Source organism: Larkinella sp. C7 (assembly GCF_006149005.1).
In the GTDB taxonomy this organism is placed as follows: Bacteria; Bacteroidota; Bacteroidia; order Cytophagales; family Spirosomataceae; genus Larkinella.
This window is the reverse complement of sequence record NZ_VBSL01000005.1, coordinates 115,343-173,013: the sequence shown is the minus strand read 5'-3', so window position 1 is coordinate 173,013 and position 57,671 is coordinate 115,343. Positions and strand designations below refer to the sequence as shown.

The window sequence follows — 57,671 nt, the reverse complement described above, 5'->3', positions numbered from 1 at the left end:
GGCGTAAACGTTGTAAATGCCGATGGTCCAGATGCTGTATCGCGTCTGGCGGTTGCTCAACCGGGTGTCTTTCGAGAAGGCAACATCCAGCCGGTGGTAATCCTGAATCCGGTCGGCGTTGCGTTTTGAATAGTTGAGCGTCGGCTGGTTGGCAAACACATATTGTCCGTCGGGGTAGGTCGCCGGAACGCCGGTGCTGTAAACGAAATTGGTCGTAAACGTCCAGTTGTAGCGCATCGCCAGCCGGGTTTGCACATTCAGGTTGTGCGGTTTATCAAAATTCGACGGGTAATCGGCGCCCTGATTGACCTGCAATTCGCTGAAAGGCGTTTGAACCGCTACGAACGATCGGGCGTAGGAATAGTTGAACTGTCCCGTCAGTTTTCCCTTATTTTTGGCAACGCTTATCTCTACACCATACGCCTTGCCCCGAGCCTGGAGCAAATCGGTTTCCAGCCGTTCGTTCAACAGGAGGGTAGCCCCGTTGCGGTATTCCACCAGGTTGTCGGTGGTTTTGTAATAGCCTTCGAGGGCCAGTTCAATGGCGTTGTCGTTCAGGTTTTTAAATAAGCCAATGGCCAGTTGATCGGCCACCTGAGCGGGTACGTATGAATCACTGACTTTCCAGAAATCCGAGGGCGTGATGGCGGTGGTGTTCGAAATCAGGTGGATGTACTGACGGTTTCGGCTGTAGTTAAGTTTTAGAGACATGCTGGACGAAAGTTGCACCCGCAAACCCAGACGGGGTTCAAAACCCCCGTAGGTCTGCATGGGCTTTCCATCGGCAAAAACCGTTGAATCGACCACGGTTTCGGGCGTTCGGGGAGTCTGTTCGGCATAGCGATACACTGTTTGCGGGCCTAGTTGGCTGAACGATGAATACCGTAAACCGGCCTGGAGCGTAATCGACGGCGTCAGAATCCATTCACTGTTGGCATAAACACCCAGTTCGCGGGCGTTTTCGGGTTCCAGTCGTTTCGGATTGATGCTCGAATTGTCACCCGTTGGTTCAAGGTCGCCTTTTTGAAGCCGGTAGAGAATTCCGTTCGCCCCTACCTGTAGTTTGTGTTTATCGAAGAGCGTATAAAACAGATCGGCTTTGGCTTCACGGTGCTGGATATAAGACGTCAGCCGAAAAGTGTAGCCCTCGGTTTCGCCCTCAACATGGTACTGATAACCGCTGTATAACGCATTGACATTCAGTTGAAAATTCCGGCGCAGCAAACGGCTCCAGCGGCCCGACACCACATTCGATTGCCAGCCGTAGGTGGTGTCGCCCGGGAATTTGAAGCGATCCGCACTGCGGTAGGCCGACAGCGAAATTGTATTGGCGGCATTGGGCGAATAGTTGAGTTTCAGGTTGCCATCGTAAAAAAAAGCCCGGCTTTCCTTGGCCGCACTGCGTTCGGGAAATGATTTCAGAATCCAGTCGGGATAGGCTACGCGCCCGGCGGCCATCAGCGTCAGTCCTTTGGCAATCGGCCCGTCAATCACCACGCGTCCGCTGATGGGGCTGATGCCGCCCGAAAGCCGCCAGCGTTCGCTGTTGCCGGCTTTGGTGTTGACGAGCAGGAGGGACGAAATTCGGCCGCCGTACTGGGATGAAAAACTGCCTTTGTAGATATTCACGTCCTGCACCACATCCGAACTGACGTTGGCATAAAAACCGAGCAAATGCGAGGTGTTGTACATCGGCGCGCCGTCGAGCAGCACCAGATTCTGGTCGGTTCGCCCCCCGCGCACGTTGAAACCGCCCGCACCTTCGCCCGCCGTCGAAACACCGGCTTGCAGCGTCAGGGCTTTCAAAATGTCCGGTTCGCCCAGCACCACCGGCATTTTTTTCAATTGCCGGACATCCAGTTGAATCTGGCTCATCCGGACGTCCTTCACGTTTTGATCCGCGCGCCGGTCGCGGACTTCCACCTCATCGAGTTCAAACGTTTGGGAAATTAGCCGGAAAACCGCCGTCCGGTTCGCATTGACGACGATAAACGGACGATCCGATTTAAAACCAACGGCAGAAAGGTTGATGTGGTAGGAACCGGGCCGCAACGAAACGGAAAACCGGCCCTGCTCGTCCGTGGTCGTACCTGCACCGGATTCGGTCACGAATACGCTGGCTCCCACAATGGGCAGCGCCGTATCGGCCCGCATGACGGTGGCATTGAGCATCACCCGTTGAGCAATAAGTTCCTGAAAAACAAGCAGAAAGAACGCGAAACTGAAAAGGAAACGGTTCGGCATGCACAGCAAAAAGTTGTAGTCGTATAGACACCAAAACCACGTATTAGGTTGTAATCATCCAAGATACAATTTTGTAAATGCAATTTTTCGCGTTATTTCGCAGCCGCCAACCCTTTTTTGTAGGTTTCAATAGCCCGGTTTCGCGCCATCGTGTGCTCCACCATCGGCTCGACATAATCCAGTGAATTGAATTCGGGCACCCACTGGCGGATGTATTCGCCTTTCGGATCAAACTTCTGGGCCTGGAGTGTGGGATTGAAAACCCGGAAATACGGCGCGGCATCCGTCCCCGATCCGGCGGCCCATTGCCAGCCGCCGTTGTTGGCCGACAGGTCGTAATCCCGCAGTTTTTTGGCAAAATACGCTTCACCCCACCGCCAGTCGATCAGCAGGTGTTTACACAGAAAACTGGCCGTAATCATCCGGACGCGGTTGTGCATCCAGCCAATTGCGTTCAATTGCCGCATCCCGGCGTCTACAATCGGGTAGCCCGTTCGGCCCTCGCACCAGCGTTGAAATTCGTCTTCCTTGTTGCGCCATTCGATGTGGTCATATTCCCGGCGAAACGAGTTTTTTTCGACGTGCGGAAAATGGTCGAGCACCTGAAAATAGAAATCCCGCCAGACCAGTTCATTCAGAAAGGTGAAGTTTTGTTCTTTCGCTTTCCGGGCCAGTTCGCGGATGCTGATGGTGCCAAAACGGAGGTGAATGCTCAACTCACTGGTTCCTTTCATGGCCGGAAAATCGCGGGTTTCCTTGTAATGATCGAGCAGGGAGGCCCGCACGGTTTTCCCCGGAAACGGCTCTTTCACCGGTTTGAAACCCAGTTCTTCCAGTGGCGGAATGGGCAGCGCAGCGGTTTTCAGGAAGTTGGCGTAATATTTTTGGGTGGGATATGATTTCAGGTAAAAGTCGGTCAGTTTGTGGTGCCAGTTGCGGCTGTAGGGCGTAAAAACCGTATAGGGCGACCCACTGCCGGTCAGCACTTCGTCGCGGTCGAAGATGGTCTGGTCTTTGTAGGCATGGAACTCCGCCCCGTTTTCAGAGAGCAGATCGGCCACCGCTTTGTCGCGTTCCTTTGCGTAGACTTCATAATCATAATTCGTGAAAACCGCCTGAATATTGAATTCTTTCAGCAGGTCGCGGTAGATATCCAGCGGTTTTCCATACCGAACCAGCAGTGACGTTCCGATTTCGCGAAACTCCTGCTGCATTTCCAGAACGGTATTGTGAATGAATTCAAGCCGACGGTCGTGCTTGTCGTCGAGCGCATCCAGAATGGTTTGGTCGAAAATGAAAACGGGCAAAACCGGAAAACCGCTGCGGAGGGCATGATAGAGGCCGGCATTGTCGTTCAGGCGCAAATCCCGGCGGTACCAGAACAGGGCGACGGGTTTAGAAGAAGGTTTTGACATACGATGGTTTTTTTGGGCAACGGTCGGTTGAATCGAAATGTTTAGCGGAGCCACGGAATTTAGCCGGTAATAATAACCCAGTCATGCCTATATTTGAAAATTAAATACCCCCAACTCCCTGAAGGGGCTTTGACCGGATGCTGTAAGTCTCCTTCAGGGGGCGGACCGTCGTACGGTTGGGGCGGCCTTTAGGATTCAAACACGGACTTTAGTCCGTGGGTACATTATGCTCGCTCTTCCGATATTTTTAGTCATTGCGGTTAGTTTTGTGGTCGTTGGGGTTTACCTCGAACGGAAGGTTTCGGCGTTTATTCAGGACCGGCTGGGGCCAATGGAAGTGGGGAAATTCGGTTTGCTGCAACTGATTGCGGATCTGCTGAAATTGCTTCAGAAAGAAGACATTGTGCCGAAAGCCGCCGACCGCAAGCTGTTTCTGCTGGCTCCGCTGATCATTTTTGCCTCGGTTTTTGCGGGCTATGCCGTGATGCCGCTGACCCCCGACCTGCAAGGCTCGGCTACAGAGGTGGGCGTATTTTACCTGATGGCGATTGTTTCGGTCGATGTGATCGGCATTATGATGGCCGGTTGGGGGTCCAACAACAAATATTCGCTTTTTGGGGCCATGCGCTCGGTGGCGCAGATTGTTTCCTATGAAATACCGCTTGGCCTCACCATTCTTTGCGCGGTGATGATTTGCCAGACGCTGAATTTACAGACCATCAGTTTTCAGCAGGGCATTTATACCGAAGAAACCAATTACCTGTTCGGGCTGAAGGCACTGGGTGTCGATGTGACGAACTGGGGCGGTATTTTTAGCTGGAATATTCTCCGCAACCCGTTTCTGCTGATTGCCTACATCGTCTTTTTCATCACGACGTTGGCCGAGAGCAACCGTGCCCCGTTCGACTTGCCCGAAGGCGAATCCGAACTAGTCGGTGGTTACAATACCGAATACAGCGGGATGCGGTTTGCCCTGCTGATGCTTTCCGAATACGCCATGATGCTGCTGGTTTCTTTTCTGGGGGCCATTTTATTCCTGGGAAGCTGGAACACACCCCTGCCCAATCTCGGCCCCCTGCGCCTGGCCGACTGGACGAGTGGCCTGCCCGGAACTGCCTGGGGCAACATCACCGGCGTGTTCTGGCTGTTTTCTAAAGCGATGCTGGCGGTGCTGGTGCAGATGTGGGTGCGCTGGACATTCCCCCGCGTCCGGGTCGATCAGATGATGTTTCTGTGCTGGAAAGTACTGACGCCCATCGGCCTGATTTTGCTGCTGATTTCGGGTGTTTGGCGGTTGTTGATGGTGTAATGGCACTTTATTTGTCCTGGCAGGGTTGTACAGGTACAAGTATTAAATTCAACACATGTCTTTTACCAAATTAGCGCTCATCGAGCCCATTCTGAAGGCCCTGAGCGCCGAAGGATATACGACCCCCACCCCCATACAGGAACAGGCTATTCCCATTTTGCTGGAACGCCGGGATTTGCTGGGTTGCGCCCAGACCGGCACCGGAAAAACGGCGGCTTTTGCCATTCCCATCCTGCAAATTCTGGAAGCCGAAAAAGGTCCGGAACGGGGTCCCCGCCCCATCAAAGCCCTTATTCTGACGCCTACCCGCGAACTGGCCATCCAGATCGGAGAGAGTTTTGCTGCCTACGGAAAATATTTGAACCTGCGTCATACGGTTATATTCGGCGGAGTTCCGCAACATTCGCAGACGCTCGCCCTGAAAGCTGGCGTCGACATCATGATTGCCACGCCGGGCCGTTTACTGGATCTGATGAACCAGCGGTTTGTTCATTTGCAACATATCGAATTGTTCGTTCTCGACGAAGCCGACCGGATGCTCGACATGGGCTTTATCCACGATGTCAAAAAGGTGATTGCCAAACTGCCAGCCCAGCGCCAGTCGCTGTTTTTCTCTGCCACCATGCCGCCAGACGTTTCCAAACTGGCCGATACGATTTTGCGGAAACCGGTCAGAGTGGAAGTAACGCCGGTTTCTTCAACGGCTGAGAAAGTGAAACAGGCCGTTTATTTTGTGGACAAAACCGACAAGAAACGCCTGCTCATTCACCTGCTCAACGACAAAGCCATTGAATCGGCTCTGGTGTTTGCCCGAACCAAACATGGTGCCGATAAAGTGGCCAAAGATCTGCTGAAAGCCGGTATTCAGGCGGAAGCCATTCACGGCAATAAGTCGCAGAACGCGCGCCAGCGTGCCCTGACGAACTTTAAAAACCGGCAAACGCGGGTGTTGGTAGCCACGGATATTGCTGCACGGGGCATCGACGTCGATGAACTGTCGCACGTGATCAACTACGAACTGCCCAACGTCCCGGAGACGTACGTTCACCGGATTGGCCGGACGGGCCGGGCGGGTCACGACGGGATTGCGCTGTCGTTTTGCGATGCGGAAGAAAAGGAATATTTGCGCGATATTAACAAGTTGATTACCAAGTCAATACCGGTGGTTGACAACCATCCGTATCCGATGGAAACCGCTGTGGCTTCTTCCGGAACGGGGCAGTCATCGCGGACGCAATCGGGCAACGGTGCCAACGGAAGCCGGGGCGAAAGTGCGGGCAGTGATTTCCGGGGTGGTAGCCGCCGACGGTTTGGCCGGCGTTAAAGACCAACGATTGTATTTTTTTTCTTCGTAGTCAGTTCGGCGGGCAAGTGGGTAACTATTTCCTGCTTCAGCGCATCGATCAGCTTCCGCTTCAGAAAGCTGCGGTGCATCACCAGACTGACTTCCCGCACCGGCTGTGGAGCCTCGAAAGGCCGGGTGCGGGCCTTCCGGATGGCGTCCATGTCAAGCGTCGCCAGATAGGGGAGTAGCGTAAACCCATCCTGTTTATCAATCAGTTTGATCAGCGTTTCGAGCGAACCCGTTTCGTAGCGCAACGGTTGGCTGCCGTTCAGTCGTTTGTCGTTTCCGCACAGGCTAACGACCTGGTTTCGAAAGCAATGCCCTTCGGTCAACAGCCACAAACCATCGGTTTTTAAATCCATCGCCGAAATAGCGGTTTTTTGAAAAAGGGGATGGGAGTCGGAGGCATAAACGACAAAAGGCTCGTAAAACAGCGGAATTTCGAGCAGACCGTTTTCATCCAGCGGAGTAACCACAATACCCACGTCGATCAGTCCGTTTTTCAGTCGCTCCAGCACCTGCTCCGTCATCATCTCCTGAATGTGAACCGTCACGGCCGGATAGCGGTCGATGAACTGGCCAATGAAGTAGGGCAACAGATAGGGCGCCAGCGTTGGAATGATGCCCAGCCGAAGCTCACCACTAAAATCCTCTTTCGACTCTTTCACAATTTCCGGAATCCGCCGGGCGGTTCGCAATACGTCACGCGCCTGATTCAGAATCAGTTGGCCGGTTTCCGTTGGCACCACCGGTTGCTTCGACCGGTCGAAAAGCAAAACACCTAATTCGTCCTCCAGCTTTTGAATTTGCATACTCAATGTGGGCTGGGTAACGTGACAATGATCGGCGGCAGTGGCAAAATGGCGGTGGGTATCAACGGCAACAATGTATTCTAACTGCGAAAGGGTCATGAATGGTGGTGATGGCTTGAATGGTTGAGATGGTTAAAAATGGTTATAATGGCTTTGGCGGTTTGACAACCCGTGTCCCTTAACCATTTTCAACCATCCGGCCATTTCTAGCCCTCTATTAATTATAAATAATTTCGATACAAAAATAAAAGATAGTGATTGAGTTGATACCAATTCCGTTGTAATTTTGATTTGTCAATCAAGTTACTCGCTATGGAAGTACCCGATCAGGCCCTGCCTGTTTTGCAGCAATCAATACCCGTTCAGAAACAGCCCGGTAAAACCGGCGTTCTGATTGTCAACCTGGGCACGCCCGACAGTCCGTCGGTGCCGGATGTCCGAAAATACCTCCGCGAGTTTTTGATGGACGGTCGGGTGATCGACATTCCGGTGGTGTCCCGCACGTTTCTGGTCAATGGGATCATCGCGCCGTTTCGAGCTCCCAAATCGGCGAAGGTCTACGGGGAAGTGTGGACCGCAAATGGTTCTCCCTTAAAGTATTACGGTGAAGTGGTGGAGCGGGAGCTGCAAAAGGCACTGGGTGACGATTATGTGGTAAAACTGGCGATGCGGTATCAGAATCCGAGCATCGATGCCGGTCTTTCGGCGTTTCAGCAACTGGGTTTGACCGAGATCATTGTCATTCCCTTTTTTCCGCAGTATGCGTCGGCCAGTACGGGTTCGGTGTATGAAAAAGTGATGGAAATTGTCGGCAAGTGGCAGGTTATTCCGCAGATCCGGTTCACCAACCGCTTTTCCGATCATCCCAAATTCATTGAAGGATTTGTCCGTCTGGGTCGTAAATACATGGCGCAGGAAGACTACGACCACGTTATTTTCAGCTACCACGGTTTGCCCGAACGCCAGATTTTGAAAGGCGACGTGACCGGAAAGGTGTGCAAGCTGGGCGATTGCTGCGATTCCCTGCACGCCATGAACCAGTATTGTTACCGGGCGCAGTGTTTCGATACCACCCGGCGACTGGTGAAGGAACTCGGTATTCCCGAAGGGAAATACACCACCTGTTTTCAGTCCCGACTGGGAAAAAATCCCTGGATTCAGCCGTATACGGATGATGTTATCCCGCAACTGGCCAAACAAGGCGTCAAAAGTGTGCTGGCGTTCTCTCCGGCGTTTGTGGCCGATTGCCTGGAAACCATCATTGAGGTGGGCGTCGAATACAAGGAACTGTTCGAGAAGTTCGGCGGTGAACGCTGGCAGTTGGTCGAAAGCCTGAACGACAGCCCCATCTGGATCGAAACGCTGGTCGACCTGGTGAAGCGGACAGCCTAATGTCAGATTTTCAGTTTATTGACATCTTAGAGCAAATAAACTATGGGTCAGGGAGTTGAAAAAACTCATTATACTGTCGAAGAATACCTTGCGCTGGAGCAGGAATCAGATGTTAGGCATGAATACATCAATGGTGTAATTTATGATATGGCTGGCGGAACGCCGGCCCACAGTTTGATTGTAACGAACACAACGCGTGAGTTGGGAAACAGTTTGAAAGGAAAACCGTGCCGCGTCTACAATTCTGATCTGGCCCTTGCCCTATCGGAGAGTCAATATGTTTATCCCGATGCCAGCATCGTCTGCGGTGCGTTGCAGACTTTTGGGATTAACAAGAATGCTGCTAATACCCCATCGTAATCATTGAGGTATTTTCGCCATCCACGAAAGGATACGATAAACGCTGAAAATTTCGATTGCACCGACAGCTTCCTTTCAACAATACGTTCAAATAAGCCCTGATCGCGTTCTGGTGGATGTATTTACCAAAGTGGAAGAGGATCTCTGGCGGATTGCATCGTATTGGAAACTATCGGATGTGGTTCGGCTGGAGTCCGTCGATGTTCAGGAAGAACCGGAATAACGAAGGCCCGCTGATCAGCGGGCCTTCTCTCGTTTAAAGCGGCCAATAAATCATCCAATTGATCTTTTAGATTGACCCCTGATCATTGTGTTCACATCGACTCATAAAAAAGTAAAGGTGGTTTTCACTGAAACGCCCTGCGTTAGCGTCTGATAAACAACGCAATACCGCTCGGTCAACCTGGCCAGCGTCAGAAGCTGTTCCGCCGATGCATCGGTATCCAGATTGAAAGCCAGACGAATGGTTTGAAAACCTACGGGTGCTTCTTTGGAAACGCCCAGGGTTCCGCGGAAATCCAGATCACCCTCGGCGGTTATCGTGCCGTCTTTCAGGTCAATACCGATGGCCGTTGAAACGGCGCGTAAAGTCACACCGGCGCAAGCGACCAGGGCTTCCAGAAGCATATCCCCTGAACAGGCCAGAAGACCGTCGCCCCCTGTTGCGGGATGCAACCCGGCTTCGACCACTGCGCGGCCGGTTTCCACTTTGCACGAAATGCCTTCGCCTATTTTCCCCGCTGCTTTCAGGGTTAGGATAGCAGATTCGGGTTGTCTGCGGTATTGATCCTTGAGTGGCGCCTGCCGGTTTCTAAGTTCTTCTGCATTCATGTAGCAAGGTAACCAATTTTAAAAAACAAACTATTCGGCTGTGACCGGGTCGATAATGACGGAAACTTCCATGATCGAATTGGCCGGAAACCCGCCCTGTCTGGCGTGCTCCCGAATCATGTCTTCGTTTAACGCATTGTAAACGCAGTAAAGTTTATCCGTTGCAACATAGCTATGAACCCACTGAATTTGAGGCCCCATCTTGTTGAGCACGTTGCAGGAGGTTTGTGAAATGGCTTTCAATTGGTCATGGGTTAAATTCCCGGCTCCCGGTATTTCCCTTTCAATGACATACTTAGGCATAATCGTTGGTTTTTGGTTCCATTCCGTTTTTTAAAGTGGTTTCTGGTCTCCACTTTACGGGGTATTAGAAGGGGTAATGAAAAGATCAAAGCCAGCCACCGGGTGGTTATTTTTTCAGGTGGTTCATAGGACCTGGGATGCGTTGAATAGAAGATGGCCTAAGGCCATAAGTCCTCGTCAATTTCATCCCAGGTGATGTCGGAGTCGTCAGTATCGTAGAGATCGAAACGGGAAAAGCCAGACCAAATCAACGCACACAGGACGGTGATCAGGGAAATCAAAACGGTTTTCATGATGAGATGGAAGGATTCGGTGCGGTATACTTACTGGTGGACAATCTGAATGTCGGGAAGTTGGCGAGTGGGCGATACCTGAAAAGGTTGGAAGGTAGTTGGAGCCGACCTGTTGCCTTCCTGGATGGTGAGTGTCGGTGGCTGATTGACGGGGGATAGCGGCCCGAAGGCATGGTCACAGACGAGTAAAAAACCGGGCGACTGGAAAAAAGCCAGAATGCCGATGACCGTTAAGTAAGCGGTGGCTAAAGTGATTCGTTTCAAGGCGTAAGAAGATTATCTATAGGGTGTGTATCAGAAAATTACCGGTACAAATGTCCTGAATCCCCGATCCCGAAAAATCACCGAAATCCGTGATTTCCTGTCACGGATTTCGGTGATTTTGCTTTCAAATGGTTCGTCTTTTGAGATTTCGCCGTTCAATTTTGACCGAAATACGGATCAGTCGTACGTAGATAGCCTGCTGGATCGGGGAATAAGAGGAGGCTGGGGCGTTTGTATGAAAGAGTCTCGCGGAGTTTGGCAAAGAGGAAAAAAAGGGTTCAGCACGGCGACTGCCTGATTTGGCAATTGAACGATGACGGTATGGGCGTCATTCATCCGGCGGACGTTGGGATGGGATTGTACAACATCCGGGAACAGGCCGAGACCATCGGAGCGTAATGTTGGATGGAATCTAGCGGAGAGAACGGGACCGAAGCCAGCATTACACTGCCCTTTACTGTTTCACAAAACCCCGTTTTAGCAAATATTTCATTAAGCCCAGCGCCGTGGTCACCCCCAGTTTTTGATAAATCCGCTTGCGATGCGTTTCTACGGTATTGAACGAAATGAACAGCCGGGCGGCAATTTCTACACTGGATAATTCATCCACAATCAGGCTGGCAATTTGCGTTTCACGATCGGTCAGGGGATTGCTGGCGGGGAGAACCAGCACGGTTTCTTCCACTGAAAAAACCCGGCTATCGATGTGCCGGCGACCAGCCCCAACGGCCAGAATGGCATCGAAGAGTTCGGCTTTATCGGCGGTTTTCGTCACAAAGCCGTTCGCTCCGGCCTGCATTACCTGCCGCACCAGCAGGGGATCCGTCGAGCCAGACAACACCAGAATAGACAGCGTGGGGTAGCGGGTTTTCAGGATGGGTACCAGCTCGGTTCCGTTGATACTTGGCATCAGCAGGTCCGTAATCAGCACGTCGATGGGGTGTTGATCCAGAATCTTCACCAAAGAGGATTGGTCAAAAGCCATACCGATTACCCGGAAGTGGTCTGAAGTGGCAAGCAGATTGGCAAAGCTTTCAAGCACCACCTGATGGTCGTCCAGAAGAGCGATGTTGTATGGCATGATCGAGGCTAGGTCGGTTATTAAACCGTGCAATAGTCGACTTTTCCCCCGAAAGGACAACTGCTATTTGATTAAACGGCAGATCACCAGGATGGTATTGATTAAAAGGCGTGGAATTTTCGGAAAAACCACTTTTTAGCGAAATTGGGGCAAATGACGGCCCACCAATCGCTGGGCCGTCATTTTTACTCATCGACTTGCGACTTCTTTCCCTTTCGGCGTGAACCGCACGACAGCGTTCTTCACCGCTGGAACGGTTTTGAGGTACGTAAAGATGGCGCCCAGATCTTCCTCGCTCATGCCGGCATACATCATCCAGGGCATAATGGTGTTGAAACCTTCAAATTCACCGGTAGAGGGGTGTTTAAAATCCTTTTCGGCGGCTTTGAAGCGGGCAATGAAAGCCTGCTTTGTCCACGAACCCAGTCCGGTTTCTGCATCAGGCGTCAGATTCATGGCGCGAACGGTTCCGACGGGCATGGGAAATTGCCGTCCCCCGGCAAAGGCCATCCCTGGAAGCGGCTGACCCTTGTCGTCTACGGGCGTGTGGCAGTCGCCACAACTGGCCAATGTTGTCAGGTATTTTCCATAAGCAACCGAATCCGCCGGAGCCGGACGTTTGCCTCCCTCGGATTGGGTGGGAATGGTGTTGATGATCAAACTCATCGGAAAGTCTGACTCAGGGGCCGGAATGGACTTGTTTTCGATCGGTTTCAGGGTGCGCACGTAGGCAATAATGGCTTTGATGTCTTCCGGGTCGGCCTGACCGAAATTGCCGTAGGGCATAACCGGAAACAACGGACTTCCGTCTTTGCTGACACCGGCTGTAATGGCGCGGTAGATCTCCCCATCGCTCCAGCCACTCAGGTGGGCCGGGGTAATGTTGCGGGCATAATAAACGCCCGGGAAGCCCATTTCACGGGTGAATGCTTCACCACCCTTGCCTTCGGTTCCCGGAATAACCGGGCCGCTCACGATGTTCCAGTTCCGTTCGGAATGGCAATCGACACAAACGGCAACGTGGTTAGCCAGATACCGGCCCCGGGCAATTTGCACCGAGTCGGCCTGAATCGTTAGCTCCGGCGCCGGGCCGACATTGGGCAGAGCCAGTTTCACGTAGGCGAAACCGCCAATGCCGATCAGTACAATGACGCCAACGGCGATTAACAAAATTCGTAGTAACTTTTTCATGCTGTTGTATTAGAGGAGAGAGTAGGTATTTTTGACAGGTAAACTTATTTAAAATGCGCGGTAAGTGGTTACACAAAGAGCTTGTTTTATTATTTGGCAAAAAAAAACCTGCGAGACTTTAAAAAGTCCCGCAGGTTCGTCAATGAAGTGTAGGTATTACGCTATAGAATGGTAATCAGTCCTTTTACGACCGATCCTAACCGGATGGCGTCGAATACCCGGGCCTCCGTGGCACCGTGTTTCAACACGCTTTCTTCGTGCGAACGAACGCACAATTCACACCCGTTGACGGCTGAAACAACGAGGCTAACCAACTCGAAAAATTCTTTCCCCAACGCCGGATTCATCATGATGCTCATCCGAATACCGGGTTGGGTCTGTTGGTAGTAGTCTTTTCCGGTGAAGTGCCGGAAACGGTAAAAAACGTTGTTGGTGCTCAACAGCGACGTGCAGGCCAGCGTTTCCGCGATTTCGGCATCCGTGGCGCCTTCCTGACGGGCAATGGCTGAAAAACTATCGATCAGCGGCTGGTATTTCTCGTTCGCGGCAACCGACAACGCCAGCAGATAAGCGTGCTTTTTCGACAGATGCTGGCTGCTGTTCAGAACGTTGCCAACATTGATTTTCAGATCGCGCAAATACCGGTGGTCAACCTGTCCCAGCGTTTCGAGTGCCGGGTAAGCGGCCGAGGTATCCAATCCCAGATTGGTCAGCAGCGACAGTATGGTTTCGTTTTGAATGGACGTGGTCATCTCTTGAATGAGTGAATGATAGAATGCGTGATTGAGTGATTGAGTGAATAGCTCCGCAGGAAGTTGTAATTGGCGGAGCTATTCACTCAATCACGCATTCGCTCAATCACAATTAAAATTAAGCCGTTAGCGTTTCTTCGCCTTTTACCCAGTTGCAGGGGCAAAGCTCGTCGGTTTGCAGGGCATCCAGCACGCGGATGACTTCGTTTACGTTCCGGCCAACAGACAGGTCGTTTACCGAAACCCACCGAATGATGCCTTGGGGGTCAACGATGTAGGTGACACGGTAAGCGATTTTTTCGTTGGCTTCCAGAATGCCCAGCTCTTCGGCCAGTGATTTTGAGGTGTCGGCCAGCATCGGGAATTTCAGGCCACGCAGATCATCATGGTTTTTGCGCCACGCCAGGTGAACAAATTCACTATCGGTCGAGGCACCAATTACGATCGTATCCCGGTCAGCAAAATCTTCGAACTTGTTGTTGAACTCAGCGATTTCGGTGGGGCATACGAATGTAAAGTCTTTCGGCCACCAGAACATCACCAGCCATTTGCCGGCGTTCTTGTGATCGTCCGACGAAATCTCGTAAAACTCGTTGCCTTTGTCCAGCGATACAACAGCCAGTTTCTTGAAATCCGGAAAGGTTGATCCGACGGAAACAATTTGATTTTTCATGGTTTGCCAGTATTTATACAGGTTGTAAAATCTAAATTCAATACAAAAATGCAAAAAAAGTAGGTAGGATGTAAATTCGATTTATTGATGCAGTATAGATAAAATCAATGCGGTTTTTAACTCCTTCGTTTTCAGTATAGCTTGCTTCTGGATATGGATAATGTATAAAAAATTGTATTATTTGCAATACTGTAAAAATAGGATTATTTGGTTTTTATTTTATATTATTTAAAAATAAAAACGCGAAACTGAGCTGGAAAATGATCAGGTCATTTTGCCACGACTCAACTTCGCGTCTGTAGAATGTATGGATTTGGGTGCTACTTGGCGGCTAAATAAGCCATAACCGATTCATACGTTGGAAACGTAAGCCGTTCCGTATCGTGTCCCGGATCTTTGTAGTCTACCTGAAATGCTTCGGTGTATTGAATGACAACGTCAAACGAAGGAGGTGTTAAATCTTTTTCTCTTTTAAAATGCAACCGATAGGTGGTTGGCCCACTGTGGGCGTTCGACCGGTAAAAGTTTGTAATGACATAACCACCGACGGTGGGTGTGCCAAATTCCTGCATTTTTTGGAGCTTGGTGGCTAATTCGTTCATTTTGTGAAATAAAAAGTCATTGTATTTGCCCGAATTTTCGGAGCAAATGGTCCAATAAGCTGGTCATTTCAAACAAAGACTGCTTACTGAAATCGTTTTCAACCTGTAGTCGATTAGCGAATATCTTCCAGGAGATACTGCTTCGATTTCTGTGGTTGAAAAGTGGGTTTATTCGTTTCGACAGGAATCAATTGGTAGCTTTTAGCCGGAGCCTGATCGAAACCAAACATGCCGTTTCCCACTGAATCGTAAATGGATTGTGATGGGCCAATAACCGGCCGGAAAACCCGATGAAGCAGGTTGTTCCATTGTGTTACTCCGATCGTTTTAAATTTTTCTTTCAGCAAATGAATCGCATGTACCATTTTCTCTATGTTGTTTAATAGTGAAAGAGCGGCCAACAAACCGTTGATAAAGGCATCAGGCGGTCGTTTTACCATGATCAGACCAACTCGATAATCATGATATCTACTCTGAAATACAGTGCTTTACAAAAAAGAAGAGTGGCGGCCTATCGATGTGTGTCAACCAGGAAACCAAAATCGATGATGGAGAAGTTGCACCATATACTGGATATAACGCTAGATAGGCTTTATTAGTTACGAAAACAAATTATTTCTTTTAGGCAACCCAAAGCGGTATTCCCGAACCGGCTCTTGCGATTCGGGAATATTCCGGGAATTGAAAAACAGGGGTGGCTAATCGGCGTAACACCGGACTTCCAGCAAAGCCGCCGGAACCGGTCCGTTCATGGCTTTCAGGTGAATCGTCAGGCTGCGGGTTTCGACGGGCTGCTCAAACCGGATCGTATTGCGGGTCTGGTGGTTGTCACTTTCCTGAAAAATACGTTCGTTGCGATCATTACAGAGGATGTATTGACGAACACAAAACGGCACTTCCGTCTCCGGATGCGTCATGATCACGGTTTCGAGCGGATGGTCGAAGTCACCGTCGAAAAACAATTCCACTCGGCCGATGCGCTGAACCGAAGGCCAGCTTAAGGTAACCGTCGGATTCGGATCATTGGGGGCCGCTACGTAGGCATTGGGTTGATTCGTCGGCCGCTGAATCCCGTTGCGGAGGTTCTTCACACCAAACAGGGCAATACCGGAATCGATCTTCAAGGCGATGTTCTGTCCTTTGGGCCGACGCTCGGGCGTCCAGAATTCGAACGCTTCCACCCCGATGTCCTCCGTCGGTTCCTGTTTACCAAAGTTGGAAACAGCCGCGTTGATTTTGTTGAAAACCGATAGGATGCCCGTCACGCGTAAGGTGCTGTATTGCAGCCGGACGTGCTCGTTTTTTAAAAAAGTTATGAACACATACCCCGGTTCTTCCAGGACGGCATCAAAATTCAGATCCAGTTCCTGTTTGCCTTTGGGCAGCTCAAGCGTCAGGGTTTGAAGGGTCACGTCCGGCGTGTGGTTGTCGGGTTTGCTGCTGCGACGCAGTTCAACCGTCAGGGTAGTGGCCTGGTCGGCACTGACCCAAACCGTTACACTGGGAACCGGCCCGGCGGGTAATGGCAGCATCTGGGCGGCTGAGGCCGTTAGCGGCACCAAAGGTCCGTCGGCTGGCAATTCGTTCAAAACCAGCTCACTGGAAGCCGAGAGGGTGGCTTTCTGGGTTAAATCGCTTTCGTCATGGAGTACTAAACCCGGAATATGCTGACCGGTTTTCAGTAGTTCCTGCTGCAATTTCTGCATCCGAATTGGTTCGGTCAGGTCGCGGGGCAGCAGACCGTCGCGGGTACACAGCGCTGCGGCCATGCCAACGGCCTGTCCGCCGTGGGCACTCGTTCCCATCACCCGCGAGGAAGCAAACGCGACGTGCGAAGCGCTGATGATCCGTCCGGCAATGAACAGGTTTTTGATGTTTCGGCTGTAGAACGAACGGTATGGAAGCTGGTAAAGCCCCTTGCTGTGCCACTGGTTGCAACCCGGTTTTTCGGAAAAAACGCCATCGGCGGGGTGCAGGTCCAGCGACCAGCCACCGAATGCCACAGCGTCGGGGTGGGTCCGCTGCTCCACTACATCCTGTTGTTTCAGCATGTAATCACCCTCGAATCGGCGGCTTTCGCGTTTACCGGGAATCTGCCCGACCCATTCGAGCGTCATCGTTTCGGCTTCGGGAAACTGCCCGGAGTTTTTGATGTGATTCCAGACACCGTAGACCACTTTCCAGAGTTCCCACTTGATGGTTTCGGTTTCGTGAACCGTGTCGAGCCGACCGCCGTATTCGATCCACCACAACTGGCAACCGAATTCTTTGGTATTGAAGCGTCGGTAGCGCGGAATCTGGGTGATGTCCTGTAAGGCATACGAAGGCGGCACGAACCGAACCGGTTTGCCGGTGTCTTTCGAGTAGAAATAAAGGGAGTGCCCCAGCAGTTCGCCATATTCGGCGGTGGGCGCAAATTTCTCCCCAAACTCTTCCTGCGACTCAGCACCCATCCGGAACGCAGCCCCGGCCTGAAACGCCACGACGCCATCGCCCGAGGCATCGCAGAAAAGCGGAGCCACCAACTCATAGGCCGTGCTGTTCTGGCTGCAAAACGCCTTCAGCCCCGTAATGGTTTCGGCATCAGACTTCTCCACTTCGTAGACTGCCGTGTTCAGCAGGAGCTTGATATTCGGCTCGTTGACAACCTTTTCGAGGAGGATTGTGTCAAAAATCAACGGGTTCCCTTCCGGATTCCGGTACAGGTTTTCGAGCAGAAGCTCGTCAATAAAACCGCCTTCGCGTGCCCAGCGGTTGTTATTGCCCATGTGCGAGGTGGCTCCCAGAACCCAGAGCCGGACTTCGCTGGAAGCGTTGCCGCCCAGTACGGGCCGGTCCTGCACCAGTACAACACGGATGCCCGCCCGGGCCGCCGTAATGGCACAACAGGTACCGGAAAGTCCTCCGCCTACCACCACCAAATCAGCCTCGTACCGGACGGTTTTCGGACTTCGTTTATCGGTTGCTTGTTCGCGTATCATTCGTCAGATCAATCGTTTGCGTAAGAATTGAAAAGCCCGTCGGTTTCATAACCTCAACGGTCATTGTTTTATCGAAACCCGTTACCGGAAGTATAATATCAGTGGTTTGCCCCGGCTGTAAATCGGGAATCAGTTGGGTTGTTGCACCGGTTTTCAGGCGGTATTGTTTCAGGGCATACGCCGGAAAATCGGGCCGGGCCGTTAGCCGGATCGTGAGGGCATGTGTGCCTTCGGGGCCAGGTTTCCAGCTTAATTTTTCAACCGTCAACGGAGCCATGCCGGTCTGGTGGGTCGCATACAACGGCCGTTTCGAGCGGTCGTGCCGGACCAGTCCCCAGGGCCGGGTGCCGTCGGGATTGGTGCCGTCGTGGCGGCTGAGGTAATCGTTGAACGACCACCACGATGCTCCCACCACGTAGGGCATTGGCCGGACATCACTCAGGAACTTTTCGAGGTGCGTGACCTGCCCCGCTTCGCCGGTGATGCCATCAGCCCGGGTGCCATATTCGCTGATGAAAATTGGTTTGTCGGGATACAGCGAGTGAATGTGTTTCAGGACGTTGGCGTGGTTGCCATACGTATTGGTCGAGATGAAATCACAGTACTGGCTGGCTTCGTCTTCCGGTTTTTTAGGCAGAATGTTCAGCCGCATCGACGCGAAAGTGTACAGCCGGGTGGGGTCGAGTTCGCGGGCGTAGGCAATCATGTCTTTGGTCCAGCGCTGTCCGGCGGGTTGCTCCGACAGGTATTCGTTCCCCACGCTGTAGGCAATGACGCTGGGGTGATTCCAGTCGCGCTCGGCCATCTCGCGGAATTGCTGGCGGAATTTGGTCCGGATGGTGTCATTGTCCATTAACCGGGGTGTAATCTGCCAGTTGCCCGCTTCCGTGATAATCAGCATGCCGTTGCGGTCGGCCCAGTCGTAGACGGTTTCGGAGGGCGTGTAGTGGGTCAGGCGGTGGAGTTCCATCCCGGCTTCTTTCATCAGCCGCAGGTCTTTTTCAACCAGCCAGTCCGGTTCCAGTGATCCCAGCGCCGGATAATCGACCACGCGGTTGCCGCCCGCTACCTTGATTGGCTGGCCATTCAGCAACAGTTGCGCATTGCGAACTTCCACCTTGCGAATGCCAAAATGAGTTCGGACGGTGTCGGTTGCGGCAATGACCTGAACGTCGTACAAAGTCGGCTGGTCGAGGCTCCAGAGTTTGACGTCGGCGGCTTTGAGCGCGGTTTCAGCTTCCAGCACCACGGTTTGATTCGCAGCAGAACCGGATTGCTGTTTCCAGTTGAGCGGAAGCACTTTACCAGCCTGCTCGACCCGAAACGCCAGCTTGGGCGCATTCGTCTGGCCGGTGGTGTTGCGAATCCGGGTTTTGATCTTCAGCGTGGCGGTTCCTTTCGCGAGGTCCGGCGTCGCTTCGATTTTTACATTTTCGACATAAACCGCCGGTTCGACGGTCAGGTAGACCGGACGAATCAATCCGCCATAGTTGACCCAGCCCGGAAACGGGTCGTTCGGTTCGTTGTTGTCTTTCGATCCGGGAATGGAGCCGACCTTCCAGGTGTTGTTATCGACCGAAACCGCAATGGTGTTCGAGCCTGCTTTCAGGTAATCGGTAACATCAAAGTGAAAGGGCGTATACCCGCCTTCGTGCGTGCCGACTTTCCGCCCGTTGAGCCAGACGACGGTTTCGTAATACGCGGCATCGAAGTGGAGCAACACGCGTTTGCCAGTGGTTGGTTGCCACGGAAACGTCCGGCGATACCAGGCCGTACCCGTGTAAAACTGGTAGCGTGGATCGACCGAAAAACAATGCGGCACCGTCACCTTGTTCCAGCGGTTGAGCGGGGCGTCTTCGCGGTACCATTTCCCGGTTTCGCCAACGTCATTGGGGTCCATCGCAAACACCCATTCGCCGTGCAGCGGAATGGCTTTCGGGTCGCGGATGCTGTACTGGCCGAACGAAGCCGTGGCGAACTGGAGTACTAAAAATAGAATGATCAGAGGGTATCTCATGAGATGAATCAATGTGTTTTGATGATTTTCTCCGGTTGTTGCAGCCCTGAAGGGATTTGAACCCGGCGGGACGCCAGCCACGGTATGAGCGAGCCAGCCAGAACGACACCAGAAATAACCGCTGTAATACCCGCGCCCTGGGTTGTTAGAAAGCTCAGTCCGAACAGCATGACGGCGGTGAAAACCAGCGAGACAGCAATCACCCGCAAGCCAAAGCGGTTTTGTTTCTTCACTTCAATCGCTTCTTCTTCACTGACGGCTTCGGCCGCATCGATCCGTTTTTGTTTGTCAGCGGTGCGATAGGTCAGGTACTCGTCGGCCACCTTTTCGCGGGATCTTGCCCAGAGTTCATAGGCCAGTAAAAGCAACAGGGGTAAGCCGACGCCAATAATCGTTTCGGCTCCGCGCGTCAGTTTGAAATCCAGCAGCCAGGGCGAAACCGCCTTGAAAAACAGGTTGACGGTCAGGCCAATACCCGTTACCCAGAGCGTTGCTTTTCCGGTCAGGCGTTTGGAAAACAGCGCCCACAGGGGCGGAGCCAGCAGCGGACCGCCCGAAATGGACGAAATGCTCAGAACCACTTCCACAATGCCGCCAGCGGCCGGAACCATCAGCGCAATGAGGATCATGCCGACGCCGAAAAACCACGATGAGCCGCGAGCCACCCGCATCAGTTGTTTGTCCGACGCCTTTGGATTGATCAATCCTTTGTAAATATCATTGGTGAAAACCGCCGAAACCACGTTCAGTGCCGTGTTGGCACTGGCTGAGGTGGAAAAGTACATGCCCGTCAGCATCAGTCCCAAGAGGCCCGGCGGCAACACGAGCTTGCAAATCATCAGGTACGCGTTTTCGGTATCCAGACCAGTCAGCGAGGGGTTGATGGCTTTGTAGATCATCGGCGGCAACATCCAGATAACCGGGCTGACGAGGTACAATCCCGCAAACAGAAACGCCACTTTCCGGGCCGATTTCGGACTGTCGACGCTGGTGTAGCGTTGCACGAACGTCCAGTTGCCGCCGATGTAGCAAATGTGGTAAATCACAAAGGCCGCCACGAATCCGAAGGTGTATTCGCCGTTCAGGAGGTTGAAAAAATCGTCCGGAACCGCACTCGTAAAACCGTCAAAACCGCCGACTTTATCAAGCGAAAGCGGTAGCAGGATGAATACGGCAGCCGACAGAACCACAAATTGCAGAATGTCGGTCACCATTACGGCCCAAAGTCCGCCGACGGCGGTGTAAGCAATCATGAAAATCCCCAGCCCGATGGTGCAGGGAACCAGCGGTAGGTTCAGCGACGAGCTGACCAGTTTGGCCACCGGATACAGCACCGATCCTTTGATAAAAACCGATACGAGGGTGAAAATGAATATGTACACTTTCTGGACCGTTAGCCCCAGCCGTTCGCGGATGAACTCGGCGGCTGTCAGGGCACCGGCAGCTTTCCAGCGGGGCGCGAGGTACAAACCGGTGATCAGTGCCCCGATGCACATGGTCCACTGAATGGTGATGGCGACCCAGCCGTGTTTGTAGGCAATGGAACCCCAGGCCACGAACGTTCCGGCGGAGAAAAAGCTCATGAACAGCGACAAGCCGCCGATGAACCACGGCACGGCTTCTCCGCCCGCAAAAAAGGATTTCAGGTTTCGTCCGGTGCGGGCAAACAGCATCCCGATGCCCAGCACAAAAGCCGAGAAAACGAGGATGACGGCGGTATCAATGGTTGTATTCAAGATTATTAGCGTTTGTGTGTAATGGGAACACGGATGAAACGGAGTGGACGGATCAAAACGGATTTACGCTGATTACAATCCGTTTCATCCGTGTTCTCATCCAACTTTTAATCATTTAATTATCGATGGTCACCACTTCCAGCCCAAAAGGCGGCAACTTTTTCGATACGGTTTTCTGACTTCCCGCCGTGAATTGAAAATCGGAAGGCTGGGCGCTGTTGTTCAGCAAAACCACAAATACCTTGTCGTTCTTCTCTGATTTCGCCAGAATATAATCCACCGACGCGTTATCAATTTTTATCAGCTTTTCGTCGATCAGCAAACTGGCCTTTTCGCCATTGACCATCCCCGGCGCAAAACCGTACGTTTGGTGCGGCCCCACTTTGGGCGTTACAAAACCGCGTGGGAAAACCACTTTGCCCCCCGAACGCAATTCCGCTTCGGCCAGCAAATAGTCCGTCAGCCAGCCCACCTGCCACCAGGCATGGTGCGGATACGGCCCCGCGCCCCGGTTCATGGCCTGCCAGTAATACGAAGCGACACTGGTTTTGGGATCGACAAACGCATCGCGGCCAATGGCTGCGGCCCGCGCCATGTCCGCAAAAATCGGTTCCTTCGTCAACCCGTACATCCGGATGAACATCCCGGCGTGGCTGGCGAGTTGAATCGGGCCGAGCCGCGTGGCCGAGCCGAAAATACCGCCGTGTTCAAAACTCAGACCCGCCTGGCTGATTTCCCAATCTTCTTTCTGGGTGCCATTCACGGTTTTCAGTTTGTGGCTGGCAATCGGGTGTGTATAAATCGAGGTGGTGTACAGCTTGGCCGACGTGATGGCGGCTGCTTTGTAGCGTTCGTCCTTCGTCAGATCATACAAATCCAGAAACGCCTGGGCCGACTGGCCGGTAGCAAAATCCGGCGCGTAGCGGGCATCCCCGCAAACGCCGAGAAAACGCCCGGTTTCGACGGCATTTTTGATCAGCCAATCGGCTCCTTTTCGGGCCGCAGCGAGGTATTTGGGGTCTTTCAGGATGCGGTGGGCGACAATCATTCCGTAAAACGTCGGTCGAACATCCTGCACATCCTTGAAAATTTCCTGCTCCGTTTTCTTGTCGTAGGCCACCGCCCAACTGCCATCCGGTTTTTGCCAGGTCAATAACCGTTCGGCACCAAACCGCAGTCGCTCTTTCAACTCCTGATCTTCCGGTTCAAACAGCAGCATGTTGCCGATGTCCAGCAAGGTGTAGTACGTCAGTGCGATCGGTTCGACCACCGCGCCCCACTCCTCGACAAACTTTTTCGATTTGGCCAGATAATACTGACCCTCAACGGCTCCCTTGAAAAAACCGTTGTTGGTTTCCTGTTGCACCAGCTTGAAGTTTTCGGCGTAGGGCAGCACATTTTTCGTCAATAGCGAGTCGCCGGTGGCCGTTGCCAGCATCCACATCGCGCCGTAATCGGAGTTTTTCATGGCGTCTTTGTTCGAGCCAACCACGCCCCCCAGATACGACTGCGCCCCTATTTTTTTGCCTTCAAATTCCTCCACATTCCAGAGCGACGTTTTCGGGTCGGTCAGGTAGTGGTGCATTTTCTGGATGCGGTCGGTCAGCGATTGTTTGCTTTGCCGCAGCGCCAGCGATTCTTTAAACTGGTAAATATCGTACACCGTATGGTTCAGCGCCTTGAACCAGTCGCCGTCGGTCAGGCTGTAGCGGAACGTGTAGCTGATGCTTTCGCCCGGCTTCAACGCCGACTTCGGTTCGCCCAGCACCGGGAAATACAGTGTCGGCGAAAGCTGGGCCTTGCGGTTCATGTGCGACAGGCCAATGTTCCAGTCGATTTGCGTGATTTTGTCGTTCGCCCACGGATCACGGGCCAGACCGGGTTCCGGAATGACCGAAAGCGTCAAGCCATTTTTGGTGCTGATCATTGGACTGAGCGTACTGGCACAACGTTCGCGGTAGACGACGGGCAGGCTCGGAATACCGTGTCCGTAGGCGTAGGCCAGCACAAAATTGGGCTGCATGGTATTCCCCTGAAAATACCCCGGCACCGTCGCCCACGCCAGATTAGGTTCCGAAACCGTGGCAATCGAAGGGCTCGCCAGCGAAAAATAACCGCCCTTTTTCGCGACCAGCGTTTGTTTAACCACAATGTCCTGCGGGAATTTCGGGTCCAGACTCCATTCGGTGCTGATCGTGGCGGTTTCCGTTTCCTGCCGGAAAGTCAGGCTGTTTTTACCGGCCTGTTTGCCTTCTTTCGGGAAAAAATGCGTGGCCTGTCCGGCGGTATTCAGCGAAACCGGGTTCGTGCTTTCGGCCCATTGTTTCGTCTGATAATGGTAGTGTTCACCCGGAAACTCTTCGCCGGTGATGGTTTTGAAGGTTTGCTGGGGCAGTTCCGACGGTTTTTCGGCGGCATACAACACCGTGTTTTCGCCGGACGCCTGGGCAAACGTCTGCCATTGTTTCCCTTTTTGAGCGGCCACTTTCTGCAACCGCCAGCCTGCAGCCGTCGATTCCCACACCAACTGAACCTTCCCGTTCGACAGGCTGAGTTGCTTCGACGTCTGGGCAAAACCGGTCAGACTGACTAATCCAAGTACGATACTAAGGCTGTATTTCATGATACTATAAAAATTCGTTTAAGACTGAGCCTGCGGGTAAGAGCAAGCAGCCTGCGATTCTCATTCATTCCCACGATCGAAATCGTGGGCTGGTTTCCAAATTATTTTGTATCCGATTCGGTCCCTATTTCACTCGTAAAACGGCCTCTTTTTTAAACGCGCCCAATCCGTACGAAACCCGGAGAACCTCGTTTTTACTTGCCGAAACCGGGCCGCCCGCCAGATCGATCACCTGTTGAAAAGCCACGCCGTTCGCGCCCTGCTCGTTCAGCGTAAGTCGGCTTTGCTTGCCTTTTCCATCGGTCAACAGAACCGCTGCCCGTTCCGCTTTCTGAGGATCCAGGTTGAGCGGTGCCGTCAATCGAACGCCGACTTTCTGGCCCGGTTTGACTTCCTGAATGCGGTTCGTGAACGTGGCGTCGTAGAACTCGACGTTTGTGACATCAGCCGCCAGATACGCCAGTCCGGCAATCCAGGCGGTATTGAACGTGACCCAGCCTTCCGTATGGCCGGGGTCGCCGGAATACGGATCGTAAGGATAAACGCCTTCTTTGGGCGAGCCATCCAACACCCCCCGAACCGTCTGAAGCAAAGCGGCACCGCCTTCCAGTTCCTTGAACCAGCCCAAATCCGCGCCTTTGAAATCGGTCAGGGCATCGTAGCAAAAGTGCCGCCCGGTTGGGTTGCGGCCGTATACATTGTCCAACTGCGCCGTTGCCAGTTCACGCAACCGGTTTTGTGTTTTCGCATCAGTCAACACCGAGGCAGCCGCGAGCGCCGGAGCCGGAAAACCGGCGATGTTCCCGGGTTCGTTGAAACTTCCGGTCGGGTTGTAAGTAGGGTCGGAGGTGGCTTTGATGTCGGCAATGACCCATTTGTTGTCGGCGTATTTGCGGTAATCCCACAGATTGTCTGACCGGGAAATCGCGACTTTCGCCCATGCCTGAATCTTTTCGGACAGGCCTTTCGGTGCTTTTTGAGGGTACTTTTTCAGGAAATAGGCCAGCGCATCCATCGTGACGTACTCGTTCATCCGCTGGCCTTTGGTGGAGGTGGGGTCCTGCCAGTCAAGGTTTTTGATGAGCCAATCGGTTTGCTGGAAGGCGGCTTTAAAATACGCGTCGGCATCCTTCCGGCCTTCGCGTTTGGCAACCTCATACAGCATCAGATTTGGCACAATCGAATGCCCCGGCGGAAACTGCCCCTTGCCGGTTCCGATCAGCGTGTAGGTCTGAAACAGGTTGGCCGAATGCTCGAGGTCGTACCAATGCCAGCGGTCTTTGTTGTCATTCCCCCAGATTTTGAAGAGGTAATCGCGGGCTTCGGCATAGACCTTTTGCGGAATGTACGGACTCAGGTCAGGATAGGCATAGACAAAATACGCCAGTTGTTCTTTCAGCAGCGTATGATTGACCTGACCCCGCAGATACACGTCGACCGCCCAGTAAATCAGCCGGACGATCTCGGGCGTATTCTCAGGCAGGTCTTCACGCACCCCCGTATATATTCCCTCGACGGGCATCCGCTCGGTCGAAAACGCTTCCGGATTGGCGGAATACAGCGCGATCAGCGCCGGGAGTTCGAACGAAAACTGGTGGCTGTCGCGCCAGGCCACGCCCAGCGACGGGCAATCGGCGCTTTTATCCGTCGGCGAATACCCATCCGAGTTGCCATACCAGCAACGGTCGTCGATCATGAACGCCAGCGCGGGGCCGTACGAAGCCTGTTCGATCACGTAAGGCGCAATTTCAAACGGAAACGACGTGCCTTTTTTCTCACCGTCCACCACAATGGTATACGGTCCGGGAGTCGTCGGTTGAAACGCCGTAAAATCCCCGATGTGGCCTTTGATTGTTCCGGAAAACGGCTTTTTGCCCTCCGAATCCACGACGGAAAACGCCGTGCCATCCACCGCCAGCGGGGCCGTAAACCGCTTGGGGGCTTTCAAATTATAGCCAATCTGATTGACAAAAACCGGCTGCGGGTCAAACGCATAGACTTCAAATTCGGGAAAACCGGTGGCCTGTTTGGCTGCGTATTCCACCCGGATTTTATCCGTTGTAACCGGCTCAAACGCAATCAGGGCTTTGTCGGGCTGAGGATTGTTGAACACTTCTTTCCAGCTTCCGCCAGTCGAGACCCGAATTCGGACTTTGTCTTTCCCGCGAAACCCGCGCAGCAACACCCGGTCGATGGCATGCGGTTTTCCCAGATTCACTTCAAAATGATTGACGGGAGCTGCTGGTGAGGTGTACCAAACCGTCGCATCATTTCCATCGACCAGATGCTGAAATGAGTTGTCGGCAATCACCGGATACCCCGCAACCGCTTTTCCTTGGGCCAGGTTGACCAACTGGGCATGGACTGCATCGCGATGCAAAAGCAGCACCGCCGTCAGGGTGATCATGCGCAGGCAAACCGGGATGTTGGGGAACGTTGAAGGCATTTAAGAGTTCGTTTATGGTTTTGAGTTTATTGTTTGTCGTTTAGAGTTTCGAAAACCACGTAATACGTCTGAAACTCCAAACAATAAACTCAAAACTTATTTTTAACTAAACTACGGTTTGGCCGCCGTGGGTTCGTCTTTGATGATGGCCATGAATTCCGGCAGGTGTTCCTGGTAAACCCCACGCGGTGTCGTGTTGTATTTCTTGGCCACATAAGCCGCAAAACCAACGACTTCACCCATCATGCCGCAGGTCCGCATCACGCGGGTGCTGCCAAACGCGACGTGCGTGGTGCTGATGTTACGGCCTGCCATGAACAGATTCGTGATGTTTTTGGAATACAGACAGCGGTACGGAATCGTGTAGGGCGCTACCTTGATGTGTTTCGTTCCGGCAAAAAACTCCTGACCCTCAAAATACTTGCTGTTTTTGGCATCCGGGAAGTGCAAATCGATCGTCCAGGTGGCGGTGACGGTGCCGTCCGGGTGTTGTTTGCCGTCCTGAATGTCCATCTGGGTCAGAATGTGGTCGCCCAGCAGCCGCCGGGATTCGCGTTTGCCGCCGATATAGGCTACCCAGGCCAGCTCGCGCTTGCCGTATTTGGCTTTTTTGTTGTTCTTCAGATACGACCAGTTGCCGTACACCGCCCGCAGGTTGTGATCGCGGATTTTTTCGGCATCGGTGATGGTGTTGAGATTCCCGAAACCGGTTTCCCACTGCCAGTCGGCCCGGGCCTCGTCGATGTGGTATTCGTCCGAAAAGGAGAGGGCCCAGGGGGTTTCGGGAAACGACGAAGCCGTGTCCCGCTCCAGCGACGCCCACAAATTCGAGGTGCCGAGCGTAAAATTATCTGCTTTTTCGGCCGCCAGCGACTCGCCGGTTTCGGCTTTGCTTTCCCGGCCAAACCGGTAGTCGGCACCGGCCAGATAGCCCAGCGTGCCATCGCCGGTGCAGTCGGAGAAGTAGGTTCCGGTAAATCGGACTTCTTTATTGGTAGCAATATCCCGCCCGATGACGGCGGCAACGGCATTGCCTTTTTTCTCAATTTTATAAACGTGGGTATTCAGATACAGGGTGATGTTTCGTTCGGCTTTGATGATGTCCGTTTTCCGCGCATCGCCGTATTCCAGCCCGTCGGGATGGCCGTTCCCCGGATCGCCATTGTCCATTTCCCGGACAATCCGGCCCAGTTTGGGATAATGGTTTTTATCGACATCGCCCCGCAAGTGCACCCGAACTTCGGAACTGTTGTTGCCGCCCAAAACCGGGCGATCCTGAATCAGCGCCACTTTCAAGCCCATCCGCGACGCCGAAATGGCCGCGCAGGTTCCGGCAATGCCACCGCCGACGACGACTAAATCGAAATTCCCGGCTTCGGTGGGTTTGCCGGTCAGGTTCAGTAATTTATTCCGAAAAGCGGTCAGTTCTTCCGGTTTGTCCGACGGCGTAAACTTGGGCGCGTTGGTGAACAGAATGGCGTCGCAGCGTCCGTTGAAACCGGTCAGGTCGTGAATCGCCAGTTTTACCTGATCACTTTTCACATCGACTTCGCCCCCTGCATACCATTTCCAGGCATCCGAACCGCTTTCGCCAAAGACGGTTTTCAGCGGTTTTCCATCCACGACCACCTGGAACTTACCCGGCCCTTTCGGAAACGGAGCCCAGTCTTTGGTGCGAACCCAGATCTGGTATTTGCCGGGTTTGGGGAAACGAACCGTGGTGGCGGCATCCTTCACCGGACGGCCCATACCGTGGGCCATGAGGTAGGAGGAACCCATGACCACAAACGACTGCTGGTCGATGACCCAGCCGCCCTTGTTCTCAAACGATTCCGTTTCAACGAAAACGTGGTCCTGCGCAACGAGCTGCAGGGAGGCCAGGAGGAAGATAAAGGTTCGGAAAAGGGTTTTCATATCGTTTATCGGTTGTGTAAATGAATAGGAAGGGTTTAGGGATTTCGTTTTTTAAAAGCAGTCATCTTGGCCAGAACATCCCGGTTTTTGGGATGAAAAGCCGCCAGGACACGGTAAATTTCGGTGGAATAGTCTGCATTTGGATTCGTCAGATGGGCGGCCAGATTTTGCAGCGCCTTTTCCGGTAATTTCGGTTGAGCAGCCAGCAGTTTCAGCAGCAAAGCAAACTGCTCGGGATTGGTTTGGACCAAATCCTTCGCGGTCATTTCGGCCAAGGGCGCGCGGAACGGGATTTTGGTTAGTTTTTTCAGAATTACGAGCTGCAAAGGGTAGGGCGCGGTTCGATAGGTTTCCCACAGCCAGACCTGTCGGCCCGGGTCGAAAAAATACGGTTCTGCGATCTTCTGCAAGGCATACCGCGCCGTGAAAACGTTCTTCCCGCGAATGATCCGGAGAACATCCGCGCTGAACGGTTCCGCGAGTTTTCCGGTTTTGTCGATCACCCGCTCCATCGCCCAATACTGGTAAAAGTGGTTGGTACCGGTCAGAAACCGGTGGAGCAACGGCTCACTTTTGTAGCTTTCCGTAATTTTCAGCATTTCATCGACCACCGAACCGTGGGCGATGTGCCAGAGGGTATAGCAGGTATAAACCGCCCCGTCGATCACCTCATTCTTTACGGTTTTCAGGGTCGCTCCGGCTTTGGCATCCACCGAATCGGCCAGGTTTTCGGTGCCTTTCCCAACCAGATCTTCCATTGCAATGTCTTTGAGCAGGGAATTCGGACGGCTCAGAATGTCCTGCAACTTGTCGTAGTCCTCCTGTTTGAATTCCCGGTGATCCATTTTGGTCAGCACCTCGCCGGGTGGAAAATCGAAGCGGGTGTAGTTGCCCAGCAGGTCCCAGTAAAAATTAATATACACCGGTTTGCACTCGCCCGTGAGACAAACCGGTGTGAAAATATTCCGGAAGAAATACGACGGCTGGTCGTTTTCGTCCAACGCCAGTTTCAGCGTATACGTCAAGGTGTCGTTTTCGGTGATGGTAAATTCCCGCACGTTTGCCGGCTTCGTCTCCGCTGCCGAAGCCACTTCCGAAAACCCGGCCTGTGCGAGTATGACCATTACCCCAAAAAACAAGCCACCCAATCTTTTCATGTTTAACGTTGTGATTTCTTTGTGGTATTCGGTTTTCAGTTTACGCCGGGCCGTCGCTACGGTGGGCTAACGCATTCTTTTGGAAGCTCGCGTCAGCCCACCGTAAACCGAAAACTATTTCCAATCCGGATTCTGCTCCAGTTTCGGATTCGCGTTCAGTTCATCCTGCGGAATCGGGAAGTATTTGTTCTTCGCCGTGACGTTCCGAACCGGATACACCGGGTTGACCGCCTTCGGAATCACCGTCAGGAATTTACCAGTACGGGTGAGGTCATACCAGCGGTCGCCTTCGGCAAAAAACTCCCACGCCCGTTCCTGCAAAACCGCTTCGATGAACGCATCCTTGCTCAGACCCGTCGCCAGATCCGCCAGACCCGCCCGTTTCCGAACGGCGTTGATGTAGCCATAGGCAGCAGGCGTTGCGCCGTTCAGCCGGGCTTCGGCTTCGGCAGCAATCAGGTACATGTCGGCCAGCCTGAAGATGGGAATGTTCGGAATCAAGCCCTGGGTGGAAACCGGGTCCTGGTATTTCTTAATCAGAACGCCTTCGGTCGTAATCGGCGTAATGCTTCTCTGTGGGACGGTTTTGCCGGTTTTATCCACGTAAGTCGTGTCCAATAACTGCCGACGTTTGTCCTGTGCCGAAAAAGATTTGTAAAAAGACATATACGCGAACATTGACCCGAACGTCGTCCGGCCATATTCCGGTCCGCCACTGGCGGCCGGGCCACACAGCCCCACCATCTGGTGCGACCGGCCCGGCGAAATCGGATCGACTTCGTAGGCCCACATGTTTTCAATGCGGGCGGCATCTTCCTGATCGTATTTGTAAACGTTGCGCACATCCGGCATCAGGGAATATTTCCCCGACGTGATGACGGCCTGCGCTTTTTCGAGGGCTTTGGCCCATTCTTCGTTATACAATGCCGCTTTGGCGTAGAGTGCATTGACCACTTCTTTGGCCGGGCGACCTTTGTCTACAGCCGGATAGGAGGGTAAACCGGCGGCAAAGGCCAGGTCCAGATCGGCATAAATCTGCTTGTAAACTTCCGCTTTCGGGCTTTTGCCAACGATGGCGTCGGCTTCCGAATAACTGGGCGTCGTCTTGATGGGCACGTCGCCAAAGTTTTTGGTCAGCATCCAGAGGTAGAACGCCCGCAGGAAATAGGCCTCACCAATGATTTGTTTTTTGCGGGTTTCGTCCATTACCGCATCCGGCACCTTGGCAATGATCCAGTTGGCTTTTTCAATGCCGTCGTAGCCGGATATCCAGATTTGCTGGGGCGATTCGTTGGTCCGGGAGTTGCTTTTCTGCGTGGTGTAATTGACGTCGTAGGTGAAGAGGGTCAGGGTGTTCCGGCCCACCACCCCCCGTGGATAGGTCTGGTCGTCGCTGAAATCCGCAATCAGGGTACCGGCCGGGCCGCTGTACATATCCGCGAAGGGATCGTATGCCGCAATAAGACCCTTTTCGGCGTCAGCTGCGGTTTTGTAAAAGGCTTCGGTATAGATGGAGGAATAAATCGTTTCGTCCAGTTCGCAGCCCGTCAAACAGAGGGCGGCTAGTATCGGGATGACTATCTTTTTCATAGTTTCATTTAGTGATTGCGTGAATGATTGATTGCGTGAAGGGGGGTAAACCGCTCAATCACGCAATCGCTCATTCACTAATTAGAACGTGACCTGAAGACCGCCCAGGAATGATTTCGCTTGTGGATACACCAGATTGTCGATGCCAATGGCGGTATTTGAACCGGCATAGGTATTCACTTCCGGATCGAAACCGCTGTAGTTGGTGAGCGTGAACAGGTTGTTGGCGCTCACATACACCCGGATTTGCTGGATTCCCTTGATCCGGGGCACGGTATAGCCGAGTGTCAGGTTTTTGCAGCGCAGGTACGAACCATCTTCAATCACCTGGCTGGTTACCGGTAAACGACCCGCCTGGGCACCACTCACGTACTGATTGCTCGGGTTGGTGGCCGACCAGCGGTTGGCGAGACCCGCGAATTGATTCCGTTGTCCCAGCGGCATCTCGAACGATAGGCGGGCCGCGTTGTAGATGTCATTGCCCTGTGAACCCGACAGGAACATGCTCAGATCAAAGCCTTTGAAGGACGCATTGGTGGAAAAACCGTAGATAAAATCCGGGTTCGGATTGCCGGTAATCATCTGATCGGCGGCCGAAATGGCGCCGTCGCCGTTGATGTCTTTCACTTTCAGACCCCCCAGTCGGCCATCGTACCCGGGCAGAATGGTTTCGCCGGTTTGGTTGATGCCGTCGTACACGTAGGTTTTGAATAGACCGAGCGGCTGACCGACTTTCAGGACAGAATACGCCGTAATGAACCGTTCCTGCGTGGTGCCGCCGTCCAGATCCACTACCTTGTTGCGGTTGAACGTCATGTTACCGTTTACCGACCATTTGACTGGTCCGTCCAGAATCCGGGCGTTCACCGCGAACTCCAGTCCTTTGTTTTCGAGCGAAGCGAAGTTGCCGGTTATCGTGCTGTAGCCCGAACTCAACGGCAGGGCTTTCACATACAGCAAGTCTTTCGTGGTTTTCTGGTACGCATCGACGATGAAACTGATCCGGTTGTTAAGCAGGCTGATGTCGAGGCCAATATCGGCCTGGGCCGAACGTTCCCAGCGCAAATCGGGGTTGGCAATACCCGATGGGTTAATCCCCGTGACGAAAAGGTGATTCAGGTTGTAGTCACTGCCCGAAGCTGCCACCGTCGCCAGTGATTGGTAGGGATTGATCCCGGCCGCATTTCCGGTAATCCCGTAGCTACCCCGCAGTTTCAGATCCGAAAGCCAGGTAAGGTTTTTGGCAAACGGTTCCTCGATGATCCGCCAGGCTGCCGAAACGGCCGGGAACAAACCGTATTTGTGGTTGGCGCCAAACTTGCTCGACCCATCGACCCGCGCCGTCAAATCCAGAAAGAACTTGTCCTTATAGCCGTAATTGACCCGGGCCAGGTACGAATCCAGGCGCTGCCGGTCCCGGCTGCTCGTGACGGTGCGGTTCAGCGCCAGTTGCAGGGCTTCATTCTGGGTGGCATCGTTCGGAAAACCGTTGGCGTTGATCTGGTTGGAATTGTATTGTTCCGATTGCGACGCAATTACCGCCGTAGCTTTAAAGGTGTGGTTGGTAGCGAAACTCGTGCTGTACGTCAGAATACTTTCGTGCAGCAGTGCCAGACCATTGCCGTTCACTTTAAACCCGGAGCCTGAATTGTCGTTCAGGTCCGACCGGTTGACGATGGAGCGGGGGGTGTAGCCGTCGCGCAAATTGCTTTGAATATCAGCGTTGAAAGAAGCCCGGTAGTTCAGTCCTTTCAGGATGTTGAAATCGGCGTAAAAATTGACGAGCGTCCTTTTGATGGCGTTCCGGTTCAGGACGCTGGCGAAGTTGAGCGGATTGGTCACTTCCCGGTATTGACCACCGGCCTGCTCGCCGAATGGAAACAAGGTGCCGTCAGTCCGGTAAGGAACCAGCGTTGGCGGGGCACCAATGGCCGCGCCCAGGATGGAAGCCGTTACGACACCCGCGTCGCCAATGGTTTGTGAGCCCGTCGTGATACCCGAGTTGATCGCGTAACTGCCCAGGATACTGGTGCCAATCTTGACGCGGTCGCTCACTTTGTGATCCACGTTCAGCCGGTACGAGTAGCGTTTGAAGGCGGAGTTGATGATAATCCCGTCCTGATCGAAGTAATTGGCCGATAGCGCCAACTGCGTTTTCTCGGTTCCCCCGTTGATCGACAACTGGTGATTCTGGATGGGCGCTTCGCGGAAAATCAGGTTCTGCCAGTTGGTGCCTTCACCGAGCGAAGCCGGGTTCGGGTAATAGTTGTTTTTGAAAACCTCGTTTTCCAGTTGGGCAAACTGCGACGCGTTCAAAACCGGCAGGGTTTTATTTACTTTCTGAATGCCATAATAGCTGTCGACGGTGACCCGGGTGGCCCCGGTTTTTCCGCGTTTGGTGGTGATCAGCACGACGCCATTGGCCGCCCGTGAACCGTAAATCGCCGACGCCGACGCATCTTTCAGGATTTCCACCGACTCGATGTCGTTGGGGTTGATGGTCGAAAGCGGGCTGACGTCGTTGATGCCGCCACTGTTGGAAATCTGGATACCGTCGACGACATACAGCGGTTCGGAGTTGCCATTGATCGAGTTCGTTCCCCGAATCCGGACGCTGATGTTCCCACCCGGCGCGCCGGTATTCTGGTTAACCTGTACCCCGGCCACCCGCGATTGCAAGCCCTGCGCCACGTTGGCGACCGGCGTCTGTACCAGATCGGCGGCTTTTACGGACGCAATGGCCCCGGTGGTTTCCACTTTACGCTGGGTTCCATACCCAACGACCACGACCTCGCTTAGTGCCCGGTCGTCCGATTCAAGGGATACATCAATGGTGGTGCGGTTCCCGACTTTCACTTCCTGCGAAGCGTAGCCGATATAAGAAAACGTGAGCGTGGCCGATTCGGTAGTTCCGTCGGGCAGGGTCAGCGAATACTGGCCATTGACATCGGTGGTAGTACCCTGTTGGGTACCTTTCAAAATGACGTTGACACCCGGCAAGGCTTCCGTGCCGGAGGTGACCCGACCGCGGATGGCGGCACCACGGCCAGCCTGAGCAAAAGAGGAGAACGAGAGGGGCAGCAAGAGGAGACAGAGTAGTCCGCTTGCCAGCCAGTTAGGTTTAAGAGGCCGCATACGTAAATCTGGACATTGTCCTTATGGTTAAAGGTTGGTATTGAAAATTTACAATTTAAGAAAAAGGGCCAGCCAGTTTAGTTTGAGAAGACGGTTTGACCGTTGAATAAGTCTTTTACCGGGTTAAAACCAACTAAATCTGGTTTTTTTGCTTTTCCTGATTGATATTACGATCAAATAGTAATTTTGAAAAGAAAAAATAGAATTATATTTTTGGGAATGTTCCCAAAATCATGGGAACATTCCCAAAAAGTAGACTCAATTAGCGGGAATTGTTTTGTGTTACTGACTTAAAAAGACGTTATTTGTTAGAATAATACTATTTATGAAGAGCCACCAGATTACCATCATCGATATTGCCAATACGCTCAATCTGTCGAAGTCGACGGTTTCGCGGGCGTTGACGGGACATCCGAATGTAAAAGTAAAAACCCGGGAGCGGGTGCTGGAACTGGCGGCCGAACTCGATTACCAGCGCAACCAACTGGCGATTTCATTGCTGACCAACCGGACGCAGACCATCGGCATCATGGTACCGGAGTTCCTGAGTTCTTTTTTTCCGAAGGTGATCATCGGTGCCCAGGACGTCCTGGCCAAGGCCGGCTATAACGTGGTGATTTGCCACTCGAATGAGTCGTATGAAACGGAAATTGTTAATACAAAGTTGTTGTTAGCCAGTCGGGTAGATGGCATTCTGGTGTCGCACACGAAGGAGACGCGGAATTTCGAGCACTTTAAGATATTCGACCGGAAAGGGATTCCGGTGGTATTTTTCAACCGGATTGTCGAGGAAATGAGCGTGTCGAAAGTGGCCGTCGACGACTATGAAGGCGCTTACCAGGCCGTCGAGCACCTGATCAAAACCGGCAAACGGCGGATTGCGCATCTGTCGGGGCCGGATTCGCTGCAAAACAGCCGCTCGCGCCTGAACGGGTATCGGGATGCCCTGACGAACCACCAGATTCCGATCGATCCGGCGCTGATTATTTCTTACGATCTGACGCTCGACAAAGCCAATATTTACGTGAATCACCTGCTGAATCTGCCCCAGCCGCCCGACGCCCTGTTTGCGATCAATGACCCCACGGCCATTGAAGCGTTGAAAGTTATTAAAAGCCGGGGGTTGCGCATTCCGGAAGACATTGCCATTGTCGGTTTCAGCGACGACCCGATTTCGGCCCTCATCGAACCCGGCTTGACGACGGTTTCGCAACCGGTCGATGAAATTGGCCGGGAAGCGGCCCGGCTGTTGCTCAATCAGTTGGCCGCCGACGACGAACGCCCGGAACCGGAGCTGGTCGTGTTGCCAACGCGTTTGATCATTCGCGGCTCAACGGTAACCGGCGAAATTCCGACCGGTTTTGGCGATCAGACCAGTTTGCCTTCTTTCTGAAATTCCAGCCGGATGCCTTCCACCACATCGGCGGTTGCCAGAACGTCCGTTTGTCGGCTGAGGGCGCGGAGGGCGCAAAACTGGATGATGTTGAGAATGGCCGCGCCCGAAAGTTCGTACCGACCGGCCAGTTGCTCCACCGGAAGCTCGGGGGCCAGCCGGGCGGAGGGCGGCAGGCATTTCTGCCACAGCAGCAAGCGTTCGGCCGCGTTGGGCAGTGGAAAATGAATCATGGCCTGAAACCGCCGGGCAAAAGCCGGGTCGATGTTGCTCTTCAGGTTGGACGCCAGAATGACCAGCCCGTCGAATTCTTCAATTTTCTGCAACAGAAACGCCACCTCCTGATTGGCATAGCGGTCGTGGGCATCGCGGGTTTCGGTGCGTTTGCCAAAGAGCGCATCGGCTTCGTCGAAGAACAGAATCCAGTTCTTGGCGTGGGCTTTATCGAACAGATTGGCCAGGTTCTTCTCCGTTTCGCCGATGTATTTGGAAACCACCAGGGATAGATCCACGCGGTATACCTCCCGCTTGGTATATTTGCCCAACAGCGTAGCGGTCAGGGTTTTACCGGTGCCGGGCGGGCCGTAAAACAGCACCCGGTAGCCGGGTTTCAGCCGTTGCCCCATCTGCCAGTCCGTTCGCAGCGTGTCGTAATGCTGAATCCAATGCTCGATGTCGCGAATCTGCGTGAAGGTTGGCGCAGGCAGCACAAGATCTTCCCATTCCATGTCGGTATGGATGCGCTGCGCCGGGAAATTCATGCTCAGGGCCGGTGCCGACACCCGTCCGGTCGTGAACAACTCCACGTAATCGGGGTCAAGAATGAGCCGACCGCTCAGGCGTGGTTCGCCCGGCTTGACATCTTCGAGATACAGAATCCGCTCGCGGGCAAAAAAATGCTCAGGGCTGAATAAGTCGTAAAGCGCCAGTCGTTTTTCGAGGTCGTTGCCCGCCAGCACAAACAGAGCGGTTTCGCCGGTGGGCAAAAGCCCCCGGTGGTTGGAGCCGCGCACCCCACCGAATTCCGGAAAATCCCCGCCATCGGGCAGGTGTTCGCGGATGAGGGCGTCGAAAAAACCGGGCTGGAGGTGGGGGGCGAGGGCGAGGAGGAGGGTGATGTATTCAGAAAAACGTACGCTAAAACGGTAACCTTCAAATCCATTTAATGAGTTTGGAGTGGCAATTTGAAAGTTTATAATAGCATTCGTTTCAACCGGTTGCTTACGTAGCCGATTTTTGACTGTTTCTTCAAGATAAACTAATTGTTCTTCACAATCGGCTATAAAATCGATGACTACATCCTTTATCATAATTCAAGATTAATGTGAGCCTATTGAATCAATAATAAACCATCGGTTTACCATTTCGATTGGACGACCTCGTTGTCCCGCACCATATTCAATAGTACGATAATAAATTTCATTCGCTCCAGTATTCATGGATGAGTAAAGAGGCCATAAGTTATCGATAGAGTCATGACCTCCCCATCCCAAGTCCTGTACATGATCCGGGCTCTCATCGTTACCTTCAAAGTTTTTACTTTCCCTCCAGGGATAATTGTAGCTGGCGAGTAATGTTTTTAGTCGTCCTTCCATTCTGCGAGCTTTCGAAGGGGTGCGTCTAATTTTTTTTCCAATATGCGGAAGGTTAGAAGCCTCGACACCTATTTTAATCAGCCTAACTGACTGTCCATCTCGTTGCCCACCAAATTCCGTTGGAAACGCTAATGATTGTGTAGGTGGAATTTCAATATCGGTCATCGAATTTCGTGCGGCTGTGATCGTACCTGTCGGGGGTGTCATATTCCTCGATGTCCATCGACTTGCAATTGGAGTCAAAAACAATTGATTAACATGCCCCCTTTTTACCCAACGAATGGGTATAGGATGACTTTCGGTACCATCTGCTGTCGAGTTCATCGGTGCGAGCGCCTGCGTAGTCAAACGTCCTCTGGGGTTGATTTCTCCTTCAACATCCCAGTGGCCTTGTGCTTCAACTAATTCAAGTCTGGTAAAGCGGTATCGACTACGTATTACTGAGAGTAACGGTAATAAAACGGAGCGGCCAACTCGGGTACCCGCAAACCGGCTTACTACACCTGCGGCTGCTCGTAATCCGTCTTGTAACCGTAACGCAGGGTCTTGCGGTACTCCCGTACTCACCACCGCCCCCACCAGCCGCCGTCCCTGCGCCACGACCCAATCCACGACCCGGTCCAACGCCCGGTCGACCGGCTGACGGATGCGGGCGATGGTGTTCCGAATCGTGTTGGAAATGCCGCCCAGCCCCAGCAGCCGCGCCAGAAAGCTGATCATGACCGGCACCATTCGCCCCATCGTGGTTTCGACCCGGTTGGCGGCTGCGGCAATGTTGCCAGCGGCAATGGCGGCCATCGAATCGACGTACGACTCCACCACGGCGGCAATCTGGTTGATGCGTTCGACGAAAAACATCACCGTGTTGTAGGTTGCCATAATGGCCTGAATTACCGCCCCGGCCGGGTTCAGCATGGAGGCAATGCGGACAATGGCCTGACCAATCACCGTTTGCCGCACCCAGGCGATGACACCGTCGAGCACCATGTTGCGCAGGTTGCCGAGGTATTCCACAATCTTTTGCCAGGCCGCTGCCGGTCCCTGGGTGATCAGAATTCGCAGAAAATCAGACACTTGCTCCATCCGGGCGACGAATTGTTCACTCGTCGCCCGCACCAGCTTGGCGCGGATGTTCTGGTAGGTAAGGCCGAGAATCTGCAAAACCAGGGATAAGATACCGTGTAAATCAAAGGTTTGTGGAAGCGTGAGTCCGGCCCCTTCCAGCGCGCCCAGCAGCCAGCCCACCAGCCCGCGCTGCAAGTGGGTAAGGGCATTTTGCATGAACTGCCGGAACCCCTGCACCCCCGCCCGCACCAGATTGCCGACAAACCGCACCGGATCGCGGATGATGACCAGGAACGTGGCCCGCGCCCGTTTCAGGATGGCCAGCACCCGCGCCCCGCCCGCACCCATGACGGCTTCAAAAATAAACTCCAGCATCTGCAGCAGGGCGGCTCCCGCAAAACCGGCGATGTCGGCAGCCAGACCGAAAAACAGACCCGCAATCCGGCTGATGGTTTCCAGCGGATGCAGCACGGCTTCGGGCGTGAGCGCATTCCAGACGGCGGTAAAAATTCCCTTGATGCGCTCCCAGGTCAGGTTCCGGCGGGTGGTTTCGACGTTGAACCAGGTAAAAGCCCGTTGCAAGGCGCCCGATTGCTGCATCTGCTGAAACCGTTCGTCGCCGTTTTCCATCAGACTCATAAAACCGCGTACCAGATTGGTCGGGCTGCGTTCCACTACCTCATCCGTGAATGGATCTTTGCCAATAATGACCGTCAGCAGCGTAAAACCGCGCATTTGCCGCGCCCGGGTGCTCAGTGGCCGAACGATCGTTTCTTTGATAAATACGATAACCTGGCTGATCACCCGTCCGACAAAGGCCGCGATCCGGCTAAAGGGGGGCGCAAACACCCGGCGGATGATGTCCAGATTGCCGCTGATGCCGAGTGTAATGCCCATGGCATCCCAGGCCTGGCTGAACAGACCCCGGATGTAGGCATATGAAATGCCCAGCGCGGCCACCTGCGCATCGATCCAGTCGGCCATCCGGCCAATGATGCCTTCCGTGCGGAGCTTGTTGAAAAGCAACAATCCAATGGGGCCGCCCAGCGTTAGAAACCCTTCGATGAGGTTGGTCGTCGAGCGGGGAACTTCGCGCTGGAGCACCGGATTGTAACCAGCCAGAACCGTCAGGAGACGCCAGCCGGGCAAGTTGGCCAGCCAGCCGTCGATGGTGCCAGCCACATCGAGTCCGAACAGCCGCTGAACCGTTGGCCTTGCCGACGAAATCAGCGGTTTTCGCTGTACGGCTGCGCCTTGCTGCACGACGTGCGTCAGTTCGTGCGCCAGCAAATGCTGCCCCGAACTCGTACCGGGATTGTATTTGCCTTCGTTGAAGTAAACGTGATTCTGGTAAGCAAAGGCCTGTGCACCAATACTCTGGCTCATCTGAACGGCAGGCGCGTCGGTATGCACGCGAACGCCCGAAAAGTCGGCACCGAAGCGGGGTTCCATAAACTGCCGGGTGTCGGCACTGAGCGGTTGCCCGCCCGACTGGCTGGCCGAAAGCTGCGATTCAAAACCGCCAGTGACAGCCGGGGTTGCGGAGTCGCCTTTTTTCCGGATTTTCTTTTTGTCATCCTCATCGGTTTTCAACTGAATCACCGGCGTGTCGGTATCGGCTTCTTTGCGCCGAACTTCTTTCTTTTCTTTTTCTTCGGATTTCGGTTGGAGTAAACCGGAAGCAGGGAAAAACGGGTGGGCAGAGGGATTGGGAGCAGGCATCCGCATCACACGGTCGGCGGTAGCGTCGGCTTCGCGTTCAAACCGATCATCGGCGCGGCCCACCGCCAGTTTGGTATGAACGGGCGCTTTGAAAAACGGTTCCGGCAGACTCCGCGATGGTGCGCCGGGTTTGGCAAAAAAAGGCTGGGACGTCGTCGCGTGATTCGACGACGAGGTGGTCGTTTTCGGCTGAACGAGGGGCTGGTGTTGGCGTGTTGCTTTCATGATACCCAGTTAACCGTCAGTTGTTTTTTCATCCACGGGAGCAAAACCGTGCCGACTCCCCAACCGACCGGCAAACGATCCAGAAGAATATCCTGCGCCTTCGACTCAACCGTCAATTCCCACAGCCCATTCGGCAGGAGCACCAGCTTTCCCTCCCGCTGCAGAAAACCGTCGCGCAACCCGTCGGGTGATGTATTTTTCAAAACCGCCCAATGCCCGATGGCCGCATTCAGCAAACCGATGCCTTCTTCCTGTTCGGCATCGGTCAAGCTGATTTTTCCGGAAACAGGCGAATTCCAGGGCATTTCGCAGAGTAATTTAGGCAGCAACAGGTCGTATTCGGCCGCCGTAGGTTCGCCGGTTGCCAGAAAATGCAACATGGTCAGGGCTTTTTCCTGACTTTCCGCATCTCTGAAAACCGCATCCTGCGTCCAGCCACAGGCTTCGAAACAAAACCGCAGGAAGGGGTGAAGCAACACGACGCCCGCATGTCGAACGTAAAAAAACGCATCGGCGGGAACTTCGGACGATGATTTCCGCCGGGTTTCGCTCAGAGTATCTGAAGTAGCCCTGTTGGACGTGCTTTTTGCAATTTCGGGATCGTTTTTGGATACCTGATTTCCTAAGTCCTGTGGGCCCGGTAGGGAATTGCCCGACTTGAAGTCCGGTTGTTGAAACGCAGGAAGAAGGAGTTCGAGAGCCACCTGGAACGCCGGGTCGGACGGTTTGCTGTGGGCCCAGCGGTTTTCGAGGGCTTGTAAAACCGCTTCCGGGTCCTGGACGGTTTTTTCGGTCAAGGCAATCAGCAACGCCCGGTAGTGACTCGCCGGGAGCCTGTTGCGCCAGGTCTGCAAATGCTTCAGCAACCGCAGACTCACGGATTCCTGACCGGAACCCAATGCCCGGAAAACCGCAGCCAGTACATCTTCCGAAAACTGGTTTACCAACCGAAACCGGGTTGCGGGATGAACCAGAACCGCCCGTAGCGTTTCTTTTTGCGGGGTATTCAGGCTCGACAGGACGGACCAAATCGGCTGTTCAAAGGCCGGATTCGATTCGGGCCAGAGCGTGGTGGATGGGAGCAACCCCGTCTCCAGAAAATAGAGGAGCGTTTCGAAGACCACCTCCCCGGTTTTTCGAACGGCGGTTTTCGGGTGGTGAAAGCGAACTTCCGGGACCCGCTCAGCCAGTTGCCGAAGGAGTAAATCCGGCAGGTTCCGGATAATCTGTTCCTCAAAACCGGCTGTCGACAGCACGCCCAAATCCACCTCGACCCGTTCCAGTTCGATCCATTCATCCGCCGAACCGAAGGCCGACAGCACCGCATCGAGGGCCGTTAACAGGTCCGTTTGCCGGAGGATTCGGCCCGCCCGTTCCTGCACAGCCCAGCTATCCGCCTGCTCGCGGAGGTGCAACCGGACGGTTTGGCGCTGGATGATATGGGATTGGAAATCGTTCAAGTAAGATATTCTTTAGGTTACAAAAAAGAGCCTACCCATTCTTTCGTAATTCGATTACAGATTTCAACCGGTCTTGCGTCGGGCGAGCTTTGCTGCTTGAAGACGAGTGTCAATCGGTTGTTAAGACCATTCCATTGAATGAGCCGGTCTATATTTGAAAATAGCAACGTACTCATCCCTCTGCCGACCGGTTTCGTTTCTTTCAGGATAAGCGGTTTGTCGTTCAGGAACCACTCATAGGAAATGGAATCGGGTGGCGTCAAAACCGTAACCGGCATATTTAACTCATCGGGTTTCCATTGAAAGGATGCGGGCAGTACGAATACTTTGGCCGTAACCGGGTCTTCCTGATCAAGTTTGTAGGTGATGGTATGACTTCCTTCAGCATTTGGAAAGAACTTGCCGGTGGCGTCGATTTGAAGTTTGGGGGAAGATAAAAGACCTCCTTTCGGAGATACCTTGATGGTCTGCGCCTTGTCCTTGTCAAAACACAGGATGGCAGGGACATCCAATGTTACTGGAACACGGGGTTTAAACACAATTTTCTGGGAGAATGGCTGGGTCGGATCACAGTTCCCATTTTTTGCCGTCAGTTTTGCCTCAAACTCACCGGAGCCATCTTCCTTAAGCTTATAAAAATGCTTGGTTTGGCCCTGTTTTTTTTCTTTCACGAGGATGCTTTCCGTGGGCGATCCATCGCCAAAGTCCAGAACGATCTCGACGGCATTGGCGGAAGTGTACGTAAACGTAACTTCTCCTCTATTGGTAATCTCGTGGGCGAAAGAGGCCGTACCTAATGGTAGCACCTGCACCTCGGTGGATACCGACATACGGTTTGGTATCCTATAAATTAGTTTATGCGTACCAACCTCCGTTGGGTTGAAGAAAAAAGTATTTCCTTCCTTCGTGACCAGCGGGCTGTCGAACGAGCCAGTATCGGGTGAAACAGTGATTTTTTCTTTTGGCGCATTGAGACAGAGGGTTTTTCGTAGGTCCAGCGTTATGGGACGTTCCAGCAACATTGGCATCGAGAAAGGCTCTCCCTGATCGCAGATTCCATTGGTAGCGGTTACTTTCACAATAAATCGTTTCGAATCCTCGTTGAACTGGAATTTGTGTTGTATTTCACCTTTACCACTGCCATTTACCTTAATTTTATCCTGAGTTTCATCTCCGTAACTAAAAATCAGCTCCCTGGCATCGGTATATTGATAGGAAATTTTCACTTCATTATAACTCAGCAAGTTTACACTGAACGATGCCATTGGCAAAGGCAGCACCCGCACTTCAACGAAAACCGGAGCCCGGTTTGACACCGTATAGGTTAGCTTGTGCGTACCAACCGCCGTCGGATTGAAGAAGAAAGCCCCGTCTTCTTTCGTGACCAGTGGGCTGTCGAACGAGCCGGTTTCGGGCGAGACGTCGATTTTCTCTTTTGGCGAATTCAGGCAGAAAGAATCCCGCATTTCGACGGTTGGCGGTGGTTCGGGCAGGACGAACTGCACGCCGTTCCCGGAGCCGCAGCAGCGGTAGGGCAGGTAAAAATCGGCCACCACGATGGATTCACCTCCCTTTTTTAGCAAAACGTCCTTTCGTACAATTCCCGGATTTTTATAAACCAGCACAAACGTTCCGCCCGGCGGCACGCCCGCGCCGTGTTCCAGACCCGGATGGTTCAGCAGAAACGGCCCAAACGTCAGGTTGGCTTCAAAAGCGGCTTTTCGTTTTTCGTACGCATCCTTCAATTTTTGCAACAAGGGCAGTTTGGCCAGAATACACATGGCGGCTCGCTGCCCTGCGAACCGACTTACAATGAGTTGATAATTGGACCACCTAACCCGGAAGATGGCCGGAGTCATTGGGAGCGCGAGGTCGAATGGCGGGATTTTGCCGTCCACTTCGGGGACGTGGCAAAGAATCTGCGCTTGAAGATCTTCGAAATCAGCCGTCAGATCGGCAAAGTCGAACGGCTGATCCTGCGTGATCAACAACTGGTCGGCATCGGCTCTTAGCGCCAGCACATCGAACGCCAGGTTGTGGGTGCGTCGCTGGGATAAAATTTCGTTCAGCGTGGTCAAAACTCCGGCGCCAACAAACCCTTCGATGCGGTAAAACGGGTAGGTTTCGAGGGCATAGGCAAACGGATTCTGGATTTCGGGCAGTGCCGGCTGGGGTCGGTGATAGGAGTGAATGAACCCGGTCCGGCCGTGTTTGTGCTGCTCGTAACTCCAGAACGCGCGCATGGCCGGTTGGTAATAAAACGGCATCGCCCGCTGGTCGATCGGCGATTTCCGATAAGGATCGGGCGTGATTTTTAGGGAGATCAGTGTGGTGACGGTGCCACGGCCTTTGATGGAAAACCGGTCGAAACGGATCTCGGGGACATCGAACAGCTCGATCATCTTAAGGATTCGCTGATACAGCCAGAAGGCTTTCCGGCGCGAATCCGCTGCGGGAGCAACGGCCTGCGACCGGATCCATTCGTGCCGGAATTGTGGTTGGCCAAGACCCGGTTCGGTGACCAGTTCACCCGCCAGCAAATGCTTCGGAAACGAGTCGTTCAGGGGCATACACGCCACCAGCCAATGGCAGGTCGCTTCGCGAAACTCCGTGTAGGCGTCGTGCAAATCCTTCAGCCAGTCGTACACATACTGGCTTTTGTAATTGGCACTGACCTTGCGCGTCAGTGCCAGCAAGGTGTTTGTCGGAGCGGTCATGGCCGTGAGGTTGGCCGGATCAACCGCCCGGATCAGTTCATAGGCATCGCGCAAACCGTCCGCAAGTCGAACGGCGGTTCTGCGAAGAAACACCTGAAACCGTTGCAGCGACGGCGTATAAGGCCGGTCGTCGAGCCGCACCCGCGTCATGGTCAGAACCGGTAGCCGGGTGCAGGCAGCGGCTGCCTGGCGGAGACTGGTCGAAATCAACGCATTGGCGTCGGACTTCCGGACGAGCATCACCCGAAGCTGATTCAAAAACACTTTCCCCTTCGCATCGCAGGCTACACCGGTGCATTGGTCGGCATTTTTCGCTTCACTTTCCAGGTACAAAACGACTACTTTATCCGACAAATCAAGGTCCGTCAGGGGCCGGATCGTTTGGGTGTTGTTCGTATAGTCCGTCGGAAATAGTTCCCAGAGGCTCAAGCCCGGATTGTCGTCAAAGGGCTTGTAATCCGGGTGATCGGTCAGGACGTAATCGACCGCCTTTGTGTAAATCGTCGTTTCCAGGCTCAGCAAATCGCCGTCGGTGGTGACGCCGTAACCCGCTGAAACCGTGATGGTGTTGTTCGGATTCAGGCTGGGTTTCAGTCCGCACACCACGCCAACGCCCAGCAGCCGGGTGCGGGTCAATTGTTCCTGATTGAGCAAAAAGCCAAACAACAGATTTAACTGTTCGGCAGTCAGAATGGAATCCGGCCGAAAAATGGTCAGTCCGTACTTGCTGAAATCGAAGTGTTGGGTGCCCGTTGCCGGATATACCTCGTCAAAATAGGGATTCGCCATGGTGTTAGGAGTCGGGGGTTGGAGGGTCTTCCGGTTTGGACAGGGGTAGCGTACCCAGGGCCGTACGGTTCAGAATGATCGGGGTTTCTTCGTCTTCGTTGTCACAATCATGGAGCACACCCGTTTCGTAAATCGTGTGAAAGTCAGGGTGTTCCAGTCGGTCGATTAACGCTTTTGTTTTGTCGTTGGTCAGTGTTGGGTCCGCGCAGCTGGCTGCCTGGGCGTCGAGCCACGGTTGATAAACTTCCTCGAAATGGTGCAACTGTTCGCGGCTCACCCAGCAGATGCGGGCCAGCACGTGGGCGGGGAGTTCCGAGCGAATCAGGTTTTCGATATACCGGCGGTAGTCGATGTTGCGAAACCGCATGGTGTAACCGGGCAACACGATACTCACCCGGTAGCTATACGGGTCGAGTGGTTCGCAGTGCTCACAACCGGGCTCCACGCAGACCGTCATCCACGCATCCGACGGGTCTGTTTTTGGTCGGAGCAGGCTGTGTTCAACCAGAAACAGGGCTTCTCCGCTGTAAATCAGAATTTCAAGGGCGGTTTCAAGATCCTGATCGGCCTCTTTTCGCGACGAAAACGTTCGCGGACACCGGGCAATCGGCTGGTTTACCGGGTCGAGCAAGGCGTAGGTAAAGCGGTTGCCGACGGTTTCCAGCCTGAAACGGCCTTTGGCGGGCACTTTCTGAAAAGCGGTTTTCATCGCCTTTTCGGCTCGTTCCACGCTGTCAAATTCGGTCGTCGAGACGAGGTACTGGGTGTCGTTTTCCGGTGATTTCAGTTGAAATCGGAACAAGGCGGGGTTTTCAACCGAAGAAAAAGCGGTCATCACAGTCACCGCAGAGGCTGCGTGTGTCTGGTAATTGTTTCCGCGAATACCCGTCAGCCGGGCGAGCCGGCGCGTCATGCCCGCGACGTTTTCGGTTTTCCAGGCCGGCTTACAATAATCATAGGCTTTCGAGCGGAAGATTTCGCCGTATTCCCGGATAAAATGAACCTTGTCCTCTAAAATCTCTTCGCTTCCCCGCTCCCCGAACAGAGAATGCATCAGGAGCGCGTAATCGTTGAAATTTTCGGCAAACCGGGCCAACAGATGATCCAGGAAGCGGTTTTTCCGAACGGGATTGTCCTCAAAATCTTCCAGTTTCGCCAGCACGGTATCGATGGTGTCGGATACGCCCGCGGGGTCGACATACAGTTCTTCAATCCCGGCCAGTTCCGTAACCGGTTGTCCGAAATAGGTCCGGGCGTCCTGGTCGGCGCTGAAAAACGATTTCAGATTGGCGAGCTGTGCCTGGTAATTGGCCAGCATCTGATCAAAAAAAAGCAGATACGCCTTCAGTTGGCGGGCCTGCGCCTGGCGTTCGGCCGAAGCAGAGGCCGGTAGTCCAAACCGCCCGACGCCGTAGTTTTGCGGGAGGTCATTGGCGATGGACGAGTAGGCTTTCAGGTCATACAGTTCACCAGCCGGTACCGGCAGATCGTCCACGGTTTTGCGGTTTTCCCGGTATGCTTTATCCTGCAATTCCTGAAACCGGCTCAATGCCGCCGTTTTATCCCGCAGGCTGCCAACCGGAATAATATCCTTAAAAAACGAGAGGGCGACGTTTTCGGCACAGAGCTGCGGCTGATGGAGCGGATCGATGTGCAGACACCAGCGTTGTTCGCCGTTGGCAAGGGGAGGGCCGCTCAGACAGGCATCGCCCGCTTTCCACTTGTTCATCAACACCTTCCTGACGTCTTTCACGCCCCGGACGCTCATGATGAGATTGATCAGGTCGGAAGCATACACCCGGGTGCGTCGCTCCGATTGTTCCAGTTCGTCGTCGTCGATAAACCCGTTTGCCAGCCGGGGGCTGTCAAAAATCTGGTCGGTCGTCAGCCGGTTTCCGTCCGCGTCGGTATGGTTCTGCCGTTCTGTTAGTGAATACCGCCGGACCGCCGGAGCCAGGTAGTCCTGAACGCGGAACAGAATTTCGGCGTAGACCTCGCTGACGTTGGCTTCATTGTCCAACCCGATGTCGGCGCAGAACATGACGTATTGCACCGGCACCGCGCCGATCGTGATCACATCTTCACACAGATTTCGGTTGGCGAGGTACGTTTCCCGCACCTTTTTTAAAACCGCCTGATGGCCCGCCGTTTCATCTGCAAACGCCCCGGCCCGCACCTGCTGCTGAATGAAAAAAGGATCGAAATCCACCTGAATGTCGTAGAGCCCTTTCAGTGCAAACGAAGTCTGGTTATTGGGCAAAAACCCCGGAAAAGGGTGGTAAGCAAGCTGGGCTTCCCCGCTTTTAGCCTGACAATTCACAAAAACGGTTTTCGGAGCCGGTTCGAGCCAGGCATTCCGGACGCCCTCGACGTCGATGAAGAGTTTGCGGTAATCCAGGTCCGAAACCGGGCTGGTCGGCAGGGCTTTCCCGGCTGTTACGAAACTCGCCTGCATCGCTTCCCCACTGCCGAACGACGACGCCAGGAGGTCTTTCATGTCCAGTGAGGTCCTGAGGCTCAGGTCGGTAATCGCGTAGCACAGCAGTTCCAGCAGCGTAATGCCGGGATCGTGGGTGTTGTAGTCCGTCCAGTTTGCGCTTGCATAGCGTTCGATGTAGGCCAATCCGGCTTCGCGCAGGGCCGCATAATCGGAGGCCGGTTGCAGGGGAGGAGCGGGCGATATCGTGATGGAAGCGGTGGTCATCGGTCGGTGGTGGGCCTTAACAGCCCGTAAAGTCGTTTATTTCATGCGCGCTGAAAGAGGTCAAAACCGCCCTGGCGTCTGATGCCATAATGATTTCCTGGTCTTCCCCGGTGCTGGTGTCGCCCACGAAATGCTGCATTTTCAGTTCCGTGACAAACGCCACGTAATCTCTTCGTTCCATAAAGTAGAGGAGGGTGCTTTTGTAAATCGTTCCTCCGAAAGCAATTTCGGCCTGCGCATTGAACGCCCAGGGCGTCAGGTAGGCAATCAGATCCTGCTGGAGCACTTTCTTGTAGACTGCAGGCTCAAAACCGGGGCGGAAGGCCACCTGAAAGCGAAGTTTCACCCGTTCGTAGCGGGGGTTGGTGACCTGAATTGTGACCGGTTTGCCCGCCCGGTGTTGCAGGAATTGGGCAATTGCGCTCAAAGTATTCAGATCAACCCGGGGTTCAAACCGGTTTACGTCTTTCAAATTCCGCAGATCCGGCACGACTACGAGGGTGACATGACCGGGGGCGAGTTCCGTCAACGTTTGGCCGTCGGCGTTCACTTTGGTGTGATTCAGGCATTTGACTTTATAGACGTTGGAGAACGTCTGCAAAACCAGGTGTTCGTAGTCCCAGATGCTGACGGCCCGCTGTTTGTGCCGCAACCGCTCGCTGACGCGGGTGTAATACGCTGCGTCCGATTCCTGCGGTTGACCGCCAAATGACGCATACGGTTGTTTGATGGCTTTCACAGTGGCCAGGCTCCGGCGTAACTTCTGGATGGTTTCGGCCGCCAGCGGCAAATCGTAATGCGCCGGATCGTTGTTCTGGTCGGTAAAATTGGCCAGAACGGCCTGGGGGTGCAGGCCCACGAAATTGCACACACTGTCAATCGGCGCGGCCCCCGAACTGGTTTTCAGTTCGGCGCGCAGCCAGACAAAACCGGCATCCAATAGCGTATTGTCGGTGGTTGTTTCTTTCGGAAGAAGAAATTGAATGATGCCGGACGTCAGCAGGTGGTTGGTGGTGTCGGAAAGAATCTCTTCCCGCGTCAGCAAACGCCATTGATTCCGGACCAGCACACTCCATTCCACCGTCGGGACCTGGTTTTCCGGATTGGCACTTCCTTCCTCCACCTGAAACAGAATGGCAACTGCTTCCTGTGGACCGACGTCCTGTAATCCCAGAAAAAATGTCCCGTGGCGGTTGTACTGCGGCAGCAAATCAGCGGTTTGAGTCTTATTTAAATAACCGTGCTCTTCGGCCTGCCCGAAAGCCGCCAGATGAAACCATTGCAGGGGGCGATGGGCAAACGACGCCCTGGCATTGCCGGTTTCGGGCTCCAGGAGCAAAACCCGCCCCGTCGTTGCGGTGTAATCGACCGTCAGGCTTTTCAGAACCGGCGTGTACGGCGGATTCGGAATTTTCTGCGGACCGGCTATCGGTTTGGCCTGATCGATCACGCCCTGGGTCAGCTTCTGCGGATAAACCGCATGGCCAAAATCGGACTCCAGGCTGATTTTCAGAAGGTTGTCGGGATTGTTTACTGTGGCTGAAGTTTCCGATAAAGAGGTCGTTAGTTTAAATTCTGCGTTTGCTGCCGGGAACAGGGGCAGTCCTTTTTTGGGAACGGCCAAAATGTCTCCGGTCACGGTGAAGGCGTTTGGCGTTGTATACGGTGTTCCGTAGGCTTCGTAGTAGGTGTTCAAATTCGCGGGCAATCCAACCCATTCCGTCAGATGAACGGTGGCGGTTTCCGGCGATTTGGCAAGGATTTCGTCGCTGCGTACCGTAAGGGTTGAGCCTACCGCGGGTGTGGGGCCAAAGGGCATAAACGGTTTTTCGGAACTGACCGGGCCGAGGTCATTTTCCAACGCCAGCGTCTTTTTTAAGCCATCGACCTTAACATCAATTCGTACGGAACGGATTTTCAGGTGTTTCCAGTCGTCATACGCTTCATTATCCGCCAGCCAGCAGCGCATAACCGGCGCATCGGTGGCATAACCGCCGTCGAGTTTCGCCGGGTCGTAAGCCACAACGGCCTCTTTCACGGTGGCCGATACCTTCACCACCAGCGTGATGACCGCTTCGTCTACCTCTGTGGTTACCGCACTGGCGTCGAGCCACGCTTGGGGGCCGCTGAGCTGAACGCGGAGGTGCAACGTCTTTTTCTTAAGTTTAAAGTCCGTCGGCGGAAAAATTTGCACCGTAATTTCCCGGGAACCTTCCGCCAGGAGCAGAACCGGCGACGCCAGCGCGAACCCCAGCCGTGCCTCGGGAAACCGGTTTTTGCTGGCACCGCCCTTGGGGCCAAATCCGTTCCAGCCCGGATTTTCGGGCGAGAGGGCTTCGGCGACGCCGTCGGCGGTATTGGCAATCGGCGCGTAATAGACTTTCGGGCCTGACCGAAAAACCGTCCGGAGGTGGCTGATTTTCGCCCGGTTGGCGGTCAGGTTGTGGGCGGTTTGGTAGATCAGCGGCTGTTTCTGACCATCTTTCCCCGCGTCCAGTTCGGTTTTTGCCGCAATGATCTGCTCCGCAGCGTTTTTTGCCAACTCGAACAAAACGTGGACGCGGTCGGGAACCGGGGCCTGCGGACTCAGTTGCAATACGTCCCGGTAGTAGAAGTCGAGGTGTCGTTTGGTTAAGGTATTCTGGTGGGCCTGGAGCTTTTCAAACAGGTGCAGAAAGCTGAGAATCAGTGCAAAATGGGGTTCGATGTCGCTGCTGGTCTTTAGCTCATCCAGCGAAAAATACCGCTCAAAGTTCATCAGGTCGGCCCAGACGGCGCCGTTGTCGGGCGTATTGGTGGCGTCGAAAAACCGGATTCGGGCTTCCTGGGCGTATAGAGCCAGAAACCGCAGCAAGTCTTCCGGCTTGCGCTCATCGAGGAGCGTGTTTTCCGGTTGCAACGCGGGGAGTCGGCGCTGGGGCTGACTGAGTCCATCGCGTTGGAGCGGATTTTTGTCGGGACACGGCTGCGACATGGGGCGGTTTGTTAACGGCTAAAAGATGGCAGGCTGGAAGGGTCGGCTGAATTCGGAATTTCGGTTCCTTCGTTTTTGTAAAACGGATACACAAAATTGTACCGGGTGTTGGTGCTGCGAACGCGGTAGTTGACCGTAATTAGCAGCAGGCCAGGCTGTTCGGGCGGTTCTTCAATCGTGACATCAAGCGGATCGATTCGGGGCTCGAAATACAGAATGGCCGTTTCGACGCGGTCTTTCACCCGCGCCTGCAAAGCCGTACTGATCGGTTCAAAGAGCATATCCTGCAGGTCGCAACCGAAATCGGGCACCATCAGCCGTTCGCCGGGCTGGGTGGTCAGCAGGATGTGCAAACTGCGCTCGATGTCGGCCAGTCCCGCCGTCATCGCCACGCTTTTGGGCGAAGACTGGGGATTGAATGCCGGAGGAAAGCTCCAGCCCCGGCCTAAAAAATCGTTTTCCGATACCATCGTTTCGTTAATTGATCTGTACGATTGACCCTTTCAAAACCGCCGTGGCGGAACTGCTCATTTCCACACCCGCCGACCCGGTGGCTTTAAACTGGGCAGAAGCCTTCGCTTCCACGCCGACGCCTTCGATTTTGACGTTCCCGGCAGCTTTCAGCGTCAGGTCTTTGCTGCTTTCCAGTTGAATTCCCTGGTCGTTCAGGATCAGTTTGTTGCCATTCTGATCCTGTAGCGTAATGCTTTTGGTGTCCTCATCCAGTTTGAACAGATTCCCGGCCGGGGTTTCAATGGTCAGGATTTTCTTCTCGTCATCAAAAACCAGTTTCAGTTTGCTGCGCGAAACGTAGCCTTTCCGGTGGTTGTCGTCGGTGGTGGTAAAGGGTTCCGGCAGTTTATGCTGGCTACTGTGCAAACCGCCCAGCACCACGGCCTCGCGCGGGTCGTTGTTCAGAAAACCGATCACCACCTCATCACCGATTTCGGGCCGGAAGAAGAAGCCCCGTTCCTGGCCCGCATCCAGGCTGGCGACGCGGGCGCGAGTGCCTTCGGCTGCCGGATCGATCACTGGCAGGCGTACCAGAATCCGCTCCTCGCCCGTTGCATCGCCTTCCAGACCCGTCACCACGCCAATCTGCAAACCGCCCATAGCGGGCAACAACCCGGCGGCTGGCGGCTGGCCGACGTTCATTTCCGACACAAACCACTGCGGACTCAGTCCAAACTGCACGTTCGTTTCCCAACTGCCTTCCGCCAACTGGTGACTGACGCCCGTTACGAACACCTTGCCATTGTAACGGTCGCCCAGCCCGCCGAGGCTGATCATCAGACCCGGTTTGACGTCGGCATTGCCGTAAAACCGCACCCGACCCCGGATTTTGGCCATCCGGCGTTTGAGCAGCGCGGCATCGGCCCAGCTCTGCAACTCCTCCGTTTCGAGTTTTCCGCCGTGTTGAAAAACCGCTTCGGCGGTCAACGCTTCGGCCAGGTCCTGCGCCGAGAGGTTTCCCGATTCGATTCCGGTCGGTTCGGCGGCTTCGGCTTCGGCCAGTTCCTGGTCGGCATAATTCCAGGTGGTGGTTCTCAGCGTCGTAACCTGATCGCGGGCGTCCATCTCGGCGTCGAAATCCAGCATGGTGGCCCCGAATTGCAATTCGACCACCGGTTCCTGGTCAAAATCCGGTTTTTGAATCGTCAGTTTTCCATCGTCGGTCAGGCACAGCCTGCCGTTGATTTCGGCGCGCATCACGAGGTAATCCCAGTCCGTGGCGTCATACTGAATCAGCTCCTCGTGCTGAAAACCGGTGTCCTCGGCGTCGATTTCCAAACCGCGATACGTCTGCGCGATTTCTTCGGCGGCTTCTGAATCCTTCTTTTCGGTAAAATACCGGCGTTTCGGCACGAGTGTCGTTTTCACCCAGACGTCTTTGGCGAGCAGGTTTAGTCGGGTGGTTCCGGTCGACTGGGCTTCGATTCCCTGCCGAACCAGGATGCCCTTGAAAATCGTTTTCTCCGTTTGGTGATACCCCGCCTTGATCTCCAGCTTTTTTCCGGGAACAAACCGGCTGTCGTTGCTGGCCGGAAAATTCCCGGACGCCGGATCGCCGTCTTTCAGGGTGAGGTAGGCGGTCGGAATCCGGTTGACCTCCTTCTGAACCCGGATCGACAACACCTGAAACGACGTTTCCAGCGCCTGCTCTTCCAGGAAGAGGGTGTAAGTGGGCAGGTCGCGGGGGGCGGGGGTTTCGAGTATGCGCGGATTCTCGGGCATGGGGACGGTTTACGGTTTACGGTTTGTCGATGGGTGGGAAGAAAAGCCGTTGTCCGGCTACCAGTTTTCTGAAATTCACCAGTTTGTTCACGCGGGCTACTTCCCGGTAGAGCGTCGAATCGCCGTAGATCTGGTGGCACATCAGCGGCAGCGTATCGCCTTCCTGAACGGTGCGGAGGTGGGTCAGATCCGGTGATGCGGTTTTTTCTTTTTTGCTGCGAAGCTCATCGTTGATAACCTCCACAAAACTGACCTTGGCGATGGCGCGGACGGGCGTTCCATCGGGTTTGAACAGCTTGTAGGTAATGTTGATTTTCTCGGTTTTGCACTTGAAAATCAACTTTCCCCACGCCAGTTCGACGTACGGCGGCTGGTGGGTTTCACCGATGAAATCGAACGACGTTTTCTTCAACTGCTCCACCTGCTCCCAAACGCCCTGGCTGGTGCCGACCGACCGGGGCGGGGCGGCTCCCGTCGGCGTCAGGGCACCGGTGGAGTCAAAGAGAAATTCAAACTCCAGCTTGCGTGGGGCAATTTTGTTGAACGTCGACTGGTTCGCGCTTGTGCCGCCCGCACTTTCCTGATTCGCCTGAATTTCGTAGTTCAGCGTATAGGTTTCGGGGTTGACCACCGCCGTGTATTCCTCACCCGTTCGTTCCTTAAAACCAACATCGTGATAACCCGTTAGCTTCATTTTAACCAGTTCGCCCAGCATACATAAGCAGTTTGTGGTTTACCGTTCGGTTTTCTCCCTTAGAATAGCCAGCACCTGTTCGACACACTGGCGGACGAGTTGCTTCTGCGCGTCGGCGGGTGGCGTGGCGGCTGAGGTGACCTGCCGGGCGGCATTGCCGTCGACCGTGGCCGTGATGACCAGTTCACGAATAATAATGGGCATGGTTCAGTTTCGGATGGTGGTGTAATAGTGGTACGTGAGCGTCAGCGTTTCGATGGCAATGGTGTTCTGTTCGGCATTAAAAGCGGAGATGTCCCACTTTTTCGGCAACGCATGGACCACATGCCACGAAACCAGCGGAGCGTGTTGATCGTTGAGCAGCGTTACCAACAGGTTAACGGGTTGAAATTGAAAGTTTTCGAACGCGTCTTTCGCCCATCGGTACACGTCTGACCCCACAAAAAGGCCCCGTTTCAGCACCAGATCGCTGTATTTGGTGCGAACCGGCAACTGGTGTTCAAAGCGGTTTTCGCCCCCTTCCCGGATGCTTTCCATCTGCATTTCGACGTTCAGCCCCGTAACTTCCTGAAACCGGGTGTCCTGATCCGTTTTCGGGAAAAGTTCGAATTCCACCACAAAATGAAAGCCGACCGGTGGATAGACTAGCCCCGCCATCCCTTATTCGTTCTGGATGGTCAACCCCTCGTGTACCAGTTCGATGCTTTCGATCAGCACCTCGTTGGCATCGGCTTTCAAATCGCCCGACATCACTTTCGACGGCCAGGCCTGCTTGACTTTCCAGACCACCACCGGCTCGTGATTCTCGTTGAGCAGGCTGATAATCAGGTTGCGACGTTCGATGGTGTTCAGGGCCACGGTATTCCACCAGTTGAAAAATTCGTTGTCGGCTTTGAACGTCCCGCGTTTCAGGGTGATGTTGGGAAACTTCTGCAAACCGGGCATTTTGATTTTGTGGTACTCGGGCGATGCCCCCTCGCGGTATTCGATCACGTCGGTTTCGACGTTCAGACCGGTCACTTCCGAGAATCCCAGGCGAACTCCGCCCCACTCAACCTGAAAATGAAATTTGGGTAATGGATAGACTGCTGCCATGATCGGTTATGAGTTAAGATTCCTGCATTTTGTGGGAGAAGCGTAAGACAATGAATTCGGCCGGACGAACCACCGCCATACCGATTTCGACGATCAGAAAACCGTTCAGGATGTCCTGGGCGGTCATGGTTTGGCCCAGGCCAACGCGGACGTAGAAGGCGTGCTCGGGTTTGACGCCCGCCAGCGCCCCGGCCCGCCATTGCAGCGTCAGGAAATTCTCGATCATGGCCCGGACTTTCACCCACGTATTGGCGTCGTTGGGTTCAAAGACAAACTGGCCGGAGGCTTTCTTGACCGACTCTTCCACCATGATGAAAAACCGCCGAACCGAGACATAGCGCCATTCGTTGTCGTTACCCGCCAGCGTTCGCGCTCCCCAGACAAGCGTTCCTTTGCCCGTAAAATACCGGATGGCATTGATGGATTTGCCGCCTTCGACATCGACATTCAGGTTTTCCTGGTCGGAGTCGGTGATCAAAACGGTTGGCCCGACGACGTTGGAGATGCCCACATTGGCCGGTGCTTTCCAGACGCCCCGGTTTTCGTCGACGCTGGCGTACACCCCGGCTACGGCACCACTGGGCGGCAGAATGATGCCCTGCGCTTCGGTGGCCGCAACGATGGCGGCATAGACCGGAATTTTGGATTTCATTTCCAGTTCCAGCGATTTCAGTCGTGCGGTCAGGAGCGACTGAAATTCAGCGATGTACCCCATCACTTCCGCAAATTTGTCGTCGTAAGCCGACGCATTGGAACCCGTCAGGGCAGTTGCACTGGCCAGAAGATCGGTCAGTTTTTTCCCGGCGGCCGAAGGCGTGGCCTGGTCCGTGTAGTCCTGGTAGCTCAGCCGAACGTCGGTATTCGTAAACGCCAGTGCAGCGGGGGAGCCGTTAAACGCATTGAGAGCCTTCAGCAACTCCGTTTTCTTGGTGGCCGTTGTGCCAGCGGCTTCATACGCCGTCGTGCTGCTTTCCACCAGGTCATTGACGATCGTTTGATCGGCAACGAGGGTTTCGGCTTTGCGAACCAGCGCAAACAGCGGAATTTTCTGCTGGATTTCGAGCTGTTTGGCCGTCAGCAAGGCTGGAAGGGCGGTTTTTGCCTCAGTTTTGAATCGTGTGATGTAGGCAACCAGCCGGTTAAACACCGCGTCGATGGCGGCATCCGTAGAATGGGTGCCCGGATCGCCCGTAACCACCAGCGCTGTGGTATCGTTTTGGATCGCCAGCCATTCGGCATTGCCCGCATCGGTAAAGGCTTTCAGCACATCCTGAACGGGTTTGTTTTTGAAAACCGTGTCCGCATCCATGCCATCGAAAGCGGTGATGGCGGCCGAGATGAACGTCTTTTTGGCTTCTTTATCCGCCGAAGCCTGGTAGTCCACGACCGCCGGAACGGCCACATTCTGAATGGCTTTTGCGTCGGCAAACCAGTCGGTTGCCAGGGTATCCGCTTCGGTCAGCAGGGCATTGTTGGGGGCACCCGGGTCCAGAAGTGCACCCAATGTGGTTGGATTTCCGCCTTTGGTGATCGTCAAACCGGCGAAGCTCATGTCAAACGGCAGAGAGGTTTTGAGCCAGGGATAATAGGCCGCCCCGTATTTCAGAAAGTTGGAAACGCTGCCCCGGAAAGCAGTAATGTCGGCATCGTCAACGGTGGTTTTGGTCAGATCATTTACCTTGACATCCAGAATAGCGAAGCGATCCTGCAACTTGTTGCAATGGTCGATGGCCGCCTGTTGAACCGCAGCAATGTGAGCCGGGTTGGTCAGTAGCATCAGGTCGGGCATCACGAGCAGAGTCGGCTCGTCGTGTTTTTTCAGTTCGTCGATGGCGTCCGTAAAGTGGGTCTGGGAAACCGGGTTGGTATCGTATCCGCCCACCGAAATAATGTAACATTTCTCCCCGCCGTTGGCAAAAAACAGCATCAGGCTGTCGTGCAGGTACCAGGCTGGTTGCATATCGACACTTTTTACGGCGTTGGTTGGGCCCAGACTGACCGTAATTTCCCGATCCGGCCCTCCGCCGAAATACGTCCGGTAATCGACCATCGACTTGATTTTTAACGCTTTACCGGTAATGTCCTTGCCATCTTTTTCGGCAAACCGGGTGTAGCCGATAAACGCCGGAATGGCGGTTTCGACCTGGGCCACGGATGGCGGGAACAGCGACACCTCGTCGATGTAGACGCCCGGGGTTTTCAGCGTCGCTAAATTGAGTGTACTTGCCATGAGCAGAAGAGGTTTGACTGGGGTTTAGTAAATCGTGGAATAAAAGTGTCCGTCGTTTTCGAAGGTGGTGGTAGCGGGTGTCGGATTGACGAGTCTGGTTGTGCCGTTCACTGCGGGAATCAGTCCGTTTTTCACCAGTTGGTGTTCGCCGGCAAAGTCACCGGGCGCATCGTTTTTCAGCCGCCAGCGGGTCGTGCGGTTTCGCAACGTCAGCGTATAGGTCAGCGAGGGCTGAAGCGCATCCTCCGCCGTCAGCAGGCTGCGGGTTGGGGGAGCGTGCTCAATTTCGATGAAGCCCAGGGGGCGG

General features: G+C 54.0%; 42 protein-coding genes (2 of these 42 running past the window's edge). 6 read left to right on the top strand and 36 right to left on the bottom strand.

The window, feature by feature from the left end:
• Together FH871_RS14375 and FH871_RS14370 are read right to left on the bottom strand one after the other, a co-directional pair.
• Positions 1–2,244 carry the 5' portion of a TonB-dependent receptor gene (locus tag FH871_RS14375; protein ID WP_229317293.1) on the bottom strand. It extends 114 nt beyond the left edge of the window, so the window shows 2,244 of its 2,358 coding nt (coding positions 1–2,244); its start codon is at positions 2,242–2,244; its stop codon lies off the left edge, out of view.
• Positions 2,245–2,336: 92 nt separating this feature from the next.
• The gene (locus FH871_RS14370) at positions 2,337–3,659 is read right to left on the bottom strand and encodes a deoxyribodipyrimidine photo-lyase (protein ID WP_138992125.1); all 1,323 of its coding nucleotides are present in this window, start codon (positions 3,657–3,659) and stop codon (positions 2,337–2,339) included.
• Positions 3,660–3,885: 226 nt separating this feature from the next.
• Here FH871_RS14370 and FH871_RS14365 point away from each other — a divergent pair, with 226 nt between their 5' ends.
• Complete coding sequence (locus FH871_RS14365) at positions 3,886–4,968, top strand: complex I subunit 1 family protein (RefSeq protein ID WP_138992124.1); 1,083 nt, start codon at positions 3,886–3,888, stop codon at positions 4,966–4,968.
• A gap of 55 nt (positions 4,969–5,023) precedes the next feature.
• The gene (locus FH871_RS14360; RefSeq protein ID WP_138992123.1) at positions 5,024–6,292 is read left to right on the top strand and encodes a DEAD/DEAH box helicase; all 1,269 of its coding nucleotides are present in this window, start codon (positions 5,024–5,026) and stop codon (positions 6,290–6,292) included.
• On the opposite strand, the gene FH871_RS14355 is transcribed toward FH871_RS14360, so the two are convergent.
• On the bottom strand, positions 6,289–7,224 hold the full coding sequence (locus FH871_RS14355; protein ID WP_138992122.1) for a hydrogen peroxide-inducible genes activator: 936 nt from the start codon (positions 7,222–7,224) through the stop codon (positions 6,289–6,291). The genes FH871_RS14360 and FH871_RS14355 overlap by 4 nt on opposite strands.
• Before the next feature lie 213 nt (positions 7,225–7,437).
• On the opposite strand from FH871_RS14355, the gene hemH reads away from it, so the two are divergent.
• Both hemH and FH871_RS14345 read left to right on the top strand, forming a co-directional pair.
• On the top strand, positions 7,438–8,517 hold the full coding sequence (hemH, locus tag FH871_RS14350) for a ferrochelatase (protein ID WP_138992121.1): 1,080 nt from the start codon (positions 7,438–7,440) through the stop codon (positions 8,515–8,517).
• 42 nt (positions 8,518–8,559) lie between these two features.
• Entirely contained in the window at positions 8,560–8,877 is a 318-nt protein-coding gene (locus tag FH871_RS14345; RefSeq protein ID WP_138992120.1) for a Uma2 family endonuclease, read from the top strand.
• 324 nt (positions 8,878–9,201) lie between these two features.
• On the opposite strand, the gene FH871_RS14340 is transcribed toward FH871_RS14345, so the two are convergent.
• The 4 genes from FH871_RS14340 to FH871_RS14330 form a co-directional block, all read right to left on the bottom strand.
• Positions 9,202–9,708 carry an OsmC family protein gene (locus tag FH871_RS14340; RefSeq protein ID WP_138992119.1) on the bottom strand — a complete coding sequence of 169 codons (507 nt, stop codon included), beginning with the start codon at positions 9,706–9,708 and terminating at the stop codon, positions 9,202–9,204.
• A 30-nt stretch (positions 9,709–9,738) separates the two neighbouring features.
• Positions 9,739–10,011 (bottom strand): DUF4242 domain-containing protein, encoded by a 273-nt coding sequence (locus tag FH871_RS14335; RefSeq protein ID WP_138992118.1) that lies wholly within the window; start codon positions 10,009–10,011, stop codon positions 9,739–9,741.
• Positions 10,012–10,169: 158 nt separating this feature from the next.
• Entirely contained in the window at positions 10,170–10,304 is a 135-nt protein-coding gene (locus tag FH871_RS33990; RefSeq protein ID WP_255516905.1) for a hypothetical protein, read from the bottom strand.
• 30 nt (positions 10,305–10,334) lie between these two features.
• Positions 10,335–10,568: a hypothetical protein gene (locus tag FH871_RS14330; protein ID WP_138992117.1), complete on the bottom strand. Its 234-nt coding sequence runs from the start codon at positions 10,566–10,568 to the stop codon at positions 10,335–10,337.
• 255 nt (positions 10,569–10,823) lie between these two features.
• Between FH871_RS14330 and FH871_RS33140 the strand changes: the two genes are divergently transcribed.
• Positions 10,824–10,967, top strand: a complete 144-nt coding sequence (locus tag FH871_RS33140; protein ID WP_171062848.1) for a hypothetical protein — start codon at positions 10,824–10,826, stop codon at positions 10,965–10,967.
• Between the two features lie 55 nt (positions 10,968–11,022).
• Here FH871_RS33140 and FH871_RS14325 read toward each other — a convergent pair whose 3' ends face one another.
• From FH871_RS14325 to FH871_RS14255, 15 genes are all read right to left on the bottom strand, one after another.
• Positions 11,023–11,649 carry a response regulator transcription factor gene (locus FH871_RS14325; RefSeq protein ID WP_138992116.1) on the bottom strand — a complete coding sequence of 209 codons (627 nt, stop codon included), beginning with the start codon at positions 11,647–11,649 and terminating at the stop codon, positions 11,023–11,025.
• A gap of 189 nt (positions 11,650–11,838) precedes the next feature.
• Positions 11,839–12,840 (bottom strand): cytochrome c, encoded by a 1,002-nt coding sequence (locus FH871_RS14320; protein WP_138992115.1) that lies wholly within the window; start codon positions 12,838–12,840, stop codon positions 11,839–11,841.
• Between the two features lie 161 nt (positions 12,841–13,001).
• The gene (locus FH871_RS14315) at positions 13,002–13,592 is read right to left on the bottom strand and encodes a carboxymuconolactone decarboxylase family protein (protein ID WP_138992114.1); all 591 of its coding nucleotides are present in this window, start codon (positions 13,590–13,592) and stop codon (positions 13,002–13,004) included.
• A 118-nt stretch (positions 13,593–13,710) separates the two neighbouring features.
• Entirely contained in the window at positions 13,711–14,265 is a 555-nt protein-coding gene (locus tag FH871_RS14310) for a peroxiredoxin (protein WP_114406186.1), read from the bottom strand.
• Between the two features lie 320 nt (positions 14,266–14,585).
• A complete protein-coding gene (locus FH871_RS14305; RefSeq protein ID WP_114406185.1) occupies positions 14,586–14,867 on the bottom strand; it encodes a hypothetical protein in 282 nt (93 codons plus the stop codon).
• Between the two features lie 113 nt (positions 14,868–14,980).
• Positions 14,981–15,232: a hypothetical protein gene (locus FH871_RS14300; protein WP_138992113.1), complete on the bottom strand. Its 252-nt coding sequence runs from the start codon at positions 15,230–15,232 to the stop codon at positions 14,981–14,983.
• 333 nt (positions 15,233–15,565) lie between these two features.
• Positions 15,566–17,848 carry an FAD-dependent oxidoreductase gene (locus FH871_RS14295; protein WP_138992112.1) on the bottom strand — a complete coding sequence of 761 codons (2,283 nt, stop codon included), beginning with the start codon at positions 17,846–17,848 and terminating at the stop codon, positions 15,566–15,568.
• A complete protein-coding gene (locus FH871_RS14290) occupies positions 17,823–19,865 on the bottom strand; it encodes a glycoside hydrolase family 2 protein (RefSeq protein ID WP_138992111.1) in 2,043 nt (680 codons plus the stop codon). Before FH871_RS14290 ends, FH871_RS14295 begins: the two co-directional genes overlap by 26 nt.
• An 8-nt stretch (positions 19,866–19,873) precedes the next feature.
• Positions 19,874–21,601 carry a sodium:solute symporter family protein gene (locus FH871_RS14285; protein WP_138992110.1) on the bottom strand — a complete coding sequence of 576 codons (1,728 nt, stop codon included), beginning with the start codon at positions 21,599–21,601 and terminating at the stop codon, positions 19,874–19,876.
• 115 nt (positions 21,602–21,716) lie between these two features.
• Positions 21,717–24,224, bottom strand: a complete 2,508-nt coding sequence (locus FH871_RS14280) for a glycerophosphoryl diester phosphodiesterase (RefSeq protein ID WP_138992109.1) — start codon at positions 24,222–24,224, stop codon at positions 21,717–21,719.
• A gap of 124 nt (positions 24,225–24,348) precedes the next feature.
• Positions 24,349–26,670 (bottom strand): discoidin domain-containing protein, encoded by a 2,322-nt coding sequence (locus tag FH871_RS14275; RefSeq protein WP_138992108.1) that lies wholly within the window; start codon positions 26,668–26,670, stop codon positions 24,349–24,351.
• Between the two features lie 111 nt (positions 26,671–26,781).
• Positions 26,782–28,584, bottom strand: coding sequence for an FAD-dependent oxidoreductase (locus FH871_RS14270; RefSeq protein WP_138992107.1), 1,803 nt, complete (start codon positions 28,582–28,584; stop codon positions 26,782–26,784).
• Positions 28,585–28,619: 35 nt separating this feature from the next.
• On the bottom strand, positions 28,620–29,741 hold the full coding sequence (locus FH871_RS14265; RefSeq protein WP_138992106.1) for a hypothetical protein: 1,122 nt from the start codon (positions 29,739–29,741) through the stop codon (positions 28,620–28,622).
• Between the two features lie 114 nt (positions 29,742–29,855).
• A complete protein-coding gene (locus tag FH871_RS14260; protein ID WP_138992105.1) occupies positions 29,856–31,331 on the bottom strand; it encodes a RagB/SusD family nutrient uptake outer membrane protein in 1,476 nt (491 codons plus the stop codon).
• Between the two features lie 81 nt (positions 31,332–31,412).
• A complete protein-coding gene (locus FH871_RS14255; protein WP_138992104.1) occupies positions 31,413–34,466 on the bottom strand; it encodes a TonB-dependent receptor in 3,054 nt (1,017 codons plus the stop codon).
• Positions 34,467–34,791: 325 nt separating this feature from the next.
• Here FH871_RS14255 and FH871_RS14250 point away from each other — a divergent pair, with 325 nt between their 5' ends.
• Positions 34,792–35,859, top strand: coding sequence for a LacI family DNA-binding transcriptional regulator (locus FH871_RS14250; protein WP_138992103.1), 1,068 nt, complete (start codon positions 34,792–34,794; stop codon positions 35,857–35,859).
• Here the strand turns inward: FH871_RS14250 and FH871_RS14245 are convergent.
• The 14 genes in view from FH871_RS14245 to FH871_RS14185 are tightly spaced (at most 24 nt apart) and all read right to left on the bottom strand, a layout consistent with a single transcriptional unit that may run on beyond the window.
• Entirely contained in the window at positions 35,835–37,169 is a 1,335-nt protein-coding gene (locus tag FH871_RS14245) for an ATP-binding protein (RefSeq protein ID WP_138992102.1), read from the bottom strand. The genes FH871_RS14250 and FH871_RS14245 overlap by 25 nt on opposite strands.
• 9 nt (positions 37,170–37,178) lie before the next feature.
• Positions 37,179–40,466, bottom strand: a complete 3,288-nt coding sequence (locus FH871_RS14240) for a DUF4157 domain-containing protein (RefSeq protein ID WP_138992101.1) — start codon at positions 40,464–40,466, stop codon at positions 37,179–37,181.
• Entirely contained in the window at positions 40,463–41,926 is a 1,464-nt protein-coding gene (locus FH871_RS14235) for a contractile injection system tape measure protein (protein WP_138992100.1), read from the bottom strand. The genes FH871_RS14240 and FH871_RS14235 overlap by 4 nt, the downstream gene beginning before the upstream one ends.
• 17 nt (positions 41,927–41,943) lie before the next feature.
• Complete coding sequence (locus FH871_RS14230) at positions 41,944–45,432, bottom strand: hypothetical protein (protein ID WP_138992099.1); 3,489 nt, start codon at positions 45,430–45,432, stop codon at positions 41,944–41,946.
• 4 nt (positions 45,433–45,436) lie between these two features.
• A complete protein-coding gene (locus FH871_RS14225; protein WP_138992098.1) occupies positions 45,437–48,136 on the bottom strand; it encodes a hypothetical protein in 2,700 nt (899 codons plus the stop codon).
• A gap of 16 nt (positions 48,137–48,152) precedes the next feature.
• On the bottom strand, positions 48,153–51,110 hold the full coding sequence (locus FH871_RS14220) for a baseplate J/gp47 family protein (RefSeq protein ID WP_138992097.1): 2,958 nt from the start codon (positions 51,108–51,110) through the stop codon (positions 48,153–48,155).
• 11 nt (positions 51,111–51,121) lie between these two features.
• Positions 51,122–51,580: a GPW/gp25 family protein gene (locus FH871_RS14215; protein WP_138992096.1), complete on the bottom strand. Its 459-nt coding sequence runs from the start codon at positions 51,578–51,580 to the stop codon at positions 51,122–51,124.
• 7 nt (positions 51,581–51,587) lie between these two features.
• Positions 51,588–53,345: a type VI secretion system tip protein VgrG gene (gene vgrG / locus FH871_RS14210; protein ID WP_138992095.1), complete on the bottom strand. Its 1,758-nt coding sequence runs from the start codon at positions 53,343–53,345 to the stop codon at positions 51,588–51,590.
• A gap of 16 nt (positions 53,346–53,361) precedes the next feature.
• The gene (locus tag FH871_RS14205; RefSeq protein ID WP_138992094.1) at positions 53,362–54,060 is read right to left on the bottom strand and encodes a LysM peptidoglycan-binding domain-containing protein; all 699 of its coding nucleotides are present in this window, start codon (positions 54,058–54,060) and stop codon (positions 53,362–53,364) included.
• Between the two features lie 18 nt (positions 54,061–54,078).
• Positions 54,079–54,243 (bottom strand): DUF5908 family protein, encoded by a 165-nt coding sequence (locus FH871_RS33135; RefSeq protein WP_171062847.1) that lies wholly within the window; start codon positions 54,241–54,243, stop codon positions 54,079–54,081.
• Positions 54,244–54,246: 3 nt separating this feature from the next.
• Positions 54,247–54,696 (bottom strand): phage tail protein, encoded by a 450-nt coding sequence (locus FH871_RS14200; protein WP_138992093.1) that lies wholly within the window; start codon positions 54,694–54,696, stop codon positions 54,247–54,249.
• A gap of 3 nt (positions 54,697–54,699) precedes the next feature.
• A complete protein-coding gene (locus FH871_RS14195) occupies positions 54,700–55,134 on the bottom strand; it encodes a phage tail protein (RefSeq protein WP_138992092.1) in 435 nt (144 codons plus the stop codon).
• Positions 55,135–55,147: 13 nt separating this feature from the next.
• Positions 55,148–57,364, bottom strand: coding sequence for a phage tail sheath C-terminal domain-containing protein (locus FH871_RS33780; protein WP_229317290.1), 2,217 nt, complete (start codon positions 57,362–57,364; stop codon positions 55,148–55,150).
• Between the two features lie 24 nt (positions 57,365–57,388).
• A protein-coding gene (locus tag FH871_RS14185; protein WP_138992091.1) for a hypothetical protein crosses the window boundary here: on the bottom strand, positions 57,389–57,671 show its 3' portion. Its footprint extends 548 nt past the window's final position; only the last 283 of its 831 coding nucleotides appear in the window; its start codon lies off the right edge, out of view; the stop codon is at positions 57,389–57,391.

Coding starts and splice junctions, on each gene's coding strand:
- FH871_RS14195 (WP_138992092.1), bottom strand. CDS start 55,134: ATGGCAGCAGTCTATCCATTACCCAAATTTCATTTTCAGGTTGAGTGG.
- FH871_RS14250 (WP_138992103.1), top strand. CDS start 34,792: ATGAAGAGCCACCAGATTACCATCATCGATATTGCCAATACGCTCAAT.
- FH871_RS14315 (WP_138992114.1), bottom strand. CDS start 13,592: ATGACCACGTCCATTCAAAACGAAACCATACTGTCGCTGCTGACCAAT.
- FH871_RS14265 (WP_138992106.1), bottom strand. CDS start 29,741: ATGAAAAGATTGGGTGGCTTGTTTTTTGGGGTAATGGTCATACTCGCA.
- FH871_RS33135 (WP_171062847.1), bottom strand. CDS start 54,243: ATGCCCATTATTATTCGTGAACTGGTCATCACGGCCACGGTCGACGGC.
- FH871_RS14280 (WP_138992109.1), bottom strand. CDS start 24,224: ATGAAATACAGCCTTAGTATCGTACTTGGATTAGTCAGTCTGACCGGT.
- FH871_RS14230 (WP_138992099.1), bottom strand. CDS start 45,432: ATGGCGAATCCCTATTTTGACGAGGTATATCCGGCAACGGGCACCCAA.
- FH871_RS14215 (WP_138992096.1), bottom strand. CDS start 51,580: ATGGTATCGGAAAACGATTTTTTAGGCCGGGGCTGGAGCTTTCCTCCG.
- FH871_RS14320 (WP_138992115.1), bottom strand. CDS start 12,840: ATGAAAAAGTTACTACGAATTTTGTTAATCGCCGTTGGCGTCATTGTA.
- FH871_RS14205 (WP_138992094.1), bottom strand. CDS start 54,060: ATGCTGGGCGAACTGGTTAAAATGAAGCTAACGGGTTATCACGATGTT.
- FH871_RS14295 (WP_138992112.1), bottom strand. CDS start 17,848: ATGATACGCGAACAAGCAACCGATAAACGAAGTCCGAAAACCGTCCGG.
- FH871_RS14275 (WP_138992108.1), bottom strand. CDS start 26,670: ATGCCTTCAACGTTCCCCAACATCCCGGTTTGCCTGCGCATGATCACC.
- hemH (WP_138992121.1), top strand. CDS start 7,438: ATGGAAGTACCCGATCAGGCCCTGCCTGTTTTGCAGCAATCAATACCC.
- FH871_RS14360 (WP_138992123.1), top strand. CDS start 5,024: ATGTCTTTTACCAAATTAGCGCTCATCGAGCCCATTCTGAAGGCCCTG.
- FH871_RS14355 (WP_138992122.1), bottom strand. CDS start 7,224: ATGACCCTTTCGCAGTTAGAATACATTGTTGCCGTTGATACCCACCGC.
- FH871_RS14300 (WP_138992113.1), bottom strand. CDS start 15,232: ATGGTACATGCGATTCATTTGCTGAAAGAAAAATTTAAAACGATCGGA.
- FH871_RS14310 (WP_114406186.1), bottom strand. CDS start 14,265: ATGAAAAATCAAATTGTTTCCGTCGGATCAACCTTTCCGGATTTCAAG.
- FH871_RS14220 (WP_138992097.1), bottom strand. CDS start 51,110: ATGTCGCAGCCGTGTCCCGACAAAAATCCGCTCCAACGCGATGGACTC.
- FH871_RS14325 (WP_138992116.1), bottom strand. CDS start 11,649: ATGCCATACAACATCGCTCTTCTGGACGACCATCAGGTGGTGCTTGAA.
- FH871_RS14365 (WP_138992124.1), top strand. CDS start 3,886: ATGCTCGCTCTTCCGATATTTTTAGTCATTGCGGTTAGTTTTGTGGTC.
- FH871_RS14245 (WP_138992102.1), bottom strand. CDS start 37,169: ATGATAAAGGATGTAGTCATCGATTTTATAGCCGATTGTGAAGAACAA.
- FH871_RS14200 (WP_138992093.1), bottom strand. CDS start 54,696: ATGGCGGGGCTAGTCTATCCACCGGTCGGCTTTCATTTTGTGGTGGAA.
- FH871_RS14305 (WP_114406185.1), bottom strand. CDS start 14,867: ATGAACGAATTAGCCACCAAGCTCCAAAAAATGCAGGAATTTGGCACA.
- FH871_RS14340 (WP_138992119.1), bottom strand. CDS start 9,708: ATGAATGCAGAAGAACTTAGAAACCGGCAGGCGCCACTCAAGGATCAA.
- FH871_RS14290 (WP_138992111.1), bottom strand. CDS start 19,865: ATGAGATACCCTCTGATCATTCTATTTTTAGTACTCCAGTTCGCCACG.
- vgrG (WP_138992095.1), bottom strand. CDS start 53,345: ATGCCCGAGAATCCGCGCATACTCGAAACCCCCGCCCCCCGCGACCTG.
- FH871_RS14255 (WP_138992104.1), bottom strand. CDS start 34,466: ATGCGGCCTCTTAAACCTAACTGGCTGGCAAGCGGACTACTCTGTCTC.
- FH871_RS14345 (WP_138992120.1), top strand. CDS start 8,560: ATGGGTCAGGGAGTTGAAAAAACTCATTATACTGTCGAAGAATACCTT.
- FH871_RS33990 (WP_255516905.1), bottom strand. CDS start 10,304: ATGAAAACCGTTTTGATTTCCCTGATCACCGTCCTGTGTGCGTTGATT.
- FH871_RS14240 (WP_138992101.1), bottom strand. CDS start 40,466: ATGAAAGCAACACGCCAACACCAGCCCCTCGTTCAGCCGAAAACGACC.
- FH871_RS14260 (WP_138992105.1), bottom strand. CDS start 31,331: ATGAAAAAGATAGTCATCCCGATACTAGCCGCCCTCTGTTTGACGGGC.
- FH871_RS14370 (WP_138992125.1), bottom strand. CDS start 3,659: ATGTCAAAACCTTCTTCTAAACCCGTCGCCCTGTTCTGGTACCGCCGG.
- FH871_RS33780 (WP_229317290.1), bottom strand. CDS start 57,364: ATGGCAAGTACACTCAATTTAGCGACGCTGAAAACCCCGGGCGTCTAC.
- FH871_RS14270 (WP_138992107.1), bottom strand. CDS start 28,584: ATGAAAACCCTTTTCCGAACCTTTATCTTCCTCCTGGCCTCCCTGCAG.
- FH871_RS14225 (WP_138992098.1), bottom strand. CDS start 48,136: ATGACCACCGCTTCCATCACGATATCGCCCGCTCCTCCCCTGCAACCG.
- FH871_RS14335 (WP_138992118.1), bottom strand. CDS start 10,011: ATGCCTAAGTATGTCATTGAAAGGGAAATACCGGGAGCCGGGAATTTA.